The organism is Streptomyces sp. NPDC002888 (assembly GCF_042888465.1).
Taxonomy (GTDB): domain Bacteria; phylum Actinomycetota; class Actinomycetes; order Streptomycetales; family Streptomycetaceae; genus Streptomyces.
Window position 1 is genome coordinate 1 of record NZ_JBIAPU010000019.1, and the last position, 57671, is coordinate 57671.

The following is a 57671-nucleotide window of genomic DNA, read 5'->3' on the forward strand; positions in this document are numbered from 1 at the left end:
GCCCCCCCCCCCCGCCGCCCCCGCCCCCCCCCCCCCCCCCCCCCCCCGCGGCGGGGGGGCCCGGGGGGGGCCCCCCCCCGGGGGGGGGCCCCCCCACAGTCGTCACCGGGAGGTCAGCGGGTCGCGCCGAGCGCGAATCCCGTCAGCGAGGCGAAGAACCGGCCCCCGGCGTCGGCCTCGGCCAGCGTCTGCCACCAGGCGTCGAGCTGCGGCGCCGTCATCGCGAGCTTCCCGTCCGCCTGTGCGGCGGCGAGCCGGCCGCCCACCGACCGCCGGAAGAAGGCCAACGGCATGACCACGGTGTGCGGGGTCACGGACACCTCGCGGGCGCCCAGGTCCAGGAACCGGCGCGCGAGCTGGCGGCCGCTCCACTTGTTGCCGTGCCCGTCCGCGCAGCAGCGGACCACCTCGCGGGTGGCGGACACGTCCGGGTGATCGACGGTCGTGGTCTCGAAGTCGTAGTCGAACACGGCTATACGGCCGCCGGGGCGGACCACGCGGAGCAGCTCGGCGGCCGCCGTCTCGATGTCCGCGCAGTGCATCAGCACCAGCTTGGCCCGGGCGGCGTCGAAGGCCCCGTCGGCGAAGGCGAGGCCTCCCGCGTCGGCCGTGCGGAACTCGACCGGCAGCGCCGCGCCGCCGCCGCGGCGCCGTGCCTCCTCGATCATGGCCCCGCTGAGGTCGGTTCCGACGACCTTTCCGTCGGCGCCGACGAGGGCAGCCAGCTCACGGGCGTCGTCGCCGGTCCCGCACCCGACGTCGAGGACGGACTTCCCGTTGAGGTCGCCCAGTTGGTCGGCGAGGGTCTGCCGGATGCGCCGGTACTCCGGCAGCGCGTTGGCGACATCCATGAAGTCGATGAACCAGGACGCGTCGGGCGCACCGTCCACCGTGGTGAAGTGCGTGACGTTCCCCGTAGTCGTGGTCATGATCAGCCAGCCTCCCCTTCGATCAGCCCGATGCCGCCAGCCTCGCGGCGCGGGCCCGTCGAGGGCATCCCACGTTCACGCGATGTTGGCGGCGAGGCGAGGCCCCGGCGCACCGGGGGGAGGGCTGTTTTCAGCGGGCCGTGCGGGTGTGGACGTACTCCACGAGGCGGGTCAGGGCGTCCGGGTCGGTGGACGGCATGACGCCGTGGCCGAGGTTGAAGATGTGGCCCTCCAGGCCGGCGGCGGAGTCGAGGACCTCGCGGGTCTTGGCCTCGACGGCGTCCGTGCCGGCGAACAGGACGGTCGGGTCGAGGTTGCCCTGGAGCGCCTTGCCCGGGCCGACGCGGCGGGCGGCCTCGTCGAGCGGGACGCGCCAGTCGACGCCGACGACGTCCGCGCCCGCCTCGCCCATGAGGCCCAGCAGCTCGCCGGTGCCGACGCCGAAGTGGATGCGCGGGACGCCGTACGACTCGACCGCGCGGAAGACCTTCGCGGAGGCGGGCAGCACCGAGCGCCGGTAGTCCACCGGGGCCAGCGCGCCGGCCCAGGAGTCGAAGAGCTGGACGGCGGAGGCGCCCGCCTCGATCTGCACCTTCAGGAACGCGGACGTGATCGCGGCGAGACGGTCGAGCAGGTCGGCCCACAGCTCGGGGTCGCCGTACATCATCGCCTTGGCGTTCTCGTACGTGCGGGACGGGCCGCCCTCGACGAGGTAGCTCGCGAGGGTGAAGGGCGCGCCGGCGAAACCGATGAGGGGGGTGGCGCCGAGCTCGCGGGTGAGCAGGCCGATCGCTTCGGTGACGTAGGAGACGTCCTCGGGGGTGAGATCGCGCAGCTGGGCCAGGTCGGCGCGGGTGCGGATCGGGCGCTCGACGACCGGGCCGACGCCGGGCTTGATGTCGAGGTCGACGCCGATGGCCTTGAGCGGGACGACGATGTCGCTGAAGTAGATCGCCGCGTCCACGTCGTGCCGGCGCACCGGCTGGAGGGTGATCTCGGTGACCAGCTCGGGACGCATGCAGGACTCGAGCATCGGGATGCCCTCGCGCACCTTGCGGTACTCCGGCAGCGAGCGCCCGGCCTGTCGCATGAACCACACGGGCGTGTGCGGCACGGGCTCGCGCCGGCACGCCTTCAGGAAGGCTGAATCCTTGACAGCGTCGGACGTGGCGGTCGGCTGCTGGCCCGTGGGGGTCTCGTTGGCACTCACGACGGCAAGTCTCCCACGGCCGGAAAGCCGACGCGGCTGCGGGCAGGTGGGGCCGCAGGGGGTGTCCCTCCCTGCGCTCGGGCCCTGTTCCCCTTACTCTTCCCCGCATGGCTGCGGCTCAGGGACGACTGTCGGACGGCGCTGGCGGAATGGACGACGCGAAGGACACCGGGGAGGGGGAGCATGCGGGCGACGCGGTTCCGCCGCCGTTCGGGGCCGCCGTCGAGGCGCTGAGGGCGGCGCGGCCGCGGCCGCAGATCGAGATCGAGTCGACCCCGGCCCCACAGCGGCTCGCGCCGTTCGCGCACGCTTTGGAGGCCACGGTCGTCGACGACGACGACCAGGACCTGGCCGACGGCCGGCTGGTGCTGCTGCACGACCCGTCCGGGCACGACGCCTGGCAGGGAACGTTCCGTCTGGTGACCCTGGTGCGCGCGGAGCTGGAGCCGGAGATGGCCGCCGACCCGCTGCTGCCCGACGTGTGCTGGTCCTGGCTGACCGGTGCGCTCCAGGCGCGGGGTCTGGCGTACGGCGAGCCCAGCGGCACCGTCACGCGCGCGAGCTCCCACTACTTCGGCGGGCTGTCCGAGCGTCCGGCCAACTCGCAGATCGAGATCCGTGCGTCGTGGACGCCCCGGGAGGGGCTGAACGGGGTTCCGGACACGGCGGCCCATCTCGCCGCGTGGTGCGATCTGCTGGCCCAGGTCGCGGGCCTGCCGCCGGCCGGTCCCGGCGACGCCTCGGTGGTGACCCTGCCGCAGCGGCGGGGACCGCAGCCACGCTGACCACCTGAACCGCCCCCGAAGCGCTCAGCGCCCCGTCGCGCTGGGCGCTTCTTCGTGCGCCGATCACCTGGCGGACCATCCGACCATCACCCCATTGAGGGCCTTCCGAGTGCCCGGTTGACCATCTCTTTGTCGATACGGCCACTTTCCGAACCCCAACCGGACCCGACCGAACCGACTCGATCTTCGGGTGATCGATCGCGTGTCCGAATTGCACGGATTGTTACTCACCAGATCGTGATCATTCTCTAAAGGCGGAGGGGGTTGCTGCCGAAGACGTCTGTGACCTTGAAAGCACGGTTCGTCCCGGCTTCATCCCCAAGAGCCGGCCCCATCCCGCACCCCAGGAGGCCTGGTGTCCGTTCTCCTCGAGCAGCCCGCAAGCCTGGTCGCCTACCGCCCGAACAAGCCCACCGCCATGGTGGTCGTGGCCGACCCGCGCGTCCGCTCCACCGTCACCCGTCATCTGTGGGCGCTCGGTGTGCGCGATGTCATCGAGGCCTCGTCCGTCGCGGAGGCTCGTCCCCGCATCGGCAACCCCCGCGACATCTGCGTCGCCGACGTCCATCTGCCCGACGGCTCCGGCCTCACCCTCCTGTCGGAGACCCGCGCCGCGGGCTGGCCCAACGGGCTCGCCCTCTCCGCCGCCGACGACATCGGTGCCGTGCGCAACGCCCTCGCGGGCGGCGTCAAGGGCTACGTCGTCACCGGCACCCGCACCAACGTCGGGCTCCCCACCCGACCCGGTGCCGCCCCCATCGGCGCGGCCGCCGCCCGCCTGCACCGCCGCCCCCCGGGTGCCCCGAGCCACCCGGGCGGCTACCGCGAGCTTTCGGGCCGCGAGGTGGAGGTGCTGCGACTGGTCGCGGAGGGCCAGTCGAACAAGGCGATCGGCGTCTCCATGGGCCTGTCCGCCCTGACCGTCAAGAGCCACCTCGCCCGCATCGCCCGCAAGCTCGGCACGGGGGACCGGGCCGGGATGGTCGCGGTCGCCCTGCGGACCGGCATCATCCACTGACCCGGCCCGCAGCGACCTCCGCGCACCCGCTCTCCAGCCACTCTCCCGGCCCACTCCCCCCACCTCTCCCCTGCCCGCCACTTCCTGTACACCCCTTCCATCCCTTTCTCCGCCTCCTTACGACCGCTTCTCCGTCCTCCTCGTCCGATTCCGCCAGCCCGGTCCCGACCGGATCACCATCTCCGCGCGCCCGTCGACAGAACGTTCCGTCGACGGGCTCGGGAACGCCATGAGTCGGCGGTGGCGCGGGCGAAGCGGCGTGTCACGGTGCCGCCGAAACGCACGGCCTCCGCGACCGCGGGAATCGGGTCGTCCCGGCTCAGCCACGCCCGCTCCGTGCCCCGCCGCGGCAGGAGCGCCTGCGGCATCCGGCGCTCGCGCCGGGCACTGGCGGCCGCCGAGAGCACATCGAGCTGACCGACCACGAACATCCGGCCGTACCTCTGCGGCGCCCCGGGTATCGGCTGGCCCGTGAGGTCCAGGTACATCGCACGGACCACGTCGACTCCGTGCCAGGTCTCGAACAGCCGGAACTGCGCCCCGATCCGGGGATTGAAGTCGACGAGCTTGTAGCGGCCGTCCCGCCGGTCGAAACGCCAGCCGAGATCCGCCACGCCGCTGTAGCCGATCCGCCGGCACAGCTCGCCGGCCAGCCGGGCGAGCTCGGGGTTCGGGCGGCTCCAGGCTCGGGTGGTCGCTCCGCTGTACGGCGGCCAGGAGCGGACCTTGTACCCGGTGAACACCGCGTGCGCGACCCCGCCGGCGCCGCAGTAGAGGTGGGTGATCCAGTCCTCGGCGACATCGTCGGGGATGTACTCCTGCGCCAGCACGGCGGGTTCCCGGCAGGATCCGAGGAGGTCGAGCAGTTCCCCCTCGTCGTGGACCACGGTGGTGTGACTCACGATCGGGGCACGCAGCCGCGTGAACGCCTCCCGGTTCTTCAGGACGAGCGGGTACCCCCAGTCGCGTCCGAGCCCGACGAGTGCGACCCGGTCGGCGGGCGCGCGGGACCGGGGCGTGGGCACGCCGTGTTCGGCGCAGATCCGGCCGAGACCCTCCTTGCTGGCCAGCCTGCGGGGCAGCGTCGGGGGCACCTCGGGCAGCAGGAACCACTTCGCGAGGCGTTCGGAGTACTCGGCGAGCAGGACGGCTGCCTCGTCGTCCGCGGCCACGGCCACCGTCCTGCGACCGATCGCGCGCCCGAAACCCAGCAGCGTCGGGACGAACAACCGGGGGTCCGCGAGCCCTGTCGTCGGCAGGGTGAAGCGGCCCGCGAGATGACGGGAGACAGCGGTGGGGGTGAACTGGTCCTCGACCATGGCGTGGACGGGCACCCCCGCCCTGCCCAGGGTGCGCAGGGCGCCGAGACCTCCGTGCTGCTGCGGGCAGTGGACAGCCTTCACCAGCAGGGCGGGCACGTCGTGATCCATGATGACTCCCGTTCGTCGGTCAGTACGCCCCGGTTCCGCGGAAGACGGCGGACGGCGTGCGGGCCAGGACGGAGAGGTCGAGGGCGAGTGCGTGCTCACCTGCCACAGACCGCTCAACCCCGGCTTCACCAGAAGTCGGTGGCGCAGGAACTCTGTGGCGCAGCAGGGCGCCCAGCCTGGTATGGACCGAGTCGTATGTTTACGACGTATACGTACACATTCTCGCCGAGACTCCGGCAAGTCAAGCCGAGAGGGGCCGAACGGAACGGGGGCCGAGGTCCTGGCGTGGCACGCCCCTCGTGCTCCCGGGGCCGGCCGGCTCGTGATTCTGGGTGAACGTGGCATCGGAAGTTCCCGCGCGAATGGTTCACAGTGGAACAACCTCTGGCGCCGAGAGCACCTGAGATCCCTACCGGAACAATGCCTCCCCAGGCGATCTGCCGACGCCGATCGGTGGCCTCACGGGCATCCGGGTCCACCTTTTTGCGCAGGTCACCCGCAGCTCGGCCGAAAGCGCAGGTCATCAGGTCGCCCTGGACGGATACCCTTGACAGGTGACCGACGCCCAAGACACCGCAGCAGACAGTTCACTGCGAACCACCGGAGGCGCCCCTCCGGACGACGGCGGATCTACTGCTACCGGGGCGCCGAATCCTGATCCGATCCCTTTGCTGGAACCCCGTGAGGGCATTCCACCCGTGGTCGCCGACGAGGCCTCGCTCGCCGAGGTGATCGCCGCCTTCGCCGCCGGCTCCGGCCCGGTCGCCGTCGACGCCGAGCGCGCTTCCGGCTACCGCTACGGCCAGCGCGCCTACCTCGTCCAGCTGCGCCGCGAGGGCGCCGGGACGGCACTGATCGACCCCGTGGCCTGCCCCGACCTGTCGGGCCTCGGCGAGGCGCTCGACGGCGTGGAGTGGGTGCTGCACGCCGCCACCCAGGACCTGCCGTGCCTGCGCGAGATAGGCATGGTGCCGACCCTGCTGTTCGACACCGAGCTGGCGGGACGCCTCGCCGGGTTCCCCCGCGTCGGCCTCGGCGCGATGGTCGAGGGCGTCCTCGGCTTCGTCCTGGAGAAGGGGCACTCCGCCGTCGACTGGTCGACCCGGCCGCTGCCCGAGCCCTGGCTGCGCTACGCCGCGCTCGACGTCGAGCTCCTCGTCGACCTGCGGGACGCGCTGGAGAAGGAGCTGGACCGGCAGGGCAAGCTGGAGTGGGCCCGTCAGGAGTTCGACGCGATCGCGGCCGCGCCGCCCGCCGAGCCGCGCAAGGATCCCTGGCGGCGGACGTCCGGGATGCACAAGGTGCGTCGGCGTCGGCAGCTCGCCGTGGTGCGGGAGCTGTGGGAGACGCGCGACCGGATCGCCCAGCGGCGGGACGTCTCGCCCGGCAAGGTGCTGTCCGACGGGGCCATCGTGGAGGCCGCGCTCTCCCTGCCTCTCAACGTGCACGCGCTGGCCGCGCTGAACGGGTTCGGGCATCGGATGGGTCGGCGTCAGCTGGAGCAGTGGCAGACGGCCGTCGACCGGGCGAAGGCGTTGTCCGACGGGCAGTTGCCGCAGCCGGGGCAGCCGGTGACGGGGCCTCCGCCGCCGCGGGCGTGGGCCGACAAGGACCCTGAGGCGGCGGCGAGGTTGTCGGCGGCGCGGGCAGGGGTGTCGGCGCTGGCCGAGCGGTTGAGCATGCCGCAGGAGAATGTGATCACGCCGGACACGGTGCGCAGGGTTTGCTGGGAGCCGCCGAAGAGTGGTGACGCCGAGTCGGTGGGAGTCGCTCTCGCGGGGTACGGGGCTCGGCCCTGGCAGGTGGAGCTGGTTACTCCGGTGTTGGTGGAGGCGCTGTCGGCGAAAGAGGCCTAGCCGCCGTAGGGGGTTCTGCGCTACGGCGGCTGCGGGTTCGTTGCGGCTTGTCGCGCCCACGCGGCGGAGCCGCACATCGATGCAGCCCCGCGCCCCTAAAGGCCGATCACCTGGTCGCTCCCTGCATGAAGCCGTTGTACACGTACCTCTGCAGGCACAGGAAGACGATCAAGGTGGGGAGGATGACCAGGACCGCTCCCGCCGAGATCGTCTCCCAGTGGGCGGCGTAGGGGCCCTTGAAGCGGAAGAGGGAGGTCGAGATCACGCCAAGATCTTGGGAGGGCATGTAGAGGAAGGGGATGTAGAAGTCGTTGTAGACGGCTATTCCCTTCACGATCACGACCGTCGCGATCGCCGGTTTCAGGAGCGGGAAGATGATTTTCCGGTAGATGGTGAAGGCGCTCGCACCGTCGAGGCGGGCCGCCTCGTCCAAAGAGGTCGGGATCGAGCGGACGAACTGCAGGAAGATGTAGATCGAGACGATGTCCGTGCCCATGTAGAGGGCGATCGGGGCCCAGCGGGTGTCGAACATGCCGAAGCTGTGGACGATCTGAAAGGTGGCCACCTGGGTGGTCACACCGGGCACGAGGGCGGCGACCAGGAAGAGGGCGAGCACGAGTTTCCGGAAGCGGAAGGTGAAGCGGTCGATGGCGTACGCCGTCATCGAGCCGATGAGGACCGTGCCGCCGATGGCGATCACCAGGATGAAGGCGGTGTTGCCGAACGCCGCGAGCATTTGGCCGTCCTGGAACGCCGTCACATAGTTGTGGAAGTTCAGCAGGTCGTGCGGGAGCGTGAGCGCCCCGCCGCCCCGCGCCGTCTCCTCCGGTGTCTTGAGCGAGGTCAGGAAGACGACGCCGAGCGGGAGCAGGACGACCAGCGCGGCGAGGATCAGCGACAGGTACACGAGGGTGCGGGCAACGGCTCGGCGTGTCATACGAGGTCCACCCTGTCGTCGGGGACGAGGCGTCGCTGCAGCCAGGTCACCGCCAGGATGATCAGCAGCAGGACCACGGCGGCCGCCGAGGCGAGGCCCGTCTTGTTGAACTGGAAGGCCAGCTTCACGGTCTGGATCACGAAGGTCTCGGTGCCGGTCGCCCCGCCGGTCATGATGTACGGGATCTCGAAGGCCGACAGCGAGCCGGAGACGGAGAGGATCACCGTCAGCGTCAGCACCGGTTTGATGCCCGGCGCGATGATGTGGCGGAACTGGTGCCAGCGGTTGGCGCCGTCCAGTTCGGCCGCCTCGTAGACCTCCCCCGGGATGGACTGGATGGCGCCGAGGAACAGGACGAAGTTCATGCCCATGTAGCGCCAGGCCGAGACCCCCGCGAGGGAGACGTTCGCCGAGACCGGGGTGCCGAGCCAGGCGTGGTCCGTGTGGTACCCGAAGAGGCCGAGGACCGTGTCGAAGGTGCCGCCGTCCTGGAAGAAGTAGAGGAAGACGAAGGCGATCGCGACGCTGTTGATCAGGGACGGGAAGAAGAGCACGCCCTTGAAGAAGTTCCGGAAGCGGAGATTGAAGCTCAGGATCGTCGCGAAGTAGAGCGCGGCGGCGATCTGGACGGCGGAGGCGGCCAGGTAGTAGCCGCTGACGAAGAACACCTGGAAGAGGTCTTCCCGGGTGAAGATCTCCTGGTAGTTCTCGGCCCCCGTGTAGTGCAGTTCGGGGCTCACGCCGTCCCAGTCGGTGAAGCTGTACGCGAGCATGTTGGCGATCGGCGCGTAGGTGAAGGTGATCAGCAGGGCGAGCGGGGCGAGCAGGAACAGCCAGGGGGTGACGAGGCGCCACACGCGCGCTCGGCGCGGGGCCGGTGCGGGGGCGGCGACCTTCAGGGCGGGGGTCCCGGCCTTGAGGGTCGCCTTCTCGGTGGTGTCCGTCATCAGTCGCCCACGGTCTTCTGCGTCTCGGTCCACTTCTTGCCGAGGCCGGCGAGGAAGTCGTCCAGGCTGCCCTTCTTCGCGCCGCGCGCGAGGTCCACGAGGTCCTGGCGGTACTCGGGCTTGTTGATGCCGACCTCGGACTCGTCGTCGATCAGCTTGACCTTGGCGCCCGCGGAGTCGTCCAGCTCGATGAGCTTCACGCCCGCCTCCTCGTACGGCTTCAACACCTGAGGCATCGCGCCGTCCTTGAGCGGGGAGATGGCCAGGTTGTCCTTGTCGTAGCCGGACTTGTCGGTGAACCAGTCGATCCAGGCGCGGGCCGCCTCCTTGTGCTTGGAGTGGACGTTGACGGCCTGGTTGTAGTCGGGGCCGATGGTCGAGCAGTACTTTCCGTCCGCCTGGGCCGGGAAGGGCATGAAGCCGATGTCGTCCGGGTTCACGCCGGCCTTCTTCGCCGCGTCCTGGAACTGGACGATCGCCCAGGTGCCGAGCCACTGCGTGGCGATCTCACCCTTGGCCGTCCGGGGCTTGGACTCCTCCCAGTTGCTGGTCGTCGGGTCCTTCTCGGCGAGCCCCTGCTTCACGATGTCGTACAGCAGCGTGTCGCCGACCCGCAGGTCGGAGCCCTTCGCCCACGGGTCGCCCTCGGCGATCTTCGTGGTGGCCTGCGGGTCGCAGTGGACCGAGCCGTTGACGAACGTCCACGAGGTCAGGGGCCACTGGGCGGCGAAGTTGGTGTAGTACGGAATGGCGTCCGTCTTCTCCTTGATGGCCTTCAGACCGGAGAGGAACTCGGCCGGTGAGGTGGGCCATTCGGTGATGCCGGCCTCTTTCCACACCCGCTTGTTGTAGACGAAGCCGGGCATCACGCCGACCGGGCTCTGGCCGTAGACCTTGCCGTCGACGGTGGTGAAGTCGGTGAAGCGGTACTTCTTGCTGCGTTCCGCCTCGGTGCCCAGGGAGGCGAAGAACTTCGGGTAGTCGCTCTTCTTGATGACTCCCGGGATCAGGAGGACATCGCCGTAGTCCTCCGTGTTCATCCGGATCTTGATCTCGGCCTCGTAGTTGGTGAGGGCCTGGAACTCGACCTTCACCTTGGGGTACGTCTTGTTGAACTCGGCGGCGTACTTCTTCATCGTGCCGTCCTGCACGAGGTCGGTCCGCACGGTGAGGACCGTGATGGTGCCGCTCACCTTCGACGGATCGTCGGGCGCCTTGGCGTCCGCCCCCTTCGAGGTGCCTCCGGTACCGGTGCAGCCCGGGAGCAACAGGGCGGCTCCCACGACCATGGCGAGGACTGTACGGCGGTTCATGTGCATCAGCTCCGTTCACGGGACGGACGAGCACTTGCGAGTTGGTCGAGCACGTACGGGTTGGCTGATTCGGCACTCTGACAGCGCTTTCCTCAACCGGTAAAGTCCCATTCCCGCCAACGATGAAGTGGTGGCGCTCAATCATGACGTTGACCGGTTTAGGGAGTGTGCATGCTGGAGGCCACACCGCTCACCGACGGATGGACCCTGCGGCACGGGCGGGACGCGCTCCCGGCCGTGGTGCCGGGCTGTGTGCACACCGACCTGCTGGCGGCGGGAGTGATCCCGGACCCCTTCCTCGGCCGGAACGAGGCCGATGTCGCCTGGGTGGGGCGGCGGGAGTGGACGTACGAGACGCAGCTGCGGGCCGCGCCGTCCGGGCACGAGCAGACCGATCTCGTCTTCGACGGCCTCGACACGTCCGCGGAGATCCTGCTGGACGGCCGGCTCCTGGGCCGGGTGCGGAACATGCACCGCTCCTACCGGTTCGACGTGACGGGCCTGAGCGGGCGGCTGTCGGTGCGGTTCGCCTCCGCCTACGCCGAGGCCGATGCGGTGCGCGAGCGGCTGGGCGAGCGGCCCGCCGCCTACGCCGAGCCGTTCCAGTACGTCCGCAAGATGGCCTGCTCGTTCGGCTGGGACTGGGGGCCGACGCTGGTGACGGCCGGGATCTGGCGGCCGGTCCGCCTCGAACGCTGGTCGACGGCCCGGATCGCCCGCGTACGCCCCCTCGTCACCGTCGAACAGGGCGCCGGAGTCGTCGAGTTGCACATCGACGTCGAGCGCAGCCGCGTCGAGGCCGAGCTCACCGTCGAGGCCCGGGTGGGCGGCGTACGGGCACGGGCGCGGATCGACCGCACGCACGGGGTCGTACGCCTCGAGGTGCCGGACGCTGCTCTCTGGTGGCCGCGCGGTTACGGCGAACAGCCGTTGTACGACGTCGAGTTGACCTTGCTGAACGGAGAGGGCCCGCTCGACTCCTGGCGGCGCCGCGTGGGCTTTCGGACCGTCGAGCTGGACACCTCGGCCGACGCGCACGGCACCGGGTTCACCCTCGTCGTCAACGGCGAGCGGCTCTTCGCGCGGGGCGTCAACTGGATCCCGGACGACGTCTTTCCGTCCCGGATCACCCGCGAGCGCTACCGGGAGCGGCTGCGTCAGGCGGCCGGCGCCGGGGTGGACCTCGTGCGGATCTGGGGCGGCGGGATCTACGAGAGCGAGGACTTCTACGACGCCTGCGACGAACTGGGCCTGATGGTCTGGCAGGACTTCCCGTTCGCGTGCGCGGCCTACCCGGAGGAGCAGCCGCTGCGGGGCGAGGTGGAGGCGGAGGCCCGGGAGAACGTCGTACGGCTGATGCCGCATCCGTCGCTGGTGCTGTGGAACGGCAACAACGAGAACTTGTGGGGGTTCAGGGACTGGGGGTGGGAGGAGCGGCTCGCCGGGGACTCCTGGGGCGAGGGGTACTACCTGGGCGTACTTCCGCGTGTGGTCGCGGAGTTGGACCCGACGCGGCCGTACACGGCGGGCAGCCCCTGGTCGGGATCGTGGGACCGTCACCCGAACGATCCCGACCACGGCACGCACCACTCGTGGGAGGTGTGGAACCGGGAGGACTACGCGGAGTATCGCGCGAACGTGCCGCGGTTCATGGCCGAGTTCGGCTGGCAGGCGCCGCCCGCGTACGCCACCCTGCGGCGCGCCCTGCCGGGTGAGGAGCTCGCGGCGGGCTCCCCCGGCATGCTGCACCATCAGAGGGCCGAGGACGGCAACGGCAAGCTGGAGCGCGGGCTGGCCCGGCACTTCGCCGTGCCGGCAGGGGACTTCGACCGCTGGCACTATCTGATGCAGGTCAACCAGGCCCGGGCGGTGGCCACCGGGATCGAGCACTGGCGGTCGCACTGGCCGGTGTGCGCGGGCACGGTCCTCTGGCAGCTGAACGACTGCTGGCCGGTGACGTCCTGGTCCGCGATCGACGGGGACGGGCGCGAGAAGCCGCTGTACCACGAGCTGCGGCGGCTGTACGCGGACCGCCTGCTCACCCTCCAGTCGCGTGGCGGGGACCTGGTGGTGGCGGCCGTGAACCAGGCGGGCGAGGAATGGGCGGGCCCGCTGGTCCTGCGTCGGATGTCCGTCGACGGTGGCGTGATCGGCAGGGCGAGCACGGCCTTCACGGCGGGAGCACGGACGGTGGCCGAGGTGCGGGTGCCGCGGGAGCTGGTGCCGGCCGGCCCGAAGGAGTTCCTGGTCGCCGACGCGGACAGGCTGCGGGCCCTGCACTTCCCGGCGCCGGACCGCGAGATCCCCTACCCCATCCCGGAGTTCGAAGTTGCGGTGGAGCCGGGCGCGGTCACGGTGACGGCGCGGACCCTGGTACGGGACCTGTTGCTGCAGGCGGACCGGCTGGGCGTGGACACGCGGGCCGACCGGGGTCTCGTCACGTTGCTTCCCGGGGAACGGGTGACCATCGGGGTGAGCGGCTGGAAGACTCCGGACGCGGCCGCCGCCCGCGCCGCCCTGTACTGCGTGGAGCCCGCCGAATGACCGTACCCCGCGTCACCATCAAGGACGTCGCCGCGCGTGCCGGCGTGTCCAAGGGTGCCGTGTCGCTCGCCTTCAACCACAAGCCGGGGCTGTCGCAGACGACCCGGGACCGGATCTTCGCGGCGGCGCGGGAGCTGGGCTGGTCGCCCAACCTCACGGCCCGGTCGCTGTCGAGCTCGCGGGTGGACGTGGTGGGGCTCGCGATCTGCCGGCCGGCCCGGATGCTGGGCCTGGAGCCGTTCTACATGGAGTTCGTCTCGGGCGTGGAGAGCGTGCTGACCGAGCACTCCTGCTCCCTGCTGCTGCGGCTGGTGCGGAACCTGGAGGAGGAGGTCGGGGTCCAGGAGTCGTGGTGGCGGGGGCGGCAGGTCGGTGGCTCGATCCTCGTCGACTTCCGCGCGGACGATCCGCGGGTGGCGGCGGCCGAGCGGCTCGGGATGCCGGTGGTCGCCGTCGGACATCCGTCGCTGACCGGTGGCCTGACCTCGGTGTGGACGGACGACGCCACGGCGGTGACGGAGGCCGTGCGCTACCTCGCGGCGCTCGGGCACCGGCGGATCGCCCGCGTCGGCGGCGCGGCGGGGCTCGGGCACACGGTCATGCGCACGGCCGCGTTCGACGAGGCGGCCCGGGAGGTGGGGCTGGCCGGGGCCTTGCAGGTCGCCACGGACTACTCCGGGGAGGCGGGGGCCCGGGCGACGAGATCGCTGCTCACCACCGCACCACCGGACCGGCCGACGGCGATCGTCTACGACAACGACATCATGGCGGTGGCCGGGCTGTCGGTGGCCGCCGAGATGGGCCTGCGGGTTCCGGACGACGTGTCGCTGCTCGCCTGGGACGACTCCCAGCTGTGCCGGCTCACCCATCCGCCCCTGTCCGCCATGAGCCATGACGTGCACGGATTCGGGGCGGAGGCGGCGCGGACGCTGTTCGGGGTGATCACCGGCAAGGGGCCGGGGTCGCATCCGGTGCCGACGCCGGTGCTGACGCCGCGGGGGTCGACGGCTCCTCCGTCGGTGTGACCTTCGCCGCTGTCGGGGGCAGGACTGTGGAGCTACGTTACTTATAAGTAGCATGGGCCCTGAGCGCGCGCTCAGCGCATCGCAGCAGCAGTGCAGATCCCGCACACTGGAGGAGAGCCATCGTGCCTCGTACCGTCAGGGACGTCGTCTTCGTCGACGGCGTCCGCACCCCGTTCGGCAAGGCGGGCCCGAAGGGCATCTACCACGAGACCCGCGCCGACGACCTCGTCGTGAAGGCGATCCGGGAGCTGCTGCGCCGCAACCCCGGCCTCGACCCCGCGAAGATCGACGAGGTCGCCATCGCCGCGACCACGCAGATCGGTGACCAGGGCCTGACCATCGGCCGCACGGCCGGGATCCTCGCCGGTCTCCCGCAGTCCGTCCCGGGCTACTCCATCGACCGTATGTGCGCGGGCGCCCTGACCGCCGTCACCGCGGTCGCCGGTTCCGTCGCCTTCGGCGCGTACGACGTCGCCGTCGCCGGTGGTGTCGAGCACATGGGCCGCCACCCGATGGGCGAGGGCGTCGACCCGAACCCGCGGTTCGTCAGCGAGAAGCTGGTCGACGAGTCGGCCCTGTTCATGGGCATGACCGCGGAGAACCTGCACGACCGCTACCCGCAGATCACCAAGCAGCGCGCCGACGAGTACGCCGTGCGCTCGCAGGAGAAGGCGGCGAAGGCGTACGCCAACGGCAAGATCCAGGCCGACCTGGTCCCGATCTCCGTGCGCCGTACGAACCCGGAGGCCGGTGAGACGGGCTGGGGCCTGGTCACCGCCGACGAGCCGATGCGCCCGGGCACCACGCTGGAGAACCTGTCCGGCCTGAAGACCCCGTTCCGCGTGCACGGCCGGGTCACCGCCGGTAACGCGGCCGGTCTGAACGACGGCGCCACCGCCTCGCTCATCGCCTCCGAGGACTTCGCGCGGGAGAACAACCTCCCCGTCAAGATGCGCCTGGTCTCCTACTCCTTCGTGGGTGTCGAGCCTGAGGTCATGGGCTACGGCCCGATCCCGGCCACGGAGAAGGCCCTCGCGCAGGCGGGCCTGTCCATCTCCGACATCGGCCTGTTCGAGATCAACGAGGCCTTCGCCGTCCAGGTCCTGGCCTTCCTCGACCACTACGGCATCGCCGACGACGACGAGCGCGTCAACCAGTACGGCGGCGCCATCGCCTTCGGCCACCCGCTCGCCTCCTCCGGCGTCCGCCTGATGACGCAGCTGGCCCGCCAGTTCGAGGAGCAGCCCAGCGTCCGCTACGGCCTGACCACCATGTGCGTCGGCTTCGGCATGGGCGCGACGGTCATCTGGGAGAACCCGCACTTCGACGGAGGCAACAAGTGAGCACCACCGAACTCCTGAAGGGCGCGGCCGAGCTGTTCCCCGACGAGGTCGTGACGTCCGCGCACGTACGCCACCTCGACCTGCCGTTCGGCGCCGGGCGCTTCGCGCTCATCACGCTGGACAACGGCTTCGACCACACCAAGCCGACCACCTTCGGCCCGGCCTCGCTCGCGAACCTCAACACCGCGATCGACCAGGTCGAGAAGGAGGCCGCGGCCGGCGAGATCGTCGGTGTCGGCATCACCGGCAAGCCGTTCATCTTCGCGGTCGGCGCCGACCTCAAGGGCGTCGAATTGCTGAAGGAGTACGAGCACGCGCTCGCCATCGGCAAGGGCGGCCACGAGGTCTTCAAGCGCCTCTCCGGCATCGCCGTCCCGACCTTCGCGTACTACAACGGTGCCGCGATGGGCGGCGGCGTCGAGGTCGGCCTGCACTGCCAGTACCGGACCGTCTCCAAGGCCCTGCCGGCGTTCTCGCTGCCCGAGGTCTTCCTCGGTCTGGTCCCGGGCTGGGGCGGCTGCACCCTGCTGCCGAACCTGATCGGCGCCGACAAGGCCGTCTCGGTGATCATCGAGAACAGCCTCAACCAGAACAAGCAGCTGAAGGGCCAGCAGGTCTTCGACCTCGGGATCGCCGACGCCCTCTTCGAAGGTGCCGACTTCCTGGAGCAGTCGCTGATCTGGACCGCCCAGGTGCTGAAGGGCGACGTCGAGGTCGAGCGCCCGGTCATCGACCGCGGTGAGGCCTGGGACCAGGCCGTCGCCAAGGGCCGCTTCATCGCGGACAGCAAGGTGCACGGGGCCGCTCCGGCCGCCTACCGCGCCCTCGACATCATCGCCGCCGCCAAGAACGGCGACCTCCAGCAGGGCTACGACGCCGAGGACAAGGCCCTCGCCGACCTGATCATGGGTGGCGAACTGCGCGCCGGCATCTACGCGTTCAACCTGGTGCAGAAGCGCGGCAAGCGTCCCGCGGGCGCCCCGGACAAGAACCTGGCGCGTCCGGTCACCAAGGTGGGCGTCGTGGGCGCGGGCCTCATGGCCTCCCAGCTCGCGCTGCTCTTCCTGCGCCGCCTGGAGGTGCCGGTCGTGCTGACCGACATCGACCAGGAGCGCGTCGACAAGGGTGTGGGCTACGTCCACGCCGAGATCGAGAAGCTGCTCGGCAAGGGCCGCATCAACCAGGACAAGGCCAACCGCCTGAAGGCGCTGGTGACGGGTGTCCTGGACAAGGCGGAGGGCTTCGCGGACGCGGACTTCATCATCGAGGCCGTGTTCGAGGAGATCGGCGTCAAGCAGCAGGTGTTCGCGGAGGTCGAGGCGGTCGCCCCGGCGCACGCGATTTTCGCCACCAACACCTCCTCGCTGTCGGTCAGCGAGATGGCGTCGAAGCTGAAGAACCCCGAGCGGGTCGTCGGCTTCCACTTCTTCAACCCGGTCGCGATCCTCCCGCTCCTCGAGATCGTCCGCGGTGAGCAGACCGACGACACCTCCCTGGCCACGGCGTTCGCCGTCGCCAAGAAGCTGAAGAAGACGGCGGTTCTGGTGAAGGACGCCCCGGCGTTCGTCGTGAACCGCATCCTCACCCGCTTCATGGGCGAGATCCAGAACGTCATCGACGAGGGCACCCCCGTCGAGGTCGCCGAGAAGGCCGTCGAGCCGCTCGGTCTGCCGATGTCGCCGCTGGTGCTCCTGGAGCTGGTCGGTCCCGCGATCGGTCTGCACGTCTCGGAGACCCTCAACCGGGCTTTCCCGGACCGCTTCACGGTCTCCCCGAACCTCGCGGCGGTCGTCAAGGCGGGCAAGCGCGGCTTCTACACGTACGACTCCGGCAAGCCGGAGCTGGACCCCGAGGTCGCCGCGCTGCTGAAGCAGGGCGACTCCGTCCTGACCGAGGAGCAGGTCCGCGAGCGTGTCCTGGACGCGGTGGCGCAGGAGATCGGGCTCATGCTCGACGAGAGCGTCGTCGCCGAGGCCCAGGACATCGACCTCTGCCTGATCACCGGTGCCGGCTGGCCCTTCCACCTGGGCGGCATCACGCCGTACCTGGACCGCGCGGGCGTCTCCGAGCGCGTGAACGGCAAGAAGTTCCTGGCTCCGGGCGTGGCGTCCGTGCCGGCGTAACGGCCGTAGGGATGTGAAGAGGGCCTCCGCCGCTCGGCGGGGGCCCTCTTTCCTTCACTTGCTCGCGTCGGGCTTCTCCTCGGTCTGTGCGAGGCGTGCCTTCAGTTCGGCGTTCTCCGCCTCCAGCAGGGCGATGCGCTTGCGGGCGAAGTACAGCTCCGTGACGGCGTCGCGGAACTCGTCGACGAGTTGCTCGGGGGTCAGTTGCACGCTCGTCGTCCCTTACGCCAGCTGGGTGGGCGTACCGTTGGCGCCCTTCCAGAACAGCTTGCCGTCCTGGGCGTAGAGGGAACCACCGCCGGCCGCGGCGGGCGCGTTGCTCGGTACCTCGTCGACGTCGGCGAGTCGCACGGCGCCCTCGGCCAGGATGGCCGACTCGGCGTTGGCCCCCTGGACCACGTGGAGCTGCGACTGGGGGTTGTTCCCACGGCCGATGCCGACACCGGTCAGGCCGTTGCCCTTGACGACGAAGTCGTCCAGGCCCGGGTTGTTCCGCAGGACCATCAGGGCGCCCTTCGTCGGGCCCGTGGTGGCGGTCACGAAGATGCCCTGGGAGGCGGTGCCCGCCGTCTGGAGGTCGATCGACACGGCGGAGGCGCTCGCGTCGGAACCGTCCGCGTAGCCGACGTGGGCGATCTTCACCGTGCCGCGCCCGGTCTCCCGGCCGGTCACGTATATGGCCGAGGTGACCGGGTTGTCCGAGGTCACGTTCAGCGCGGCGACCTCCCCGGAGGTGGCCTTCTGGTTGATGGTGACCGCGTGGTCCGTGGTCGAGGTGCTGTAGAACTGCGCCGGCGATGCGTAGAGCGTGTATCCGCTCTCGGCGGCGGCCGCCGTGTCCGCGCCGGCGGCGGCCACGGTGACCGCTCCCGCGGTGAAGCCGCCGAGGAAGACCCTGCGTCCCACTGCCATGGGTGTACTCGCTTTCCGTCTGGTGGAGTTGCACTGCTGGTGCCGTACCGCGGACATATGATCACGCCTCACAAGATCCGCACAACGGTTTCACCCTCGCCTCACGAACAACTGCCGGATACACTTTCGAGGCTTCCTTGAACCTTGGGGAAGCAGGGGGCGGACATCACACAGAAGCGGGCTCGACGATTCATGAATACGGAACTCCCTGCACTCGCGCCGAACCTCGCGGCCGTTGACCGGCGGAGCGTGGAGACCGGGACGGACACCAGGGGTGCCGTGCCGGTGGAGTACCGGTTCCGGGCTGCCGAAGGTGATGTACGTCATCTGATCGTGGTCTTCTCGGGGTTCGCCGCGCCGAACGGATACCACTTCGCCGGAAAGTCACTGAACGATCTTCGCGCCAATGTCCTGTGGATCCGCGACGATTTCGACGGGCATTACAGCTACTACATGTGCCGCTCGATGAACTTCGACATCGAGGCGTCCGTCGCCGGCCTCATCGAGAACACCATGGGGCAACTGGGGCTGACCCACGAGCAGGTCAGCTTGCTCGGGGTGTCCAAGGGCGGCAGCGCGGCGCTGTACTTCGGGCTGAAGTACGGGTTCCGGAACATCGTCACCGTGGTCCCGCAGTTCCTCGTCGGAAGCTACGTGCGCGACCGCGCGGAAACCGGCCGCTACATGCTCGGCACGGACATGCCGCAGTATCACGTCGACCTGCTCGACGGCGCCATACCGGAACTGCTGAAGCAGTACGGCGGACAGGGCCGCAATATCTACCTGTTCACGTCGGAGGCCGACGAGCAGTATCTGACCGAGATCAATCCGCATCTGCAGTTGTTCTGGGCGTGCGAGAACTTCAATCTGATCCGGACCCGTTCGGACCTGGTGCGCCAGCACGGCGAGGTCTCGGGCTACAACCTGCCCCTCGTCCTGGGCGTCCTGTCCGCGCTGTCCGACGGGGCGCAGCCCCGGTTCGGCTTCGTGGAGAACGGGGACGGCCAGGTCAACCCGGTGGAGCGGCAGCACTATCTGGCGGAGCTGCGCGGCACCGAGTCGCTCATCGCCGTGCTCAACAAGCAGGACATCCGCGGCAACAACCTGATCCTCAGCGGGCACGCTTTCATCCCCGGCGAGTCGCCGCACGGAGAATTCCCCTCGACCAAGACCCTGGTCGCCGAAGGCGGCGGACGCCACTGGGAGTTCCCGCTGGCCACGGCCGAGGCGAAGCACACCTACAGCCTCTACTTCGACCGGTTCGCCCGTGACTACGCGGACGGCGGATTCGAACCGCAGGAGAAGACCGGGATATCGATGGCGGGGATGTCCGGAGGTGTCTACGAGCTTTCCGTGCGGGTGAGCAGCCCCGCCGAGGGAATAGACCGGCGGACGAAACTCGTGGCGCGTCGGCCCTTCGACCTCCGTCGGCCGTTCGGCGGTCTTGAGATCTCGCTCATCGGGGACGACAAGCGGGTCCGGCTGATCCGGCGTCCCGTCATCGGGCACTTCTCCCAGGAGACCGCCTTCTCCCTGGAGAAGAACTGGCTGAAGGACCGCACGCTGCATGTCGAGGGCGTGTTCTTCGTCCACGGGATCGAGGCGGCCTCGCACGGTCACGCGAGTTACTACCTGGTGCTGCGCGGTGCGCAGTCCACGTATTCGTTCCGGCTCGGCATGTCGCGCAAGCCGGCGGTGGTGCGTCCGCATGTCAGGCGCGGTGATTTCGGAACGTACGACTTCGCTTACTTCGCCACGTCCGGATACAAGGGAGTGGCCCTTCCGAACGCGACTCCCGGCGATTACGAGGTGTACATCTCGATGAGCACGGGAGGGTCGCTCTTCTCGGCGTCGGCGGGCGGAATCACGCTTCCCTGATAACGGGCGTCAGGTGGCGGGAAGGACCGCTATCACGTCCGCCACGGGGCGTTCGCGCACGGGTTCGTCGTCGGTGGCACGCGGGCTGTTGCGGAGTTCCCCGTCGAGCACGAACGTGGTGGAGCCGCCGCCGTCGAGGTTGACCGCGTCGATGGCGCCGAGGGACTGCACGAGCCTGGCCGCCTCGGTCGGGGTCGCGCCGACGCTCACGCCCTTGTCACGGCCGTCGACGGTGACGAGGAGCAGCGAGCCGTCCGCCGTGACCCCGGCGACGGTCCGCGGCTCGCGGTCCTCGCCGATCTGTCGCACGTCCGGGTCGACGGCGCCGTCGCGCAGCAGCCGTGCGCTGCCGCCGAGGGCCGTCTCCAGCGGGCTGCTCAGGTCCCGTCCCTTCGGGTCGGTCATCCGCTCGGACACGGCCATGCGCGTGCCCGGCACGGCGTGGGCGTCGAGCCAGGTGGCGCCGGTACCGATGCCGTACAGGGAGCTGCCGCCCTTGGGCAGCGGGCCGCCCGCCGGTGAGCGCGTCCCGCGGACGGTTCCGTCGGCGGCGAGCAGGGCCTCCGTGCTGCCCGGTGGCCCCGGTGGGGTGTCCCCGCCCCACTCCTTGCTGTAGGAGACGACCTCGTCCGGGTCGACGCACAGCCCGGTCGACGGCGTCCCCCGCAGTGCGCCGGTGGTGGCGAGCCGGTCGCCGCCGACTCCCCCGCAGCCGAGGATGCGGCCCGCGACCCGGTTGACGCCGTCGAGTTCGCGCCGCCCGCCGTCGGCGGCCCGCAGCCGCCCGATGGTGGAGGCCTCGGCGACCCGGGCGATGAGCCTGCCGTTGTCGGCGTGCCCGAGGAGGAGGGCGGGCCGCCCGGCGAGCGCCTCGCTCAGCACCCGGCCGTTCTCGGCGTACAGCCCGATCGGGTCGCCCTCGTAGCCGGAGTGGTCGCGGCCGGTGTGGATGTCGTAGTACGTGCCGTTGACGGCGGCGATCGCCCCCGCAGCCTTCGCCAGGGAGCGGACGGTGTGCGCCTCGGTCATCCCGTCGCCGTGCACACCGGCGACCCGCACCCGCGCGTCGGGCGCGATGCGCAGCACGTTGAGCCGCACGGGGTCGCCCGAGCCGACGCTCCGGGTGAGCTCCTGGTACCTCACACCGGCGGGCAGGGCGGGCGTGGGCCTCGGCGTCACGGAGGCCGCACTCTCCGGCGTCCCGGAGGAGTCCGACGGCGAGGTGCAGCCGGCCAGGGCGAGGCACAGCGCGACGGCCAGGACGGCCCCCCTGGGCTTAGGGGTCCTTGCACTATGCCCGCCCGGGTCTCGCGGCCTGGCACCGCACCTCGCCGCGTTGCCGAAGAGCCCTAGTAGCTCCTCCCCCACTCTCGGCTTCGCTCGAGCGGGGGGACCCCCATCGAGGGCTCTCCGGCGCCTTGCGATGTACGGCATCAGACCACGCGACCTGATCGGGCGCTCATAGTGCAAGGACCCCTTACCCATACGTCGCGAGCGCCCCCGGCGATGCCCCGAAGTCGCCGATGTGGACCGTGACTTCGGACCACACCCGGTTTCCGCGCTCGTCCTCGAAGGCGAGCTCGAAGCGGTCGTAGCCGAAGTGGGCGGGGTCCGCCTGGTAGGTGACGCTGCCGTCGGGCGTGCAGGTGAGAACGCCGTGGCGGGCGATGCCCACGCCCATGAAGCGCAGGCCGGGGGCGTGGACGTGGCCCGGGGGCAGAACGGCGTGCCCGCCGGGGGGCAGAGTCAGGCTCTGGCCGGGCAGCCAGTGGCGCCGTACCCGGTAGCCCCCGTCGGAGATGGCCGTCGAGGGGATCAGCTTGTCGCCCTGCGCCGGCATCAGGCCGACGATGATGCGGGGCAAGAGCACCGCGCCGTCCTGCGCGTCGTCGCTGACCCGGATCTGGCAGGTGACGGTGCGGGGCGCGGCGTCGCTCGCGTAGGTGGCGTACCGGCCGTTGGTGAGGTGGCTCATGCCCTGGTGGCGGACCATCGTGGCGATGTCGCCGAGGAAGTCGTCGAGCAGGTAGCCGTAGGTGCGGAAGGCGCCGCCGGTGGGGGTGACGGCCAGGGTGAAGGTGATCTCCTGGCCGGGCGCCACGGGGTGGGTCGGGTCGGTGTCGGCGAACAGGTCCAGCGTGCCGCCGATCTGGGGTGCCTGCGGGTGGGTCACCCAGGCGCGGGCGATCGGGTACCAGTCGCTCATCGCAGGGCCCCGCTCCCCGCGAGGGCGCCTCGTCCGCCCACGCGTTCCTTGGTGAGCTGCTCGAAGACGTGGTCGTCGAGGAACTCGATCGCGGTCTCCGGGATGTGCGCGTCGAGGTTGCGGAAGTACTGCGGAGTGAGCAGTCCCTTGCCCTGCATGTCGCTCGCCACGAACCGGGCGCACTCCAGGGCGCCGTGGCCGCGCAGATGCGTGTTGTCGGCGATGCCGTCGGGATGGTTGGGGTGCTCGCCGGGCTCCAGGTAGAGGAAGAGCTCCTTGGTGCCCTGCGCTCCCGCCTGGCGCCACCAGGCGACGCTCCACTCATTGAGGTCGATCAGCGGCACGGACAGGCCCGCCGCGACCTCTCGCATCGCCGTCGGGTACAGGCCGAGGGGCCGGCGCATGTTGCCGAAGTCGTCGAAGACGCGCCGCTCGTGGCTGGTCACCAGGACCGGGTGGGCGCCGCGCTCACGGGCGCCGTGCACGTACTGGCGCAGGAAGAACTGGTAGTCGCCGAACGGCTCGGTGAAGCGGCCGTCGCCGGGCTTCATGTCGATCAGGCCGAAGGAGACCAGCAGCAGGTCGCCGGGGGCGATGTTCTCCAGGATCCAGGCGAGCCGCCCGCGCTCCAGGAAGCTGCGCGAACTGGAGCCTGCCCGGGCCGCGTTGACCACCTCGGCGCCCTGGACGTAGGCCTGGAGCACCTGGCCCCAGCCGACCATCGGGGCCATGCTCCGCGGCCGGCTGGTCACGCTGGAGTCGCCGGCCAGGAAGATCCTCGTGTGCTGCACGGCGTCAGCCCCTTCCTTGCTGCTCGCCCGGCCGACCCATGACGAGGGGCGCGGGAGGCGGACCCGGGTCGCCGACGACGGACACGTCCATGGTGTCGATCACGTCGAAGGCCCGCTCACAGTTGTGGGTGTCGCGCAGCACGAAGAACTCCTCCGCGCGCTGCCGGAACTGCGGCTCGACCTGGAAGCCCCGCTCGATGGAGGCGATGATCTCGTCGACCGCCCGGTCGACGGTGCCGCAGGTGGGACCGAAGCCGTCCCGGGCGAGGTCGAAGTAGCCGCGCTTGTAGTGCTTGCTGTAGAAGGCCTCGTCGTCGAAGTTGGTGTAGACGATGGGCTTGCCCATGTAGGCCACGTCGAAGAACACCGACGAATAGTCGGTGACGAGCATCGAGCACTCGCGCATCGCCAGCTGCACGTCGCGTCCGGTCGTGGAGACCGTGATGGACGGGTGGTCGATCCGGAAGTGCTTGAGGTAGGGCCGGATCTCGTAGTGCGGCATGAACTCCAGCTCCACGTTGTGGTACTGGAGCGCCTTGAGCAGCCGTTCGTCACGCAGCAGCGCCGAGAAGAACCGGTAGTACTCGGAGGCGGCGAAGGGGATCTCCGGCTTGGCCGCCTTGTTGTAGGAGGGCGCCACGATGTCCCGCCGCCAGGTCGGCATGACGAGGATGCGGCGCAGCCCCGGCACGGGCTCCAGCGCGTCGAAGCGGGGCAGGCCGGTGGCCGCGACCCGGTCGTAGCCGTAGCCGCAGTGCTCGGCGTAGTAGGCCCGCTCGCTGCGGCCCGTGGTGAGCACCAGGTCGACGTTGGTGACCTGGGCGTGGATGGACGGGGCGACGTCGTTGTAGACCACGCCGTGCTGGAGGAAGACCCGCTGGTAGCGCATCAGGTCGCCGTAGCCGGTGAGGAAGGCGCGCTTGGACAGGCCCGGGAAGCCCAGGTAGGCCTCCAGGTCGTAGGCGTTGATGAGCCGGGTGGCGTGCAGCAGGTAGACGCGGTACTTCCACGACAGGCGGTCGATGACGTTGCCGAGGTGGTCGATCTTCTTGCGGTCGGCGGCGTTGCCGTTGATGGCGTAGTACACCCTGCGCTTGCGCTGGTTCTGCCTGATCCAGGTGAACAGGTGGTACGAGTTGTCCTGCGCGGTGTCCTCGCGCTCGCCGATGATCCAGATGTCCTTGCCGCGCAGCCAGAGGTGGAACATCCAGTACAGCAGCCGGGTACGCCAGCCGGGGCGGCCGGGCAGGGCGGCCCGCAGCTCCCGGAAGAAGCGCTTCACCTTGTGCGTGGAGCGGCTGACGATCCCGGCGACGCGGCGCACGGTGACCTTCTCGTTCTTGTCGATGGAGAGGATCACGGTGGCGCGGCCGGCCCGGTGGACGCCCTTGAAGCGGTGCAGCATCTGGCGGGCGTCGACGGGCGTGTCGAGGTGCCGGTCGCCGTCGTGGACGCGCAGGGTGAGCGTGAGGTCACGGTTGTTGAGGGAGGCGAAGTCCTCGGGGCGCGCGACGGCACGCCAGCCGGAGAACCAGTCCTGCTCCTTGCGGGTGCGCCAGCGGTCGCGCCGGTAGACCTGCTCGACCCTCAGCGCCCGCTCGGTGCGGCCGTCGCTCAGGACGAGTTCGACGCGGTTGTCGAAGACCTGGTCGATGTCGGCCCCGGTGAGGACCATCAGGCCCTCGAAGGTGATCCGCTGCGGGTCGACCTGGCAGGTCTCCAGGACGAACTTCTGCCGCTCCACGCGCAGCAGCGCAGTGTCCACCCGGTCGACGGTCAGCCTGCGGTGCAGTCCCTCGTCGTCGATGTGCAGATGGGGCCGGTAGACGTGCTTGTTGTGCGGCTCGCAGAACAGGTCGAGGTTGTCGGTGCGCACGGCGTGGTGCTGGAGCCGGGAGCCGGGGGCGACGGCGTACTGCAGGATCAGGTCGTCGGGTATCTCCGAGTAGACCTCGTGCAGCGTGGGGAAGATCGCCGCCAGCTCGACCCGGCTCATGATGCGGTGCAGGTTGCGCAGGTACGGCTGGAGGGTGCGCACCACGAAGCGCTGGGCGAGGCGGCTGGTGCGCTCGTCCAGCGGGGCGGTGCGCCTGAGGAGGTGACGCGCGAGGCGGATCAGCTCCTGCGTCTTGACCGGGTCGTTCCAGGGCAGGTCGAACAGGGAGTCGCTCTGCTCCTGGTCACGCTCGTAGCAGGTGGCGCGCGGCGCGGTGGTGACGCGGTCCGCGTGCAGCAGCGCGGGAACGACGAGCCAGGCGTCCTCGAAGCCGGGGCCGCCGCCGGCGCGCAGCCGCTGCTCACGCACCAGCTCGGTCCTCAGCAGCTTCGCGCCGAGCCCGGTGGAGAAGATCAGGTACGGGGCCTTGTGCAGCCGCTGCACGGCGGTGGGCTTCTTTCCGAAGTACCGCTTCCATGGCTCGTCGCCGCCCTTGCGCGGCCCGGGGAAGTTGTCGGGGTTGCCCACGACGACGTCGGCACCCGCCTTCTGGGCGGCGGCCAGCAGGCGGCTGACGCTGTCCTCGCCGAGGATGTCGCGGGCGCGGACGAACATGACGTAGGGCGCGTTCACGTAGCGCAGCCCGTGGTCGAAGGCGGCGCGCATGCCCATGGAGACCTGCGGGACGATCCGGGTGTTCGGGTAGTGCGCGGCGAACTTCTCCAGCTGTCCGGCGGTGCTGTCGGTCGAGCCGTCGTCGACGAGGATCACCTGCGTCTGCTCGAACTCGCGCTGTGCGGCGAGCGAGCGGAGGAACTCGTACAGGTTGTACTCGTCGTTGTGGCAGTGCACGACGACGGCGGCGCCGTACGTCTCCTGCGGGGCGAACGAGTCCGGCAGCTGCCGGTCGTTCCACCACAGCCACGGCTCGCCGCGCGCGTCGGTCTTCTCGCGCTGTTCGCTGGTCTCCGGCCGCAGCGCCAGGTTGCCGCTGACGGTCTCGTAGATCTCGTACGTCGTCCCGCCGCCGGTGTAGCGCTCGCGCTCCAGGTCGAGGCCGCGCACGCTCACGGTGGTGGTCGCGCGTTGTCCGGCGTGCCGGATCTGGACGAAGAGGTTCCAGATCGCGGCGCGGCCGGCCTTGCCGAGGGTGTCGTCCAGGTCGACGGTGGTGTGGAAGCGGATGTACTCGTCGTCGACCTCGACGCCGGTGACCTTGAAGGTGTGGTCGGTCTTGGGGCTGCGGCGGCGCAGTACGGCGGTGAGCTCGACCTTGTCCTTGGGGCCGACCCGGCCGAACTGGTTGCGTATGTAGCCGGTGACGTGGAGCTCGTTGTCCTTGATCTCCACGCGGGTCGCCTGGTTGAACAGCCGGGCGTCGGACAGCGAGGTGCCGGTGAGGTCGAGGTCGGTGACGTCGAGGAAGCGCTCGGCGTGCGGGCGGCCGAGCAGCGAGCCGGACCAGTAGACCTTGCCGTCCTTCTCCAGCAGGTCGGAGCTGAGGACGCTGCGCCGCTGGGTGTAGTCGGCGACGGACAGGGCGACGTCGATCCGGCCGTGCATCAGGCCGTAGGCGCGCACCCGCTCCAGCACGCCGCACAGGTCGTAGGTCTCCTGGGGCAGCGAGCGCAGGTACGGGGCGACGACCCGGAGGAAGCCGTCCCGGAACGCCTCGTCGCCGGCGCACAGTTCGGGCGTGTAGAGCCTGAGGTCGTGGGAGAGGAACTTGGCGGCCTTGTGGGCGACGAGGTCGCGGGCGCCGTGCTCGGCGAGGAACTCGTCGGCCCACTGGTGCACCAGCACCCGGTCGCGGATGCTGCGCAGTTCGCCGCGCCGGTTGGTGATGGAGGGTGTGTCCGTCTCCCGCTCCCAGATCCACCGGTAGACGGGCGCGGTGAGCAGGGTGATCGTGTGCGCGCAGAGACCGGCGACCGTGGAGAAGTAGGTGTCCTCGAAGAAGACGCCCTCGGGGAAGCGGATGCCGTTGTGGTGCAGGAAGTCGACGCGGTACAGCTTGGCCGCGGCGATCGGGTCCTCGAACAGCTCGGGCGCGGCGGTGAGGCCGCCGGTGATCGTGCGGTCGGCGGCGTAGAGCTGCGGCTGCCAGACGGTGATCTCGTCCTTGGCGAGGTTGACCCGCAGCGCCCGGCCCGCGGTGATCTCGGCGCCGGTGGCCAGCGCGGAGGCGAGGAGCAGCTCGCAGGCCTTGTGCGGGAGTTCGTCGTCGGCGTCGAGGAACATCAGGTACTGGCCGGTGGCCGACTCGATGCCGTTGTTGCGGGGCGCGCCGACACCGCCGCTGTTCTGCCGCCGGGCGACGATCCGCACCCGCGGGTCCTTCTGCGCGTACCCCTGGGCCACCGCGAGGGTGCCGTCGGTGGAGGCGTCGTCGACGACGAGGACCTCGACGCCCCGGTGCGTCTGGTTCAGGGTGGAGCGCAGGGCCCGGTCGAGGGTGGCGCTCGCGTTGTAGGCCGCGACGACGATCGTGACGGTGTACGCCGAGGGGTCGGGGTACGAGATGGTGTCGCCCTTGGCGGCGGAGGTCGGGGACCCGAGCCGGTCGTCGAAGCCGGACTGTTCGTCGTACCCGGTCTGCTCGTCGTAGCCGGTGGGGTCGTCGAAGCCGGTGGGGTCGTCGTATCCGGACTGTTCGTGGTGGCCGGGCGGGTCGCCGTACCCGGACGCCTCGTCGTACGCGTCGGAGCCGGTCGGCTTGGTCATCGCCAGTGCCCCTCCTGCTCCGCGCGGTTCGGCGCGTCGAAGCGCCGGATCCGGATCGGCATGGTCAGCGGCTCGGGCTCCTGGCCCCGCGGGGTGGGAATGCCCTGGGCACCGTGGACGTCGAAGGCGTCCTGCGCGTCGAGCTCCTGGTACTGCGGCTGCGGATAGGGCTGGAAGAAAGGATCCTCCTCCGGCTCCGGAGCCCGGTAGCGCTCGTCGGCCAGCAGGGCCTCCTGCGCGGCCGGACGGTGGCGGCCCTTGTACAGGTGCGGGGCGATCGTGCCTGCGGTGTCCGAGGTCGCGTTCATCTCCTCCATGACGCGGGTGAAGTCGCGCGTGGAGAGCCAGAACTTGTACATGATCACGAGCTCGAAGAGCATCAGCAGGGCCGCCGAGACCACCGTGGTCCACAGGATCTGGCCGATGATCGGGCCCACGATGAAGATGAACATCTGGAACTCGATGCCGCTGATCAGGTGCGGACGGATCCGGGTGCGCAGCATCGCACGGCGCAGGCGGGTGTACCACGGGAACTGGTCGCGGAACTGCTCGTGCAGGTCGACCACGTTGGACCCGCCGGCCTCCTCGCGGAGCACCTCGGTGGGCGTGCCCGGGTTGTCGCGCAGCAGGTCCTCCATGAAGACGATCTGCGGACCCTCGGACTCCCCCTGGGCCTGCGCCTCGGCCTCCCGCTCGGCACGTTCGGCCTCGGCGCGCTCCTTGGTGACCTTCTCGATCTTCGTCCGCATCGACATGCGCATCTTGTAGATCTGCAGCGCGTCGACGTAGCGGAGCATGTCGAGGAAGACCACGACGAGGGCGGCGAGCAGGTAGCGCTCGTCGTCCGTGCGCAGGAACTGACCGCCCATCAGGGCGAGGGCGCAGAACAGGACGCGGATGCGGTCGAAGACGTAGTCGAGCCAGCCGCCGAAGACGGTGCCGTTGCCCTTGAGGCGGGCCAGCTTGCCGTCGATGCAGTCGAGGATGAAGCTCAGGTGGTACAGCGCGGCGCCGATGAGCAGGGACGTGCGGTCGCCCTCGAGGAAGAAGTAGGCCGAGCCCAGGCCGATGAACAGGGCGGCCCAGGTGACACGGTTCGGGGTGATGAAGCGGAAGCGGGCGAAGACCAGCAGCATGCGGGTCGCGGTGGGGTCGACCAGGAACACGGTCCACCAGGCATCGCGCTTCTTGCAGGTCAGTTTTTGGACAGCCCGCAACGATAGCCTGGCCATAACCCCTCAGTCACACACAAGACAGGACACAATGCCCCGTGGCCGCCTCGGTGCGCCGCAGGGTGCTCGAAGGTGAACGGTTACTTTCACAGACCGATCACATGAGCGAGCTGAACTTTAACAATCCTTCATTCGGGTGTCGACGCGCATTGACTGGCACCCGACCGCGACTTTGATCACACATTTTCCCTACAACCATTTGTCATCGGACGAAGTACACCCCAGGCGGACGGATCACCCGTGGTCAGGGCCCGTGCGCACGGCAAACGGATGGCTCGATTCCGACCAACGGCCGCCCGACGGGGGCTCGTTCGCCTCAGCCCCGGGCGGGGCGCCAGTCGGCGAACACGAGGGCGCCGGGGCGCTCCTCACGGCGGGCGGTCAGCAGCTGCCGGGCGGGCGTGCGGGCCGCCAGCGTGAGCAGCCCGGTCCGGGTCACGGCGGCGGCCGGAGCGTCGTACGACGGCGCCCCGAGGTCCTGCCACCACACTCCCGTGTCCGGCCGCCCCTCGGGGTACGCGCCCACCGCGCAGGTGCCGCCCGCCCCTTGGGCCACCAGGACCGAGTACGCCCAGCCGTCCATCTCGACGCCCCGCACCGCGGCCAGCGGCCCGCTCCCCTTGGCCTCGCCGAGCGGGCAGGGCGCCTGGGCGCCCGGGCGCCAGACGGAGGCCTCGTTGGTGTGCAGGTCGCGGAAGAGGACGGCGCCCGGTTCGGGGGCGGGCGTCAGGGTGCCGGGACGCGCGGCGAACGGCACCGTACGGTCCTCGGTCCAGGCACCGCCCTGCCCCGGGTACCAGCGGACCGTGCGCGCCGTGTCGCGGACCCGGGCGTAGACCTCGACCCCGCCGTGCGGGCCGGTCACCGCGACGAGCTCGTCGGCGACCCGCAGGCCGCTCAGGTGCTGCCACGGCGTCCAGCCGCCGTCGGCCGACTGGCAGCGCCAGCTGATGCTGTGACCGAAGTTGCGCACGAAGACGAAGAGGTTGCCCGCCGCGTCGAAGGCGGCCGCCGGGAACCCGACGGCGCGCCCGCGGCGCCAGTCGACGGCGTTCGGCCCGCCGATCGACTGCCACGGGGTGGGCGGCTCCGAGGTGCGGTACTGCGCCGCGTGCACGACCTCGACGTCCACTCCGCCGTCGTCGCGCGCGGTCCGGCGCAGCGCGAACAGGTGCGGGAAGCCGTGCGGATCGCGCACCACGAGGAGCCCCGGCAGCAGGCCCGGCCCCTCCACGGGCTCGGGGGCGCTCCACCGGCCCTGGGTGTCCTGGTGTCGGCGCACCACCCCGGCGGCCGTCGGCAGGAAGGCGGTCAGCCGGCCGTCGAACCCGGCGGACAGCCAGTTCGCGGGCGCCGGGTAGCGGCGGCAGCCGGCGACGCCCGACTCCGGTTCCGCGTGGGCCCGGTGGCAGTCCACGTACAGCGGCCGCCCCGTCTCCGCCTGCCAGGCCCCGGCCGCGGCCAGGGCACCGACCGCGGTCTCGCCGTGCTCGGCGGGCACGTCGTACGTCGGCATGCCGCTCGCCTGGTCGTACGAGGTGTGCGCGGGGTCGGGGTCGAGCGTGTGCAGCCGCTCCGGGTCGAGGTCGCGCAGGACGTCGAGCAGGGCGGCGACGGTGGCGGGGTCGTCGGTGCCGTCGACGCCCAGCACCCGGGGGCCGCCGAGCACCCGGCAGCCGCGGTCGGCGGCTGCGGTGAGGGCCCTGTCCAACGCCGCCCGGCCGTCCTTGGCGCCCGCGCGCAGACTCACGACGGCGATCTCGGCACCGGCCGCCTCCACCCCGACCAACGGCACGGCGTCCGCGGGCTCCGTCACGACGACGGCGACCACGTGCGTACGACCGCCCCCGGACCCGGCGTCGCCACCGGCCCCGGCTCCGGCTCTTCGGTCCGGCTTACGACTCACGCCCTCACGCCCCTTCGCCCCTCAGGTCCCCCTCGTGCGGGAGCGGTTGCCCGCGTGGTCATATGCGGATCCAGTCGCCGAGTGTCAGTCCGGGGCCGTCGTCCTGGCGGGCCAGGGTCAGCGCGCCGTCGGCGGCCACGGCGAGGACGACGACGCGTCCGAAGGCGTCCAGGGCGAGCACCGGGTCGCCCAGGCAGGCGGTGCCGGTGTCGGTCCACCACACGCCGTACCGCTCGTCCTCCGCGGGGCACAGGCCGACCACGGCACGGCCCTCGGTGTCGCGGTGGGCCAGGACGGTGCACGCGTAGCCGTCGATGGTGGCGGCGAGTGCCGCGTGGCGTCCGTCGCCCGGGCTCCCGCCGACCGGCACGGGCCACTCGCCGGGACGTACGGCGACGACCTGGCCGCTCTGGACGTCGGTCAGGTAGTAGGTCACCCGGCCCGGTGAGGTCTCCAGGCCGGTGACGGACCCGGGCAGCGGCACCACCCCGAGGTCGTGGCCGCGCTCCAGGGCCGCGCCCGGCTGCCGTTGGAACCAGGTCAGGGCGCCGCTCCGGGCGGGGGCGAGGAGTTCGACGTGTCCGGTGGAGGTGGCCACCGCGGCCGGGGTGTCGAGGGCGGCCGCGACCTTGAGGTCGAGCCAGGGCTCCCAGCGGCCCTGGGTGTCCTCGCGGCGCAGGGCGAGGTGGCCGTGGGCGGTGGGGGCGACGACGTACAGGGTGCCGGCCGTGGTCACCGCGGCGGCCGGCATGCCCATCGCCGCCGAACGTCCGGGCCCCGAGAGGGGGTTGCCGACGGAACGCCACTCGCTCATCGGCCGGCCGGCCTGGTACTGGATCGCGTAGACCAGGTCCACGGTGAGCGGACCGTCGCCGCCGCGCACCCGGCGGCCGAGGAGATGCGCGTAGCGGTTGCGGCCCTGGGCGACCGTGAGACGGGTCACGTTCTTGGCGGGCAGAACGTCCGGGCCGAGCCAGTCCGGGCCGCCGGGGCGGCTCTCGGTCCAGCGCAGCACGGCTTGGTCCACGTGTGCGTAGACGACGAGCCGGCCGTCGTGTCCGGGCAGCAGCCACGGTCCGGACAGCACGGCGGGAGACCGGCCGGTGAGGTCCGTGGCCTCGCCGTTCGCCGGCCGTTGCCGTCGTCCGTCGTCACGCGCGGTGCTGGCCCGCATGGTCCGTCGTCGTCCTCTCCACGAACGTGCTGAACGTGCCGCGGCCGGGCCGGGGCCGACCGCCGCGCCCCGATCGGTCAGGCTGATAGGTCAAGACGCAGGCGCATCCTATTTGTTCGGTTCATGTTTACAAATGCATCACGTTACGTGCATGATCGGTCGATCCTCTGCCTATAGTGCGGCTGCCTATAGTGCGGGACTGATCGGGCAGCATACGGACCGGCTTCCCCCCACCCGAGTCCCCACCGCCACAACTACCGCCCTGCGGGGCTCGACCAACAAGGACTCGGACCAGGATGAGCCATGTCTCGACGCCCCAGCGCAGCGACGACTCCGACGCGCCGTCCCCGTCCCGGCGCCGCGGCCGAGGACGCAAGCGGGAGAAGGCCGGTGGCCGCCGTACCGGCCGGAAGATCCTGATCGGCCTGGGCGTCCTCGTCGTGGCCGCGGGCGGCACCGGTTACTGGCTGTACAGCGACCTGAACAACAACATCAAGGGCGTCGACATCGACAAGGCGATCGGTGACGACCGGCCGGAGAAGCTGCCCACCTCCGGGCAGAACATCCTGATCCTGGGCTCCGACTCGCGCGCCGGCGCCAACGCCGAGCTGGACGCGGGCAACGTCTCCGGGGCGCGCTCCGACACCGCGCTCGTGGTGCACATACCCGAGGGCCGCAAGAAGGCCGTCGCCGTCAGCATCCCGCGCGACACCCTCGTCACCCGGCCCGAGTGCACCAAGTCCGACGGCGACAAGGTCGCCTCGGCGAAGCGTGTGATGTTCAACTCCATCTACTCGCTGGCCGGTCCGGCCTGCACGGTCAAGACGGTGGAGCAGATGTCAGGGGTCCGCATGGACCACTACATGGAGATCGACTTCGCCGGCTTCAAGGGGCTGGTGGACGCGATAGGCGGCGTGACCGTCACCCTCGACGAGCCCATCAAGGGCAGCAAGGGCGGCCTGACGCTGGACGCCGGCACCCACAAGCTGGACGGCACGGACTCCCTGAAGTTCGTGCGGACCCGGTACGGCTACGGCGACGGCAGCGACCTCGGCCGCATCGGCCTCCAGCAGAAGTTCATGATCGCCCTGCTCTCCGAGATCAAGAAGCAGGACCTGCTGGGCAGCCCCACCAAGGCGTACAAGATCGCCGACAACCTCACCGAGGCCCTCACCACCGACTCCGACCTCGCCTCCCTCACCAAGCTCACGGAGTTCGGCCGCAGCCTCGACGGCATCGACCCCGCCAACATGGACACGATCATGCTCCCGGTGGCGTACGACAAGGTCGACCCCAACCGTGTGGTGGCCGCCGAGCCCCAGGCGTCGACCCTGTGGAAGGCGATCCGCACGGACGAGACCATCCCCGACTCGGCGAAGAAGTCCCCGGCGACCGGCGGCACTTCCTGACCCGTCACTGAGCACCACCGACCGGGGCCGGGCAGCGACAAGGCTGCCCGGCCCCGGTCGTCCGGTGTGACCTATCGTCGGGTGCATGCTGCCTGAGACGGTGTTCCGGAGCGATGAGCTGCCGTCGGCGGATCGGTTCGACTGCTGGCGCGAACTGGTCAGCCGGACGCATGCTCCGCTGGAGCTGCACAGTGACCACCGGGCGGATTTTCAGGCTTTCCAACGTGTGCTGGCCCTCGGTGCCGTATCGGTGTGGCCGACCACGTTCCAGCCGGTGTGCTTCCGGCGGACGCCGAAGCTGATCCGGCAGTCCGACCCCGAGGGGCTGCACCTCTCCCTGCCCCTGAGCGGGCCGCTGCGCGCCGTCCGGGGCGAGGAGGAGACCGTGTACGGTCCCGGCAGCCTGTACGTCGTCGACACCTCCCGCCCCGTCGACGTTCACGGGGGTGACGGCTCAAGTCCCCACACAGGAGTGGGGATAGAAGTCCCCAAAACCCTGCTGCCGCTGCCCCGGGACCAGGTCGACGAGGTGGCCGGGCTGCGGTTTTCCACGCGGGAGGGATTCGGCGCCCTGCTGGCACAACTGGTCGGCCAACTGGCGCGAGACACCAGTTCCTACCAGCCCGCCGACGGGCCCCGACTGGGAATGGTCGTCGTCGACCTGCTGTCCGCGCTGCTCTCCCACGCCCTCGAAGCCAAGAGCTCGCTGCCGCCGGAAACCCATCGGCAAACCCTGCTCTTACAGATCCAGGCGTTCATCCAACGCCACCTGCACGACCCGGAACTGAGTCCCCGCATGGTCGCCGACGCGCACCACATCTCCGTGAGCTACGTGCACCGCCTCTTCCGGTCCGAAGCAGAGACGGTCGCCGCCTGGATCCGCCGCCGGCGGCTGGAACGCGCCCGTCACGACCTTGCCGACCCGGCCCAGCGCGCCACCCCGGTCTACGCCATCGCCGCCCGCTGGGGCTTCCCCCTGGCCGCCGACTTCAGCCGCGCCTTCCGAAGCGTCTACGGCATGCCGCCCAAGGAATACCGTCTGGTTCAGTCGGATCAGTCGTAGTTCGGATCAGTCGTAGTACTGGACACTCAGCATTTCGGGATCATCCTCGGTACCGATGAAGAACTCCGCACGATTGTTGTCGCCGTCCACATACGCGTCGATATTGCGGAACGTGTAACAACCGCCGTTCCGGACCTCCGCCACCAGCTTGTCGTCATGGCCCTTGTCGCTCTCCTGGAGCTCGTAGAACGACGATTCGGAGCTGGAGGTGAAGATGCACGCCTTGAAGGCACCGCCGCTCGACTTCACCGCCTTGGTCCTGTACTGGCTGTCGTAGTAGACATCGTGGCGGCCCAGGTTGTCCCACTCGCCGGCGCCGGCCTGAGCGGGCTGCGCGACGGACAGGGAGAGCGTGGCCGCCGTCACCGCAATACCTGACACCGTAAATCGATTACGCAGCTTCATTCGGCCTCCCTCGGTTCTGAATTCCTCTCCACTGTTTCAGGGGCTTTTGGCTGCTGTCCTTAGCGACGTGTGGACAAGTGCTTAACGCAGCGTCGACACGCGAACAGCTCGCCCTCTCACACTTCCTGCCAGGCCGTCAGCGCCAGGCCCGGCTCGTTCTTCCGTCGGGTGACGCGGAGTTGGCCGGTCGACGGGGAGAGGGTGGCGGCGACCACGCGGTCGTCGGCGTCGAGGGCCAGGCACAGCTCGGCGTCGCCGGGCAGTTGGGGGCCGGACTCGGTCCACCAGGCGCCGGCGTCCTCCTGTTCGGTGGGGTACGCGGCGAAGGCGACGCGGCCACTCGCCGAGCGCTGGGCGAGCAACGTGCAGTCGTGGCCGTCGAGTTCGCAGCGGATCGCGGACACGGGCCCGGGCCCGGCCGACGCGAGGACGGGGACGGGCTTGGTGCCGGGACGCCAGGCGCACAGATCGCCGGAGTCGTCGGTGAAGAAGAGGGTCGTGCTCTCGGCGGACGTGGCCAGCGCACGGAGCGTGCCGGGTCGGATCGCCGCCTCCATCGCCTCCTGAAGCACCGGCGGGGTCCCCGGCTCCTCCTGACACCAGTGCAGAATCGCCCCGGGCACGGCCGCGTACAGCTCGACCCGCCCCGACTCCCCCGTCACCGCCGCCAGGCCGTCCTGGACGTCACGCCCCTTCAGGTCGCGCCAGGGCCCCCAGCCGCCCTTCTCCTTCTGACCGAGCATGCTGACGCCGCCGCCCCTGTTGGGGACGAAGACGTGCGCCCGCCCCTGCGCGTCCACGGCGACCGCGGGCGTACCGGTGCGGTCGCCCGTCCGGTTGGGGTGCCCGACCGGGCTCCAGTCCAGCGCCGCGAGCCGGGGACGGAAGTGGGTGGAGTGCACCAGGCCCGACTCACGGGGCACGGTCGGCCGCCAGCTGACCAGATGGGCGTAACCGTCCGCGCCCTGACCGATCGCCAGGACGGGGTGGAGCTTCTGGTCGCCGCCCACCTTCCGGGGTGCGTCCCAGGGGCCGCCGGGTGCGTGCTCCGCCCGGCAGACGACGGCGTCGTCCGCCGGCAGATAGACACTGAGCAGCCCGTCACGGCCGCGTATGAGCCAGTCGCCGTTCACCGGATTACTTTAAGGGGTCCTTGCACTATGCCCGCGGCCCGCACCCCGGGCGCCGACCGACCAGACACATCGACATACCGATGCCGGAAATCGCGATTCCTATTGGTCCACCGATGGGGCGTGCCCCTACCGTCGAGGGCAGCGACCACACGCACGACAAGCAGGAAGCTGACGAACATGACCGACAAGCTCACCGTGAGCGTGCTGGGCACGGGCATCATGGGCGCCGCGATGGCCCGCAACCTCGCCCGCGCCGGACACACCGTCCGCGCCTGGAACCGCAGCCGCGCCAAGGCCGAACCGCTGGCCGCCGACGGCGTGCACATCGCCGCCACCCCCGCCGAGGCGGTCCACGGCGCCGACGTCGTCCTGACCATGCTCTACGACGGTGACGCCGCCCTGGACGTCATCCGGCAGGCGGCCCCCGAACTGCGCCCCGGCGTCGCCTGGATGCAGTCCACCACCGCCGGCATCGACGCGATCGGCGACCTCGCCGCCCTCGCCCGCGAACACGGCCTGCTCTTCTACGACGCCCCCGTGCTGGGCACCCGTCAGCCCGCCGAGGCCGGTCAGCTCACCGTCCTCGCGGCGGGTCCCGTGGAGGGCCGGGACACGGTCACGCCGGTCTTCGACGCGGTCGGCGCCCGTACGGTGTGGACCGGCGAGGACGGCGCGGCCGGCACCGCGACCCGGCTGAAGCTGGTCGCCAACAGCTGGGTCATCGCGGCGACCGCGGCGACCGGCGAGGTGCTGGCCCTGTCGCAGCCGCTGGGTGTCGCCCCGGAGTCCTTCTTCGAGCTGATCGCCGGCGGCCCGCTCGACATGGGCTACCTGCGCGCCAAGGCCGGCCTCGTCCTCGACGACCGGCTCACCCCCGCGCAGTTCGCGGTGGCCACCGCCGCGAAGGACGCCCGGCTGATCGTGCAGGCCGGCGAGCGGCACGGGGTGCGCCTCGACGTGGCCGCGGCGAGCGCCGAGCGCCTGAGCCGCGCCGCCGCGCAGGGACATGCCGACGAGGACATGGTCGCCGCGTACTTCGCCAGCTTCGACGAGCCGCGCACGGCCGACTGACACCTCCGGCGTGACACCCTTGCCCCATGGACGACAACACTCCGCTCCTCGTGATCGTCGACGGAGCGAACGTCGTCGGGTCGGTGCCCGACGGCTGGTGGCGCGACCGACGAGGGGCCGCGGAGCGGCTGCGGGACCGGCTGGCGGCGCACGGACTGCCGGGCCACTCCGGTCCCGTGGAACTCGTCCTCGTCGTCGAGGGCGGGGCCCGCGGTGTGGATTCCGTGCCCGGCGTCCGCGTCGAGTCCGCGCCCGGCAGCGGGGACGACCGCATCGTCGAACTGGTCGCGGACGCCCGCCCCGCCGGGGGCCCCTGCCTGGTCGTCACCGCCGACCGCGAACTGCGCCGCCGGGTCACGGAGTTGGGGTCGGAGGTCACGGGGCCACGCGCGGTGCGCGGCTAGCGGGCCTCTTCACTCCCCCGAAGCCAGCCGCCACAGAGACGTCGTCTCCGCCGCGCGGGCGGCATGCAGCGGGTCGCTGGTGTCGCGGGCGCGCGGATGGCGCGGTGCGGCGTCGATACGGTCCGCCACCCGCAGCCGGGCCGCCTCGAAGGCGCCGAGCAACTGTCCGCGCGTCCGCAGCCCGAGGTGCTCGGCCAGGTCCGACAGGACGAGCCAGCCCTCTCCGCCCGGCAGGAGGCGGTCGGACAGCTCTGCGAGGAAGCCGTGGAGCATGGCGCCGTCGGGGTCGTAGACGCCCTGCTCCAGGGCACTGCTCGGACGGGCGGGAAGCCAGGGCGGGTTGCACACCACGAGCCCGGCCCGCCCCTCGGGGAACAGGCAGGGGCCCACCACGTCGACCCGGCCGGACAGCCCGAGCCTTTGGACGTTGTCCTCGGCACAGGCGAGGGCCCGGGGAGCGATGTCGGTCGCCACGACACGCCGTACGCCCCGGCGGGCCAGCACCGCCGCGAGGACGCCGGTCCCGGTGCCGAGGTCGAACGCCGTGCCGGGGCCGTGCCGCAGCGCCGGGGGCAGCGGCGCCCGCGCGACGAGGTCGACGTACTCGCCCCTGACCGGTGAGAACACGCCGTAGTGCGGATGGATCCGGGCGCCCAGCGCCGGTACGTCGACTCCCTTCGTACGCCACTGATGGGCGCCGATCACCCCGAGCAGTTCCCTGAGGGAGACCATCGAGGGTCCCGTCGGCGGGCCGTACGCCTGACGGCAGGCCTCGCGGACGTCGGGGGCCCGGCGCAGGGACAGGGTGTGGTCGTCCTCCAGGAGGACCAGCAGCCGGCCGAGGACACGGGCGCGGTGCCCGCGAGCGCGGCGCTCCAGATGGAAGGCGTCGGCGAGGGTGGCGCCGGGGCGGGACGGTGTGCGGTCGGTGCGGCGGCTTATGGCCGCGAGCAGGCGGCGGGCGTTGTGGTAGTCGCCCCGCCAGAGCAGGGCGGTGCCCTCGCGGGCCAGGCGGTGGGCGGTGGCGGCCTTCGTACGGTCGTCGGCGAGGACGGTCCGGCGGGGCGCGGGGGTGCCGTTCTCGGAGTGCCAGCGGGCGGAACGGGGGGTGTGGTCCTCGGTCCAGTGGAGAGTGGACACCACGTACTCCTCGTGGTCGTGAGTGCAGTGACACGAAGAGCACTTCGACGGGACGAGAAGCAGGCGCGACCGCCACCCGACCGGCTGAGCGGGTCGGGCGTGAGGGAAAGAGGGCTGGTGGCGGCTACCGCGTCCGCGTCGAAGCGCGGGAGCGGCGGTCGCCGAGAACCATGCCGAGTGTCATGACCGGCCCTTTCCGGGATACGGGGTCGCGGGTCGGCAGCCTAGTGCACCCGCGCCCCTGCACATGGTCCGGCCCCGTACGTCCACGCCGGAGCGTGACGCACGGGGCCTGGAAGCAGGGCCGGTCGGTCAGCTAGGAGGCGGTGCCGTCCGGGGGGCCGTTGACCCCGGCGGCCATGGTCTCCTCGTGCCGTCCGAGACGGCTGTGGGAGCGGCCGTAGAGGAAGTAGACGACGAAGCCGACCACCATCCAGATGCCGAAGCGCAGCCAGGTCTCGGCCGGCAGGTTCAGCATCAGCCACAGGGAGGCGCACACCGACAGGATCGGGATGACCGGAACCCAGGGGGTGCGGAAGGCGCGGGGCAGGTCGGGGCGGGTGCGGCGCAGGACGATCACGCCGATCGCGACGACGATGAAGGCGAACAGCGTGCCGATGTTCACCAGCTCGGCGAGTTCGCTGAGGCTGGTGAAGCCGGCCAGGATCGCGATGAGCACGCCGAGCAGGATGGTCGGCCGGTGCGGGGTCTTGAACCGGGGGTGGACGCGGGAGAAGAACCGGGGCAGCAGTCCGTCACGGCTCATCGCGAAGAAGACCCGGGTCTGGCCGAGGAGCAGGATCATGCAGACGGTCGTCAGGCCGACGGCGGCGCCGAAGCTGATGAAGCCGGCGAACCAGGGGTGCCCGGTGGCCTTGAAGGCGTCGGCGAGCGGGGCGCTCACGGACAGCTTGGTGTAGTGCTCCATCCCGGTGACGACGATCGACACGGCGACGTACAGGACCGTGCAGATGACCAGGGAGCCGAGGATGCCTCGGGGCATGTCACGCTGCGGGTTTTTGGTCTCCTCGGCGGCCGTGGCGACGACGTCGAAGCCGATGAACGCGAAGAAGACGACGGAGGCGGCGGTGAAGATGCCCATCACGCCGAAGTTGGAGGGCGCCCAGCCGAACATCAGCTGGATGAGCGGGGAGTCGAGACTGCTGCCCGCCGGCACTTCCTGCGCCTTCGGGATGAACGGGTCGTAGTTCTCGCCGTGGATGAAGAAGGCGCCCGCGATGATCACGGTGAGGACGACGGTCACCTTGATGGCGACCACGACGGAGGTGACCCGCGCGGAGAGCTTCGTGCCGATCACGAGGATGACGGTCAGCACCAGGACGAGGGCGGCCGCGAGGATGTCGAAGCCGAAGCCGTCGGCCCCCTCTCTCCCGCTGAGCGACGCCGGCAGGTGCCAGCCGGCGTTGTCGAGGAGCGAGGCGATGTAGCCGGACCAGCCGACGGCGACCACCGCGGTGCCCAGCGCGAACTCCAGGACCAGGTCCCAGCCGATGATCCAGGCGGGAAACTCACCGATGGAGGCGTAGGAGAAGGTGTACGCCGAGCCGGCCACCGGGACCGTGGAGGCGAACTCGGCGTAGCAGAGCGCGGCGAGCGCGCAGGCGACCCCGGCCGCGACGAAGGCCAGGGCGACGGCGGGGCCGGCGTTGTCCTTGGCGACCGTGCCGGTGAGGACGAAGATGCCGGTGCCGATGATGACGCCGACGCCGAAGACGGTCAGGTCCAGCGCGGACAAGGACTTCTTGAGCGCGTGTTCTGGCTCCTCGGTATCGAGGATGGACTGCTCGACCTTCTTCGTCCGGAAGAGGGTGCTGCTCACGGGTCTACCTCCCACGCTTGTCGTCCTCGACATGATCGAGAGGGGGCGTACTGCGTATGCCCCGGCGCGGGCGGATTCACGCAAACGGGCCGGTCTCGCCACTGCAAAGAGTGGCGGGACCGGCCCATCCGGACGTGCCGTGTCGCGTCAGTCGCGCGCGGGCTGCACGGAGTCGACCTCGGCGGCCGTGCTTTCGAACCTGCCGTCCAGCTTGGAGACCAGGCCGGTGACCTGGCGGGCGATGTCGGGGGCGGTCAGACCGATCTCCGCCATGACCTCGGCGCGGGAGGCGTGGTCGAGGAAGCGGGGCGGGATGCCGAAGTCACGCAGCGGGACGTCGACGCCCGCGTCGCGCAGGGCCTGGGCGATCGCCGAGCCGACGCCGCCGACGCGGGAGTTGTCCTCGACGGTGACGACCACCCGGTGCCGCTCGGCGAGCGGGGCCATGGCCTCGTCGACGGGCTTGACCCAGCGCGGGTCGACGACGGTGGTGGAGATGCCCTGCTGGTCGAGCAGGCCGGCGATCTCCAGGCACATGGGCGCCAGGGCACCCACCGACACGAGAAGCACGTCGGGCCGGTCCGTCCCCGGTTCGCGCAGCACGTCCATGCCGCCGACACGTCCCACGGCCGGTACGGCGGGGCCGACGGCGCCCTTCGAGAAGCGCACGACGGTCGGCGCGTCCTCGACGGCGACGGCCTCGCGCAGCTGCGCGCGCACCTGGTCGGCGTCACGCGGGGCGGCCAGCCGCAGCCCGGGCACCACCTGGAGGATCGACATGTCCCACATGCCGTTGTGCGAGGCACCGTCGGTGCCGGTGACACCGGCGCGGTCCAGAACGAAGGTGACCCCGCACCGGTGCAGCGCCACGTCCATCAGCACCTGGTCGAAGGCACGGTTGAGGAAGGTGGCGTAGACGGCGAAGACGGGGTGCAGCCCACCCGTCGCCAGGCCCGCCGCGGACACCGCGCCGTGCTGCTCCGCGATGCCGACGTCGTAGATCCTCTCCGGGAAGGCGTCCGCGAACTTCTTCAGGCCGACCGGCTGCAGCATCGCCGCCGTGATCGCCACGATGTCCTCGCGCTCCTTGCCGAGCCGGACCATCTCGTCGCCGAAGACGGAGGTCCAGTCGGCGCCCGAGGCCTTGACCGGCAGGCCGGTGTCGGGATGGATGGGGCCGATGCCGTGGAAGCGGTCGGCCTCGTCCTGGAGGGCGGGCTGGTAGCCGCGGCCCTTCTCGGTGAGGCAGTGCACGATGACGGGGCCGCCGAACCGCTTGGCCCGCGCGAGCGCCGACTCCAGCGCCTCGATGTCGTGCCCGTCGATCGGCCCGACGTACTTCAGCCCGAGGTCCTCGAACATGCCCTGGGGCGCGATGAAGTCCTTGAGCCCCTTCTTGGCTCCGTGCAGCGTCTCGTACAGCGGCTTTCCGACGACCGGGGTGCGGTCGAGGATGTCCTTCGTACGGGCGAGGAAGCGCTCGTAGCCGTCGGTCGTGCGCAGCGTCGCCAGGTGGTTGGCGAGGCCGCCGATGGTCGGGGCGTACGACCGCTCGTTGTCGTTGACGACGATGACGAGCGGGCGGTCCTTGGCCTCGGCGATGTTGTTGAGCGCCTCCCAGGCCATGCCGCCGGTGAGGGCGCCGTCACCGATGACGGCGACGACGTGGCTGTCGCGTTCGAGCAGCTGGTTGGCCTTCGCGATGCCGTCGGCCCAGCCGAGGACCGTCGAGGCGTGGCTGTTCTCGATGACGTCGTGCTCGGACTCGGCCTGCGAGGGGTAGCCCGACAGGCCGCCCTTCTTCTTCAGCTTGGAGAAGTCCTGACGCCCGGTGAGCAGCTTGTGCACGTAGGACTGGTGACCGGTGTCCCACAGCACCCTGTCCTTCGGCGACTCGAAGACCCGGTGCAGCGCGATGGTGAGCTCGACCACGCCGAGGTTGGGGCCGAGGTGGCCACCGGTCTTGGAGACGGCCTCGACCAGAAAGCCCCGGATCTCCTCTGCCAGCTGGTCCAGCTCCTCCAGGCTGAGCCGGTCCAGATCGCGCGGTCCCCTGATGCGGGTCAGCATCGGCACCCCGTGCCTCCTTGCAGTAGAGCTGTTCGAGCATTCGCCGGGCTCGTCGAGTCTAATGTTTCCGACGGCACGACAATGCCCGGCACCCATGGGGTACCGGGCACAGTTCTTTCAAGCGGGCGTGACTGCAGCACCCTCAGGGGCGCGGGGAACTGCGCGACCAGCCACAACGGACCGGCACCCGCAATACCACCGCACCCCCGCGGCGCTACGCGCTACGCGCGCCCCGCAGCCTTCTGGCTCCTACGGGACACGGAGTCGATAACCACCGCACCCAGCAGAACCGCACCAGTGATCATGTACTGGATCGACGTGTTCATGTTCAGCAGGTCCAGACCGGTCTGGATCGACTGAATCACCAGCATGCCCAGCAGCGCCGACCACACAGACCCACGCCCACCGAACAGCGACGTACCACCGATAACGGCCGCCGCAATCGCAAGCATCAGCGTGTTGCCGCCGCCGGCATTGAGCGTCGCACTCGCGGTCTGCCCCGCGAAGAACATGCCGCCCACCGCGGCGAACCCACCCGAGATCGCGAACACCGTGATCCGCACCAGCGGCACGTTGATACCCGCACGCCGAGCCGCCTCGATGCCGCCACCGACCGCGAACACCTTCCGCCCGTACGTCGTACGACGCAGCACGAAGTCCACGATCACCAGCGCCGCCAGGAAGATGACCAGCGCGTTGGACACACCCGCGGCGTTGTTCAGCACGGCCGCAGCGGCGAACGAGGCGACAGCGAGCGCGCCCACGCGGATCAGGATCTCGCTGGTGGGCCGGAACGGCACACCCGCCGCACGCCGTCGGCGCTGCTCGCTGAACGAGCCGAAGAGCATGGACAGCACACCGAGACCGGCCAGGATGTACGCACCGATGATGGCCTGGTCCATGAAGAAGGAGTTCTGGCCGAGCAGGTGCACCGGACCCTTCTCGGCCGGGATGTTGATCGTGCCGCTGGAGCCGAGCAGCCACAGCATCAGACCGTTCCAGCCGAGGAAGCCGGCCAGGGTCACGACGAACGCGGGTACGCCGATCTTCGCGAAGAACCAGCCGTGCAGCGCGCCGATGGCGATACCGGTGAGGATGGTCAGCACCAGGGACAGCCACGCGTTCATGGTGTGGTCGACCACGAACACCGCGAACAGCGTGGAGGCCAGGCCGCTGACCGAGCCGACCGAGAGGTCGATCTCACCGAGCAGCAGCACGAACACCAGGCCGATGGCGAGCATGCCGGTGGCCGCCATGAAGTAGCTGATGTTCGACAGGTTGTCGGCGCTGAGGAAGCGGTCGTTCTGCAGCTGGAAGATCGTCCAGATGACGATCAGGCCGATGAAGACCGGCAGCGAGCCCAGCTCGCCACCCTTGATCTTGCGCTTGAACTCCGTGAGGTAGCCCTTGAGGCCCTCCTCGCGGACCAGCAGCCGGGGGTCGACGACGGAGACCGGCGCGGCCGTGGGGTCGTCGGCGGGCGCCACGGTGGACTGCTTCTCCACCTCGACGTCCGACTTCACCGTCTTGGACGTGTCACTCACTTTGCCGCCTCCGCGCTGCGACGCCCCGCACGACGGGTCACGGCGTTCTCCGTGGCGCCCGTGATCGCGGCGATGATCTCTTCGTGGCTGGTGTCCTTCACAGAGAAGGAGCCGTTGTTCTTGCCCAGGCGCAGGACGGCGACGGTGTCCGCGACCGCCTTGACGTCGGCCATGTTGTGGCTGATGAGGATGACGCCGAGGTCGCGCTCGCGCAGCCGCTCGACCAGGTCGAGGACCTGGGCGGTCTGCTCGACGCCGAGAGCGGCGGTGGGCTCGTCGAGGATCACGACCTTGGGGTCGCCGATCAGGGCGCGGGCGATCGCCACGACCTGGCGCTGGCCGCCGGAGAGGCTGGCGATCGGGATGCGCACGCTCGGGATGCGGATGGAGAGCGTGCTCAGCAGCTCGCGGGCGTTCTTCTCCATCGACACCTCGTCGATGACGCCGCGGTGCAGCAGCTCACGCCCGAGGTAGAGGTTGCCGACCACGTCGAGGTTGTCGCACAGCGCGAGGTCCTGGTAGACCGTCGCGACGCCGAGTCCCTGGGCGTCGTGCGGCTTGTTGATGCTGACCGGCCTGCCCTCCCACTCGATGACGCCCTCATCGATGGGGTGGACACCCGCGATCGTCTTGACCAGGGTGGACTTTCCTGCGCCGTTGTCGCCGACCAGGGCGACGACTTCTCCGGCGTGGACCTCCAGTTCGACCTCGGTGAGTGCCTGCACCGCACCGAATCGCTTGGAGACTCCGCGCAACGCCAGCACGGGCGTAGCGGACACGTGAACCATCTCCTTCGCCGCCTGACCGGCGGGGATGCCGCGCTTGGGACATGCGCGGAGGGATGTGCGCAACGCCCCGCGTTTGCGCACAAGGTTTACAAGATGAACATGGGCGAACCCGCTGCCGATGGCAACGGTTTCCGCCGACGCCCGCCCCGCAGCGGGGTGGAAGGTGGGACGGGCGTCGGAGGGGTTCGCGGGACCGCCGGGCGGTCGTGGGGCCCGAGCCCTGTGGCGGGCTCGGGCCGGTGCTCGCGGAGCGAGCCTTACTGCAGGCCGGCCTTCTTGCAGGCGGCGGCGTAGTCAGCGGTGCAGATGTCCTGGACGGTGTACAGCTTGTCCTTGATCACCGTGTCCTTGATGTTGGCCTTGGTGACCGACACCGGGGTCAGCAGCTGGGAGGGCACCTTGTCGCCGGAGCCGCTGGTCAGCGTCTCGGCGGCGAGGGACTTGATGTCCTTGCCCTCGAGCAGGTTGACCGCGAGCTGGGCGGCGGCGTCCGCCTCGGGCTTGAAGGCCTTGTAGACGGTGGAGGACTGGGTGCCGGCGACGATGCGCTGGATGCCCGCGAGCTCCGCGTCCTGACCGGTCAGCGGGATGCCGCTGATGCCGGCGCCCTTGAGGGTGTTGGCGATACCACCGGCCATGCCGTCGTTGGCGGCGTAGACGCCCGCGATGTTCTTGGCACCGAGCTGGGTGATGGCCGCGGACACCTTCTGCGCGGCGACCGTGTCCTTCCAGAGGCCGGACTGCTCGTAGGCGATGTCGACCTTGCCGTCGAGGGCCTTGTGGGCGCCTTGCTTGAACTGACCGGCGTTCGGGTCGGCGTCGTCACCGTTGATCATGACGACCTTCGACTTCGGGGTCGCCTTGGAGCCCAGCGCGTCGAGCAGCGCCTGGCCCTGGAGCTCGCCGACCTTGACGTTGTCGAAGGAGACGTACGCGGAGACCGGGCCCTGCGCGAGGCGGTCGTAGGCGACGACCTTGATGCCCTTGTTGACCGCGGACTGGATCGAGGACTTGATCGCGGCAGAGTCCTGGGCGGAGATCACAATGACCTTCACGCCCTTGGTGATCATGCTGCTGACCTGCTGGGCCTGCTTGCCCGCGTCACCGGCGGCGTTCGCGTACTCGACCTTGCAGTCGGAGCAGAGCTCCTTGGTCTTGGCCTCGAAGTACGGCTTGTCGAACTTCTCGTAGCGCGCGGTGACGCTGTCCGGCAGCAGCAGACCGATGGTCTTGTCGCCTCCGCCGCCGCTCGACGTGCTGCCGCTGTCGGAGTCCTTGTCGCCGGCCTTGCCGCAGGCGGCCACGGACAGGGCCAGCGAAACCGCGGCCGTACCGATCACGACTCTACGCATCGTTGCGTTCATTTCGGGGTGTGCCTCCCTGACGAGGCCGCAGCGCTGCGGCCGAGGTGGCTGGAAGTCAACTCGGCTGCACGTGCGACGTCAAGAAGTAAATACTTAACGAGATGGCAACGGCGTTATTCGTTCTCTAGGTGAAGGCGGGCGCCGCGGCGGTCAGCGTACCGTCCAGAAGGGTCGAATCGCCCATTTCGCTCAGTGCGAGGGCGAGCGCTCCGAGTACCTCCGCGCGACCACCAAGTGCCCCCGGGAGAACGGACAGTTGGCGCGCGGCGCTGGGGATCGCGTAGCGGCCGACGGACTCCCTGATCGGACCAAGGACGAGCTCGCCGGCCTCGGCGAGATCACCGCCCAGGACGACTCGGCTCGGGTTCAGCAAGTTACAAAGGTTCGCTACTCCACTGCCGATATGTCGGCCGACGTCGGCGATCACCCGACGGCAGCCCGGGTCTCCGTCCCTGGCCAGCCGCACCACGCCCTCCATGGTCAGATCGGTGCCGTGGCTGGACTGGAGGAGCGGCAGCACGTAGCGCGCGGCCGTGAAGGTCTCCAGGCAGCCGCGGTTTCCGCAGCGGCAGACCGGACCGGACTCATCAAGAGTAATATGTCCGATTTCCCCTGCGGTGCCACCCGGGCCGCGGTAGATCTTCCCGTCGATCACCAGACCTGCGCCGACACCGCTGGAGACCTTGATGTAAGCAAGATCACGCACGCCTCTGCCGCTGCCCCAGACCAGCTCACCGAGGGCGCCGAGGTTGGCGTCGTTGTCCACGTGGACGGGCACGCCGAGCCGCCCGCGCAGCTCCTCGGCCGGCTTGCTGCCGGTCCAGCCGGGCAGGATGGCGGTCGAGCCCAGGGTGCCCGACTCGACGTCGATGGGGCCGGGGACGCCCAGGCCCACTCCGGCGATCTTGGAATCGTCGATGCCGGTGGCGGCGATCAGGCGATTGACCAGCTCCTCCGCCCGGTCGAAGCCCTGTGTCGCGGAGGCGTCCACGTCGAGCGGCTCGGACTCCTCGGCGAGCACCTGGTGGGCGAGGTTCCCGACCGCGACGCGCAAATGGGTGTGCCCGAAGTCGACCCCTATGACGATGCCCGCGTCCCCGCTCAGGGAGACGGCGCGGGCCCGGCGGCCACCCGCCGAGGTGGGCGTGACCTCGACCGTCCCGCCGTCCTTCAACTCCCGGACGATATTGGAGACCGTCGCCGCGGACAGTCCCGTCGTCCTGGCGATCTCGGCCTGCGTGAGGGACCCGGCCAGCCGCACTGCTCGTACGACCCGCTCCAGGTTGGCTCGGTGCAGCGATGACTGCGACCCCGGAGTCTCCACGACGACCTCCTGCGTGCGGGACCGCAGCGATGAGGCCCCGTCCATGTCCAACTAGTGAACTCTAAGCTGAGCCGTTCGGGTCGCCTCCCGTCAAGAGGTTGAACACTTTCCAGGTGGTTGCACACAGCGCCGAGCGCCGTCCCCGGGTCGGGAACGGCGCGCGTTCGGACGGCTGCGGAGCGCTACGCGAAGGGCGCTACTTGAGCGTGGCCGACGTCAGACCCGCCTGCACCTGGCGCTGGAAGGACAGGTACACGACCAGCATCGGGATCATCGCGATGGTCACGCCCGCGAAGAGGACCGGCAGGTCGGAGGCGTACCCCATCTGCTGCTGGAGCTGGATGAGGCCCTGGGTGAGGACATAGCGCTCCGGATCGTCGCCGCTCTGCGGCTGCATGAGAACCGTCGGCAGGATGAACTGGTTCCACTGGCCCAGGGTGTTGAAGATGCCGACGCTGACCAGACCCGGCTTCGCGATCGGAAGCATCACCTGAAAGAACGTACGCGTATGCGAAGCACCGTCCAGGATCGCCGCCTCGAAGACCGCCGTGGGCAGGGTCCGGAAGAACGAGTGCATGAAGAAGACCGTGAACGGCATCGAGTAGGCGACGTAGACCAGGATCAGGCCCTGGAAGGTGTTCAGCATGTCGAGGCGCTTGACCATGAAGAACAACGGCACCAGCGCCAGGAACACCGGGAACATCGCGCCCGCGACGAAGAAGTAGTACAGGAACCGGTTGCCCCAGAACTGGTAACGGGCCAGCACGTACGCGGCCATGGACCCGAACAGCATCGTCAGCGGCACCGAGAAGACCAGCACGATGACGGTGTTGAGGAAGTAGTCCCCGATGCCCTTGTCCCAGGCCCGGGAGAAGACGTCGAGGGACCAGTGCTGCGGCCAGCCGAAGGCCGAACCGCCGATCTGCACGTCGGTCTTGAAGGAGCTGAGCACCAGCCACAGCAGTGGCAGCACGATCAGCAGGGCCCACAGGGCGAGGAAGCCGTGCGAGAACACGTTCAGTGCGACGCCCTCGCCGCGCCGCTCGCCGGGGTGGGGCGGGGTCTTGTCCACGGGCCGTGGGGCGGGGACGGCCGCGGTCTCCTTGATGGGTGCGCTCATCGTCGTCTCTCTCGCTCAGAACTCGACGCGCTCGCGGCGGGTGGCGCGCAGCGTGACCACGGACAGGACGAGGGTGAGCAGCAGCATGACCACGCCCATGGCGCAGGCGTAGCCGCTCTTCCCGAAGTAGAGGAAGTTGCGCATCATCACGGACGACATGACGTCACTGGCGTGGTCGGGACCGCCGCCGTAGGCGCCCATGTTCTGGGTCATGGAGGCGACCAGCACGAACATGTCCATCGCCACGATGCCCAGGTACACCCAGGCGGTCTGCACGCTGTCCCACAGCAGCGGCAGCGTGATGCGGAAGAAGGACTGGGTGCGGCTCGCTCCGTCGATGAGGGCGGCCTCGTAGATGTCCCTCGGGATGGACTGCATGGCGGCGGAGAACAGCACCAGGTAGAAGCCGACGCCGTGCCAGACGACGACCACGATCAGCGCCCAGCGCACGAACCCCGGCTCGTTCAGCCATTCGACGGGGTTGTTCGCGTCGACCAGCCCGAGCTTGATGAGGAGGCCGTTGAGCATGCCGCCGCCGTCGCTGCGGTACACCGCGTTGAACAGCACCGCGACGATCGCCAGCGACAGTACCTGCGGGAAGAAGTAGATGATCTTGTAGAACTTGGATCCGGCGACCCCGCTGACCCCGCCGGCGCGGCCGCGTCCGCCCGCGTTCACCATGAAGGCGAAGAACAGCGCGAGCAGAATGGTGATCACCGGGACGAACACGAGGAACTGGATGTTGTGCCAGATGGCCTGCTGGAAGACGTCGTCCTGCAACAACGCCCGGTAGTTGTCCAGGCCGACGAAATTGAAGGTCTGCGACTGCCCCTTCCAGTCGGTCAGCGAATAGCCGAACGTCTGGATGTACGGCCAGATCACGAAGATCAGATAAAGCGCCACGGGAACGAACAGAAACCCCGCGACGAAGCGGTACTGCCCTTTGCGCATTGGCTATTCCTGCCCCTGGGTGTCCTCTCCCGGGCCGGAAGGGGTTCCGGCCCGGGATACGGCATACGGTCAGTCCCGGTGGTTCTTCTTGGAGGCCGGATCCTTCGCCTGCTTGTCCACCGCCGCCTGCGCCCGCTTCAGCCACTCCTTCGGCTGGATGCGCTTGGCCATCAGCTCGTTGGACGCGGCCTCGAGGGCGGCACCCATCTCGCTGTACCAGTCGACGTACATGTAGCGGAACGTGTTGTCCCCCGCCGCCTTGGACGCCTCGACCGTCGACTGCGTCCCCGGGCGCAGTTGCACACTCGGATCCACGCCGTCCTTCAGGATCGTCAGCGAGTTCGCCTCCTTGGCGAACAGCGTCGACCACTCCTTGGAGAGCATGCGCCGCATGAACTCCTTGGCCGCGGGCAGGTTCTTCGCCTTCGCCGGGATGATGAAGGGCTCGCCGGCGCCGGCCCGGATCGCCTCGAAGGGCAGCTTGCTGCCGGGCAGCAGCGGCATCGGCATGAACTTCATGTCGAAGTCGGTCGGCGTCGTCTTGAGCTGCTCGTTCTCCAGCCAGGAGCCACTGGTGATGAACGCGGCCTTGTACTGGTTCCAGCGGGTCTGCGACTCGGTGTGGGTCAGGCCGTTCGTACCGGGCATCAGCAGGCCCTTCTCGACGACCTCGTAGATCGCCTCGACGCCCGTCTGCGCCGCCTCGGAGCCGACGAACGCCTTGGGGTCGAGGTTGTCGATCGCCTTCATGGCGTCCAGGCCGCCCGTCTTGGCGATCAGGTCCATGATGGCGACGTTGATGTAGTACGGGTACTTGCCCTGGTGGGCGAGGCCGCCGATGCCCTGCTTCTTGGCGTCCTGGCAGACGGCGAGGAAGTCCGCCCAGGTCTTGGGCTCCTCCCAGCCCTTCTCCTTGAAGAGCTTGCCGGAGTACCACAGGCCCCACACCGTGTAGATGTAGTTGAGGGCGACGACCTTGCCCTCGAACGTGCCCGGGTCGAGCGTGCCGGGGATCAGGGTGTCGCGGACCTTCTTCGAGGGGTCGTCGACCGACGGCGCGTCCAGGACCTCGGCGAGGTCGAGGAGCTGGCCGTTCTTGTTCAGGACATCGACCTTGATCTGCTGCGCGCCGGAGTCGTCGACGATGTCCGGCGGGTTGCCGGCGTTGAAGCGGGGCTGCAGCTTGCCGGTGATCTCCTGGGTGCCGGTATGGGTGGAGGTGACGCCGAGCTTCGTCTTGAAGTCGGCCTCCCACGCCTTGGCGTAGTCGTCGCCGTAGCCGCCCTTGAAGACGACGACGTCGAGTTTGCTGCCCTTCTCGGCGCCGAACGGGTTGTCCTTGGACGTCTTGCCCTTTGCGGTGTTGTCGTTCGACTCGTCGCCCCCGCCGCCGCTGGCACACGCGGACAGGAAGCTCATCGTGGGGACGGTGACCAGGCCGAGCGCGGCGGACCGCTTGATCAGATCGCGCCGGCCGACGCCTCCGGAACCGTGGTTGTCTGCGGAAGTGGATCCCATGCTCAAGTCCTCGCCTTCTCCAGGACTCAGGCGGTGAACCGGATCCTCCCGGGCACCGCGGTCAGGTCAAGCAGGGTCGTGCAGGAAGTGCGCATCATGTGAAGTGCCGACAGGTATAGTCCACTTCCCGCCGACCGAGCAAGATCGAATGCAAGGTTGACCACTGGTCTTTTCCGAGTTGAGACCTCCCGAAAACACGGGAAAGGGCTTTCCACAGTCCTTATTCGGCCATTCCCGCTCGCCGCCGGAGACCCGTCCGTGTCCCCTGTCCCACAATGGTCCGGTCATCACCGAGGGGGTTTTCGTGTCGCTGCCCGTGCCGCCGCCCGTCCTGCCCGATGGTGTCGACCCCGCATGGCTGCCGCCGGAGGCCTTTTGGCCGCTGGGCCGCCGTAGCACCCTGGTCCGCGGGGACGGGCTGCTGGTGGACACCGTGCACGGCGAGGTGGCCGCGGCCTGTGCCCGCTTCGGGGGCGAGGTGGTACGCGCCGCGGAGACCGGCCCGTACGACCTGGTGCTGGAAGTGGCCGACGCCCCGGACCTCGGTGACGAGGGGTTCGCGTGCGCGCGCGTCGGCGGGACGACGACCGTCACCGCGGCCGGTGGGCGCGGGCTGCTGTACGGGCTGTTCCACGTCGTACGGCTCGGCGAGACCGCGTTCGGCGCCGAGCGGCCGCGCGAGACGCACCGGCCGGCGGTGGCACTGCGGGCGCTGGACCACTGGGACAACGTGGCCGTGCACCCGGTGATGGGCCAGGTGGAACGCGGCTACGCGGGCGGTTCGCTCTTCTGGCGGGACGGGGAGGCACGCGGGGAGACCGAACGGGTGCGGGCGTACGGCAGACTGCTCGCGGCCTGCGGGATCAACGCCGTGACCGTCAACAACGTCAACGTGCACGCCACCGAGGCACGTCTGCTCACCGACCGGATCGGCGAGGTCGCCGCCCTTGCCGACGCGCTCCGGCCTTACGGCATCCGGACGCATCTGTCGGTCACCTTCGCCGCGCCGGTCGTGCTCGGCGGGCTCACCACGGCCGACCCGCTCGACGAAGGGGTGCGCCGGTGGTGGGCGGCGGCGGTCGCACGGGTGTACGAGGCGATCGGGGACTTCGGCGGGTTCGTGGTGAAGGCCGACTCCGAGGGCCAGCCCGGTCCGTTCACCTACGGCCGCAGTCACGCCGACGGCGCGAACATGCTGGCCGCCGCGCTCGCCCCGCACGGCGGCACCGTGCGCTGGCGTGCCTTCGTCTACGACCACCGGCAGGACTGGCGGGACCGGTCGACGGACCGGGCGCGGGCCGCGTACGACCACTTCGCCCCCTTGGACGGGGAGTTCGCCGAGAACGCCGTGCTCCAGGTCAAGCACGGGCCCCTGGACTTCCAGGTGCGCGAACCGGTCTCGCCGGTGCTCGGGGCCATGCCGCGCACCCGGCTCGCGCTGGAGGTGCAGGCCACGCAGGAGTACACCGGGCAGCAGCGGCACGTGTGCTGGCTCGGCCCGATGTGGAGCGAGGTGCTGCGGTTCCGGCCCGACGGGGAGGACGGCGGGCCCGGCGTCGGTGACCTGGCCGGCGGTCTGGTCGCCGTGTCCAACGTCGGCGACGACCCCTTCTGGACCGGGCATCCGCTCGCCCAGGCCAACCTGTACACCGTCGGACGGCTCGGCTGGCGGCCGGACGCCGACCCGCACGACCTGCTCGACGAGTGGATCCGCCTGACGTTCCCGCCCGAGGAGAGCACCGACCCCGGACGGCTGCGTGAGGGGCTGCGCGCGGTGCTCCACGGGTCGTGGCGGACGTACGAGAAGTACACCGTGCCGCTCGGCGTCGGCTTCATGGTGCAGCCGGGGCACCACTACGGGCCGAGCGTCGACGGCTACGAGTACAGCCCGTGGGGCACCTACCACTTCGCCGACCGCGACGGCATCGGCGTCGACCGCACCGCGGCCACCGGCACCGGGTACGCGGCGCAGTACGCCAAACCGTGGGCCGAGCTGTACGAGTCCGTGCGGACCTGCCCCGACGAGCTGCTGCTGTTCTTCCACCACGTGCCGTACGGGCACGTCCTGCACAGCGGCACGAGCGTCGTCCAGCACATCTACGACACGCACTTCGAGGGCGTGGCCGAGGTGGAGCAGGCCCGGCGGGTGTGGGCCTCGCTCGCGGACCTCGTGACGCCGGCGCGCCACGCGCGGGTGGCGGAGCGGTACGAGGAGCAGCTCCGCGGTGCCCGCGAGTGGCGCGACCAGATCAACAGCTACTTCTTCCGGAAGTCGGGGGTGCCCGACGCGCGGGGGCGGCACATCCACTGAGTCCGCGGAAACCGTGCTGACAGATGCTGATCGTGGTGCTTATGATGCCGCCGATGATGAACTTCTCCTCGCTCGGATTGGGGGAATCGTCCGCGCAAGGTGAGTGCTGATGGCACATCACTTCGCGAACGGGATTCCGACCCACCTGTTGATGTGGCAGCGCGTGCGCGAGTACGCCGTGCCACTGTCCATGATCGAGACCGCGACCGCGCGGCGTGCGACCGGTGACTGGGCGGGAGCCTGCGCCGCCGCCCGGATCGACGTCGATCTCGATCTGCGCGCCGTGCGCGACCGCCACGGCACCGACCTCGCCACCCGGCTCCGTGCGGATCTGCGCCGGCTGGCGCCGGATCTGCTCCGCTGGCACATGCCCCGGATCGCCCCCGACGGGCGGCTCCGGCCCGGTCTCACCCTCTCCCTGGCCCGTTACCGGCGTTCCGGTGCCGGCCCGCTGCATCTGGTGGTACGGACACCGCCGGCCTGGGCGGACGCCGGACAGCGGATGTCCCTGTCGCTGTGGCAGGAGTCCGGGAAGCGCGCCCCCGGGTACCCCGAGCACCATCCCCACCCGCATCCCGACCGGCGTTTCCGGCTCGATCTGCACCGGCACCTCTGGGACTCCGGGCGGAGCGGCGAGTTGGCGCGGCGATCCGACGGGGGCTCCGACTCCTCGTGGGCCGTGGCACGTTGGGCCGCCGAGGCGGAGGCGCTTCTGCGGGCCGAGGGCCGTCCTCGCGGGGCCTTCACCGTGCGGCTCGGTGGGCGCAGCCGTGCCGTGCTCGAACTCGTCGCCCCCGACGACAGCCATGCCCCGACGTTCCGGCCGCTGCGGGAGGTGCTGCCGCCGCAGGAGGTCGCCGCGCTTCCGGTGCTGCCGGAGGCGGCGGCCCGGGTCCTTCCGGATCTGGAGCTGCTGCGGGCCGGGCTGGTCGCGCCCGATCGACTGCATCCGCTCGTCGCCGCCGCGTTGACCGCGTGCGGCTCGGTGGCGGCGTACGGCTCGGTGGCGGCGTACGGCTCGGTGGCGGCGTACGGTTCGACACTCGCGGCCGGGCCCGTCGCCGGGCCGGGTGATCCGCACCGGGTGGAGTGCCGGGGCGAGGTCCATCGGATCGCGCTGCGGGACGGGGTGCTCACCGCGATCGACCACGACCCGGCCCAGCTGCGCCGGGAGGAGTTGCTGGTGGCGCTCGGCGGGCCGGGTCTGCCCTGCCTGCGGGCGATCGACGCGGCGCACCGCAACCCGGAGGCGCTTCCGGCGGTCAGGGAGCGGCTCGGCCACGGTGACGTCGCCGGGGCGCTGGCCGTGGTCGAAGGGCTGCTCGGTCCGGCCGCGGTCCTGCGTGACGGGCCGCTCCGGGAGGAACTGGAGTCGGCCGCGGCCCGCCGTATCGACCACGGACTCTTCCGTTCGGGGCTGGTCACCACGCACCCCGCTGCCGGCGCGGCAGCGGGCGGTGACGCCGCGGGCGCGGGGCGGACGGAGCCGGACCACCGTCCCCGGATCGACCGCCGTACGCCTCCCGAGATGCGCCTCAAGCGGAGCAGCCGGGGCCGGCCCCGTACAGGTCTGGCCCGCTGACCGCGCCTCAGAGGCCCCGCGCATTCCTCGCCACACGCACCCACCCCATCCGGGCCGGGCTGTCCCGTCCCCCTTATGCCACCCAGGTGATACGCCATGACTTCCAGCACCCAACTCGCCCTTTCCGATTCCCTCCTGACACTCCTTCGGACCACCACCACCGAACCGCGCCCCGACGACCAGCTCGAAGCGCTCACCCTGGCCGTGGCGGCGGACCTGCCCGTGCTCCTCTGGGGCGAGCCGGGCATCGGCAAGACCGCGGCGCTGACGCAGCTCGCCGCATCCCTCGACCTGCCGCTGACGACCGTGATCGCGAGCGTCCACGAGCCGACCGACTTCTCGGGACTGCCCATCGTGGGCGACGACCCGGCGGTGCGGGGCGTGCCGATGGCACCCCCGCAGTGGGCCGTGGAGCTCGTCCGGGCGGGGCGGGGGCTGCTCTTCCTGGACGAACTCTCCACCGCCACCCCGGCCGTCCAGGCCGCGCTGCTCCGGGTGGTGCTGGAGCGGAGGGTCGGTGCGCTGCAACTGCCGCCGGGGGTACGGATCGTGGCCGCCGCCAATCCGCGTGCGTCGGCGGCGGACGGGTGGGAACTGAGCCCGCCGCTGGCCAACCGGTTCGTGCACCTGTACTGGGTGCACGACCAGGACGTGGTGGTACGGGGGCTGGGCGGGGTCTGGCCGCGGGCCGAGCTGCCCCGCCTCCGGCCGGAGCTGCTGCCGGAGGCGGTGGCCTTCGCCCGGCGCGTGGTCTGCGGCTTCCTGAAGGCGCGGCCGACGCTGATCCACCGGCTGCCGAGCACCGAGACACGGCGCGGCGGAGCCTGGCCCTCGCCCCGGAGCTGGGAGAGCGCGTTGACCCTGCTGGCGTTCGGCACCGCGGCCGCCGTCTCCCGGGAGGTGCTGGCGCTGCTGGTGCGGGGCGCGGTGGGAGACGGGCCGGGGCTCGAACTCCTCGCCCATCTCGACCGGATGGACCTGCCGGACCCGGAGTCGCTCCTGTCCGATCCGGCATCCGCCGAGCTGCCGGTGCGGGGCGATCTGCGGCAGGCCGCGCTGGAGGCGGTGGTGGCCGCCGTCGGGGCGCGGCCGGAACGGGACCGGTGGGAGGCGGGCTGGGCGGTGCTGGTCCGTGCGCTGGAGACCGGTGCCCCGGACCTGCTGGTCGCCCCGGCCAAGGCGCTGGCCTCGCTGCGGCGCGACGACTGGGAGGTGCCGGAGGCGGTGGACCGGCTGGCCGCGGTCGTCGGGATCGCCGGCCGCGCGGACCGGTCGGTGGAGCGGGCCGCGGCCGGACAGGTCCAGGGTGCGCGCCGATGACGGGGTCCGTGAAGCGGCCGTTGCCGCGGCCGATGTCCCCGCCTCCGCCGCCGCGCCCGGTGCGGGCCACGCTGCCGACGCCACCGGCCGGCGCGGGCGGGCCGGACGGCGTCCCCGGACTCCCCCTGGACATGCAGAAGTTGCTGGCCGCCCGGCTGCACGCGGTCAAGGTCCGCCCTTACCTCTCCGACGCGCTCTTCGCGCTGCACGTGGTCGAGGACCGGTCGGTGCCGACGATGGCGGTCGACGCGTACTGGCGCTGCTACGTCTCCCCCGGTTTCGTGGCGCGGACTCCGGTGGAGGAGCTGGCGGGCGTCTGGGTGCACGAGGTCTCCCATCTGCTCCGGGACCACCACGGGCGGGGCGAGCGCTACGCGCGCGAGAACGAGGAGCACGGGCCGGGCTCGCGAAGCGAGATGGGGGTCCCCCCGGCCGAAGGCTGGGGGAGAAGCGAGACGGGGGTCCCCCGGGCCGACGGCTGGGGGAGGCTGCGGCGGAACATCGCCGCCGACTTCGAGATCAACGACGACATCTACGGCGATGGCCTGCCCCGGCCCGCCGGGGCGCTGCTTCCGTCGCTGCTGGGGCTGCCCGACGGTCTGCTGATGGAGGAGTACCTGCGCAGGGCGTCGCTGTCCGGGCTCGCCGCCGACCTGGCCTGGCTGGACTGCGGCAGCGGGGCCGACGGGCAGGAGCGGCCGTGGGAGCTGGGACCCGACGGGGCCCACGGGCTGACCAGGCAGCAGCGGGACGCGGTGCGCTTCCGGGTCGCCGAGGGGATCAAGGGGCGGCCGGGTGACGCCCCGGACGGGTGGCGGCGATGGGCGGACGAGGCCTTTCATCCGCCGCAGCCGTGGCGGCAGCTGCTGGGGGCGGCGGTACGGTCCGCGGCGAGTGCGCCGGGGGTGGGCGAGGACCACAGCCACCGGCGTCCGTCCCGGCGCTCGGCCGCCCTCCCCGGGGTGCTGCTGCCGAGTCTGCGCCGTACCCCGCCCCGGGTCTGCGTCGTGATCGACACCTCCGGGTCGGTGAGCGACGCGGAGCTGGGCAGCGCGCTGCTGGAGGTGGCGGCGATCGCGCGGGCGGTGGGGGGGC

At 70.4% G+C, this 57671-nt stretch carries 43 protein-coding genes (1 of these 43 running past the window's edge); 16 read left to right on the plus strand and 27 right to left on the minus strand.

Annotated features, from left to right (window positions below; genetic code table 11):
* Nucleotides 1-113 precede the first annotated feature (113 nt).
* Nucleotides 114-929 (minus strand): methyltransferase domain-containing protein, encoded by an 816-nt coding sequence (locus ACFYWX_RS28555; RefSeq protein ID WP_389426980.1) that lies wholly within the window; start codon nucleotides 927-929, stop codon nucleotides 114-116.
* Nucleotides 930-1059: 130 nt separating this feature from the next.
* The gene (hemE, locus tag ACFYWX_RS28560; protein WP_389426981.1) at nucleotides 1060-2139 is read right to left on the minus strand and encodes a uroporphyrinogen decarboxylase; all 1080 of its coding nucleotides are present in this window, start codon (nucleotides 2137-2139) and stop codon (nucleotides 1060-1062) included.
* A 107-nt stretch (nucleotides 2140-2246) separates the two neighbouring features.
* Here hemE and ACFYWX_RS28565 point away from each other — a divergent pair, with 107 nt between their 5' ends.
* Both ACFYWX_RS28565 and ACFYWX_RS28570 read left to right on the plus strand, forming a co-directional pair.
* A complete protein-coding gene (locus ACFYWX_RS28565; protein ID WP_389426982.1) occupies nucleotides 2247-2924 on the plus strand; it encodes a DUF3000 domain-containing protein in 678 nt (225 codons plus the stop codon).
* A 355-nt stretch (nucleotides 2925-3279) separates the two neighbouring features.
* The gene (locus tag ACFYWX_RS28570; protein WP_003972894.1) at nucleotides 3280-3942 is read left to right on the plus strand and encodes a response regulator transcription factor; all 663 of its coding nucleotides are present in this window, start codon (nucleotides 3280-3282) and stop codon (nucleotides 3940-3942) included.
* Nucleotides 3943-4115: 173 nt separating this feature from the next.
* Here the strand turns inward: ACFYWX_RS28570 and ACFYWX_RS28575 are convergent, their stop codons facing one another.
* A complete protein-coding gene (locus ACFYWX_RS28575; RefSeq protein WP_389426983.1) occupies nucleotides 4116-5372 on the minus strand; it encodes an ATP-grasp domain-containing protein in 1257 nt (418 codons plus the stop codon).
* A 554-nt stretch (nucleotides 5373-5926) separates the two neighbouring features.
* Between ACFYWX_RS28575 and ACFYWX_RS28580 the strand changes: the two genes are divergently transcribed.
* Complete coding sequence (locus ACFYWX_RS28580) at nucleotides 5927-7228, plus strand: HRDC domain-containing protein (protein ID WP_389426984.1); 1302 nt, start codon at nucleotides 5927-5929, stop codon at nucleotides 7226-7228.
* A 106-nt stretch (nucleotides 7229-7334) separates the two neighbouring features.
* Here the strand turns inward: ACFYWX_RS28580 and ACFYWX_RS28585 are convergent, their stop codons facing one another.
* Genes ACFYWX_RS28585 through ACFYWX_RS28595 form a run of 3 tightly spaced genes read right to left on the minus strand, consistent with a single transcriptional unit; the run spans nucleotide 7335 to nucleotide 10425 of the window.
* Entirely contained in the window at nucleotides 7335-8165 is an 831-nt protein-coding gene (locus ACFYWX_RS28585) for a carbohydrate ABC transporter permease (RefSeq protein ID WP_389426985.1), read from the minus strand.
* Nucleotides 8162-9112: a carbohydrate ABC transporter permease gene (locus ACFYWX_RS28590; RefSeq protein WP_389426986.1), complete on the minus strand. Its 951-nt coding sequence runs from the start codon at nucleotides 9110-9112 to the stop codon at nucleotides 8162-8164. Before ACFYWX_RS28590 ends, ACFYWX_RS28585 begins: the two co-directional genes overlap by 4 nt.
* Nucleotides 9112-10425: an extracellular solute-binding protein gene (locus tag ACFYWX_RS28595; protein ID WP_389426987.1), complete on the minus strand. Its 1314-nt coding sequence runs from the start codon at nucleotides 10423-10425 to the stop codon at nucleotides 9112-9114. Before ACFYWX_RS28595 ends, ACFYWX_RS28590 begins: the two co-directional genes overlap by 1 nt.
* A gap of 171 nt (nucleotides 10426-10596) precedes the next feature.
* Between ACFYWX_RS28595 and ACFYWX_RS28600 the strand changes: the two genes are divergently transcribed.
* The 4 genes from ACFYWX_RS28600 to ACFYWX_RS28615 all read left to right on the plus strand — a co-directional run bounded on the left by ACFYWX_RS28600 (nucleotide 10597) and on the right by ACFYWX_RS28615 (nucleotide 17460).
* On the plus strand, nucleotides 10597-12969 hold the full coding sequence (locus ACFYWX_RS28600) for a glycoside hydrolase family 2 protein (RefSeq protein ID WP_389426988.1): 2373 nt from the start codon (nucleotides 10597-10599) through the stop codon (nucleotides 12967-12969).
* Nucleotides 12966-13994: a LacI family DNA-binding transcriptional regulator gene (locus ACFYWX_RS28605; RefSeq protein WP_389426989.1), complete on the plus strand. Its 1029-nt coding sequence runs from the start codon at nucleotides 12966-12968 to the stop codon at nucleotides 13992-13994. The genes ACFYWX_RS28600 and ACFYWX_RS28605 overlap by 4 nt, the downstream gene beginning before the upstream one ends.
* 122 nt (nucleotides 13995-14116) lie before the next feature.
* Nucleotides 14117-15337 (plus strand): thiolase family protein, encoded by a 1221-nt coding sequence (locus tag ACFYWX_RS28610; RefSeq protein ID WP_389426990.1) that lies wholly within the window; start codon nucleotides 14117-14119, stop codon nucleotides 15335-15337.
* Nucleotides 15334-17460, plus strand: a complete 2127-nt coding sequence (locus tag ACFYWX_RS28615) for a 3-hydroxyacyl-CoA dehydrogenase NAD-binding domain-containing protein (protein ID WP_389426991.1) — start codon at nucleotides 15334-15336, stop codon at nucleotides 17458-17460. Before ACFYWX_RS28610 ends, ACFYWX_RS28615 begins: the two co-directional genes overlap by 4 nt.
* A 54-nt stretch (nucleotides 17461-17514) precedes the next feature.
* Here the strand turns inward: ACFYWX_RS28615 and ACFYWX_RS28620 are convergent, their stop codons facing one another.
* Nucleotides 17515-17670 carry a hypothetical protein gene (locus tag ACFYWX_RS28620; protein WP_389426992.1) on the minus strand — a complete coding sequence of 52 codons (156 nt, stop codon included), beginning with the start codon at nucleotides 17668-17670 and terminating at the stop codon, nucleotides 17515-17517.
* A 12-nt stretch (nucleotides 17671-17682) separates the two neighbouring features.
* The gene (locus ACFYWX_RS28625) at nucleotides 17683-18372 is read right to left on the minus strand and encodes a hyaluronoglucosaminidase (RefSeq protein ID WP_389426993.1); all 690 of its coding nucleotides are present in this window, start codon (nucleotides 18370-18372) and stop codon (nucleotides 17683-17685) included.
* Between the two features lie 249 nt (nucleotides 18373-18621).
* On the opposite strand from ACFYWX_RS28625, the gene ACFYWX_RS28630 reads away from it, so the two are divergent.
* Nucleotides 18622-20250 carry a hypothetical protein gene (locus tag ACFYWX_RS28630; RefSeq protein WP_389426994.1) on the plus strand — a complete coding sequence of 543 codons (1629 nt, stop codon included), beginning with the start codon at nucleotides 18622-18624 and terminating at the stop codon, nucleotides 20248-20250.
* A gap of 9 nt (nucleotides 20251-20259) precedes the next feature.
* On the opposite strand, the gene ACFYWX_RS28635 is transcribed toward ACFYWX_RS28630, so the two are convergent.
* The 7 genes from ACFYWX_RS28635 to ACFYWX_RS28665 all read right to left on the minus strand — a co-directional run bounded on the left by ACFYWX_RS28635 (nucleotide 20260) and on the right by ACFYWX_RS28665 (nucleotide 32219).
* Nucleotides 20260-21429 carry a phosphodiester glycosidase family protein gene (locus ACFYWX_RS28635; RefSeq protein ID WP_389426995.1) on the minus strand — a complete coding sequence of 390 codons (1170 nt, stop codon included), beginning with the start codon at nucleotides 21427-21429 and terminating at the stop codon, nucleotides 20260-20262.
* Between the two features lie 298 nt (nucleotides 21430-21727).
* Entirely contained in the window at nucleotides 21728-22456 is a 729-nt protein-coding gene (locus ACFYWX_RS28640) for a hypothetical protein (protein ID WP_389426996.1), read from the minus strand.
* Nucleotides 22453-23247, minus strand: a complete 795-nt coding sequence (locus ACFYWX_RS28645; RefSeq protein WP_389426997.1) for a rhamnogalacturonan acetylesterase — start codon at nucleotides 23245-23247, stop codon at nucleotides 22453-22455. Before ACFYWX_RS28645 ends, ACFYWX_RS28640 begins: the two co-directional genes overlap by 4 nt.
* A 4-nt stretch (nucleotides 23248-23251) precedes the next feature.
* Nucleotides 23252-27907, minus strand: a complete 4656-nt coding sequence (locus ACFYWX_RS28650; protein WP_389426998.1) for a glycosyltransferase — start codon at nucleotides 27905-27907, stop codon at nucleotides 23252-23254.
* Nucleotides 27904-29139, minus strand: coding sequence for a CDP-alcohol phosphatidyltransferase family protein (locus ACFYWX_RS28655; RefSeq protein WP_389426999.1), 1236 nt, complete (start codon nucleotides 29137-29139; stop codon nucleotides 27904-27906). Before ACFYWX_RS28655 ends, ACFYWX_RS28650 begins: the two co-directional genes overlap by 4 nt.
* 316 nt (nucleotides 29140-29455) lie before the next feature.
* Nucleotides 29456-31045: a hypothetical protein gene (locus ACFYWX_RS28660; protein ID WP_389427000.1), complete on the minus strand. Its 1590-nt coding sequence runs from the start codon at nucleotides 31043-31045 to the stop codon at nucleotides 29456-29458.
* A 58-nt stretch (nucleotides 31046-31103) separates the two neighbouring features.
* Nucleotides 31104-32219, minus strand: a complete 1116-nt coding sequence (locus ACFYWX_RS28665; RefSeq protein ID WP_389427001.1) for a hypothetical protein — start codon at nucleotides 32217-32219, stop codon at nucleotides 31104-31106.
* A gap of 296 nt (nucleotides 32220-32515) precedes the next feature.
* Between ACFYWX_RS28665 and ACFYWX_RS28670 the strand changes: the two genes are divergently transcribed.
* Both ACFYWX_RS28670 and ACFYWX_RS28675 read left to right on the plus strand, forming a co-directional pair.
* Nucleotides 32516-33628, plus strand: a complete 1113-nt coding sequence (locus ACFYWX_RS28670; RefSeq protein ID WP_389427002.1) for an LCP family protein — start codon at nucleotides 32516-32518, stop codon at nucleotides 33626-33628.
* Nucleotides 33629-33713: 85 nt separating this feature from the next.
* Nucleotides 33714-34691, plus strand: coding sequence for a helix-turn-helix domain-containing protein (locus ACFYWX_RS28675; protein WP_389427003.1), 978 nt, complete (start codon nucleotides 33714-33716; stop codon nucleotides 34689-34691).
* A gap of 6 nt (nucleotides 34692-34697) precedes the next feature.
* Here the strand turns inward: ACFYWX_RS28675 and ACFYWX_RS28680 are convergent, their stop codons facing one another.
* Nucleotides 34698-35096 (minus strand): hypothetical protein, encoded by a 399-nt coding sequence (locus ACFYWX_RS28680; RefSeq protein WP_389427004.1) that lies wholly within the window; start codon nucleotides 35094-35096, stop codon nucleotides 34698-34700.
* 116 nt (nucleotides 35097-35212) lie between these two features.
* The gene (locus ACFYWX_RS28685) at nucleotides 35213-36229 is read right to left on the minus strand and encodes a hypothetical protein (RefSeq protein WP_389427005.1); all 1017 of its coding nucleotides are present in this window, start codon (nucleotides 36227-36229) and stop codon (nucleotides 35213-35215) included.
* A gap of 177 nt (nucleotides 36230-36406) precedes the next feature.
* Between ACFYWX_RS28685 and ACFYWX_RS28690 the strand changes: the two genes are divergently transcribed.
* Complete coding sequence (locus ACFYWX_RS28690; protein ID WP_389427006.1) at nucleotides 36407-37300, plus strand: NAD(P)-dependent oxidoreductase; 894 nt, start codon at nucleotides 36407-36409, stop codon at nucleotides 37298-37300.
* A gap of 26 nt (nucleotides 37301-37326) precedes the next feature.
* Nucleotides 37327-37704 (plus strand): NTP pyrophosphohydrolase, encoded by a 378-nt coding sequence (locus tag ACFYWX_RS28695; RefSeq protein WP_389427007.1) that lies wholly within the window; start codon nucleotides 37327-37329, stop codon nucleotides 37702-37704.
* A gap of 9 nt (nucleotides 37705-37713) precedes the next feature.
* Here the strand turns inward: ACFYWX_RS28695 and ACFYWX_RS28700 are convergent, their stop codons facing one another.
* The 10 genes from ACFYWX_RS28700 to ngcE all read right to left on the minus strand — a co-directional run bounded on the left by ACFYWX_RS28700 (nucleotide 37714) and on the right by ngcE (nucleotide 51363).
* Nucleotides 37714-38844, minus strand: a complete 1131-nt coding sequence (locus ACFYWX_RS28700; RefSeq protein ID WP_389427008.1) for a methyltransferase — start codon at nucleotides 38842-38844, stop codon at nucleotides 37714-37716.
* Between the two features lie 316 nt (nucleotides 38845-39160).
* Nucleotides 39161-40684 (minus strand): amino acid permease, encoded by a 1524-nt coding sequence (locus tag ACFYWX_RS28705; protein ID WP_389427009.1) that lies wholly within the window; start codon nucleotides 40682-40684, stop codon nucleotides 39161-39163.
* A 147-nt stretch (nucleotides 40685-40831) separates the two neighbouring features.
* On the minus strand, nucleotides 40832-42760 hold the full coding sequence (dxs, locus tag ACFYWX_RS28710; RefSeq protein WP_389427010.1) for a 1-deoxy-D-xylulose-5-phosphate synthase: 1929 nt from the start codon (nucleotides 42758-42760) through the stop codon (nucleotides 40832-40834).
* A 215-nt stretch (nucleotides 42761-42975) separates the two neighbouring features.
* Nucleotides 42976-44298 carry a sugar ABC transporter permease gene (locus tag ACFYWX_RS28715; RefSeq protein ID WP_389427011.1) on the minus strand — a complete coding sequence of 441 codons (1323 nt, stop codon included), beginning with the start codon at nucleotides 44296-44298 and terminating at the stop codon, nucleotides 42976-42978.
* A complete protein-coding gene (locus ACFYWX_RS28720) occupies nucleotides 44295-45086 on the minus strand; it encodes an ATP-binding cassette domain-containing protein (protein ID WP_389427012.1) in 792 nt (263 codons plus the stop codon). Before ACFYWX_RS28720 ends, ACFYWX_RS28715 begins: the two co-directional genes overlap by 4 nt.
* Before the next feature lie 257 nt (nucleotides 45087-45343).
* Nucleotides 45344-46438, minus strand: coding sequence for a sugar ABC transporter substrate-binding protein (locus ACFYWX_RS28725; RefSeq protein ID WP_389427013.1), 1095 nt, complete (start codon nucleotides 46436-46438; stop codon nucleotides 45344-45346).
* A gap of 136 nt (nucleotides 46439-46574) precedes the next feature.
* Entirely contained in the window at nucleotides 46575-47774 is a 1200-nt protein-coding gene (locus ACFYWX_RS28730) for an ROK family protein (RefSeq protein ID WP_389427164.1), read from the minus strand.
* A gap of 196 nt (nucleotides 47775-47970) precedes the next feature.
* On the minus strand, nucleotides 47971-48894 hold the full coding sequence (locus ACFYWX_RS28735) for a carbohydrate ABC transporter permease (RefSeq protein WP_389427014.1): 924 nt from the start codon (nucleotides 48892-48894) through the stop codon (nucleotides 47971-47973).
* A 15-nt stretch (nucleotides 48895-48909) separates the two neighbouring features.
* Nucleotides 48910-49845: a carbohydrate ABC transporter permease gene (locus tag ACFYWX_RS28740; protein ID WP_389427015.1), complete on the minus strand. Its 936-nt coding sequence runs from the start codon at nucleotides 49843-49845 to the stop codon at nucleotides 48910-48912.
* A 69-nt stretch (nucleotides 49846-49914) separates the two neighbouring features.
* Entirely contained in the window at nucleotides 49915-51363 is a 1449-nt protein-coding gene (gene ngcE, locus ACFYWX_RS28745; RefSeq protein ID WP_389427016.1) for an N-acetylglucosamine/diacetylchitobiose ABC transporter substrate-binding protein, read from the minus strand.
* Between the two features lie 310 nt (nucleotides 51364-51673).
* Here ngcE and ACFYWX_RS28750 point away from each other — a divergent pair, with 310 nt between their 5' ends.
* The 4 genes from ACFYWX_RS28750 to ACFYWX_RS28765 form a co-directional block, all read left to right on the plus strand.
* Nucleotides 51674-53674, plus strand: a complete 2001-nt coding sequence (locus ACFYWX_RS28750) for an alpha-glucuronidase (RefSeq protein WP_389427165.1) — start codon at nucleotides 51674-51676, stop codon at nucleotides 53672-53674.
* A gap of 109 nt (nucleotides 53675-53783) precedes the next feature.
* The gene (locus ACFYWX_RS28755) at nucleotides 53784-55256 is read left to right on the plus strand and encodes a hypothetical protein (protein ID WP_389427017.1); all 1473 of its coding nucleotides are present in this window, start codon (nucleotides 53784-53786) and stop codon (nucleotides 55254-55256) included.
* A gap of 96 nt (nucleotides 55257-55352) precedes the next feature.
* On the plus strand, nucleotides 55353-56576 hold the full coding sequence (locus tag ACFYWX_RS28760; RefSeq protein WP_389427018.1) for an AAA family ATPase: 1224 nt from the start codon (nucleotides 55353-55355) through the stop codon (nucleotides 56574-56576).
* Between the two features lie 131 nt (nucleotides 56577-56707).
* A protein-coding gene (locus ACFYWX_RS28765; protein ID WP_389427166.1) for a VWA-like domain-containing protein crosses the window boundary here: on the plus strand, nucleotides 56708-57671 show its 5' portion. Its footprint extends 317 nt past the window's final position; only the first 964 of its 1281 coding nucleotides appear in the window; it begins with the start codon at nucleotides 56708-56710; the stop codon falls past the right edge of the window.

Excerpts from the sequence above, each read along its gene's own strand:
- ACFYWX_RS28555 (WP_389426980.1), bottom strand. The coding sequence starts at position 929 with ATGACCACGACTACGGGGAACGTCACGCACTTCACCACGGTGGACGGT.
- ACFYWX_RS28565 (WP_389426982.1), top strand. The coding sequence starts at position 2,247 with ATGGCTGCGGCTCAGGGACGACTGTCGGACGGCGCTGGCGGAATGGAC.
- ACFYWX_RS28575 (WP_389426983.1), bottom strand. The coding sequence starts at position 5,372 with ATGGATCACGACGTGCCCGCCCTGCTGGTGAAGGCTGTCCACTGCCCG.
- ACFYWX_RS28585 (WP_389426985.1), bottom strand. The coding sequence starts at position 8,165 with ATGACACGCCGAGCCGTTGCCCGCACCCTCGTGTACCTGTCGCTGATC.
- ACFYWX_RS28590 (WP_389426986.1), bottom strand. The coding sequence starts at position 9,112 with ATGACGGACACCACCGAGAAGGCGACCCTCAAGGCCGGGACCCCCGCC.
- ACFYWX_RS28595 (WP_389426987.1), bottom strand. The coding sequence starts at position 10,425 with ATGAACCGCCGTACAGTCCTCGCCATGGTCGTGGGAGCCGCCCTGTTG.
- ACFYWX_RS28600 (WP_389426988.1), top strand. The coding sequence starts at position 10,597 with ATGCTGGAGGCCACACCGCTCACCGACGGATGGACCCTGCGGCACGGG.
- ACFYWX_RS28605 (WP_389426989.1), top strand. The coding sequence starts at position 12,966 with ATGACCGTACCCCGCGTCACCATCAAGGACGTCGCCGCGCGTGCCGGC.
- ACFYWX_RS28625 (WP_389426993.1), bottom strand. The coding sequence starts at position 18,372 with ATGGCAGTGGGACGCAGGGTCTTCCTCGGCGGCTTCACCGCGGGAGCG.
- ACFYWX_RS28640 (WP_389426996.1), bottom strand. The coding sequence starts at position 22,456 with ATGAGCGACTGGTACCCGATCGCCCGCGCCTGGGTGACCCACCCGCAG.
- ACFYWX_RS28650 (WP_389426998.1), bottom strand. The coding sequence starts at position 27,907 with ATGACCAAGCCGACCGGCTCCGACGCGTACGACGAGGCGTCCGGGTAC.
- ACFYWX_RS28655 (WP_389426999.1), bottom strand. The coding sequence starts at position 29,139 with ATGGCCAGGCTATCGTTGCGGGCTGTCCAAAAACTGACCTGCAAGAAG.
- ACFYWX_RS28665 (WP_389427001.1), bottom strand. The coding sequence starts at position 32,219 with ATGCGGGCCAGCACCGCGCGTGACGACGGACGACGGCAACGGCCGGCG.
- ACFYWX_RS28670 (WP_389427002.1), top strand. The coding sequence starts at position 32,516 with ATGAGCCATGTCTCGACGCCCCAGCGCAGCGACGACTCCGACGCGCCG.
- ACFYWX_RS28675 (WP_389427003.1), top strand. The coding sequence starts at position 33,714 with ATGCTGCCTGAGACGGTGTTCCGGAGCGATGAGCTGCCGTCGGCGGAT.
- ACFYWX_RS28680 (WP_389427004.1), bottom strand. The coding sequence starts at position 35,096 with ATGAAGCTGCGTAATCGATTTACGGTGTCAGGTATTGCGGTGACGGCG.
- ACFYWX_RS28690 (WP_389427006.1), top strand. The coding sequence starts at position 36,407 with ATGACCGACAAGCTCACCGTGAGCGTGCTGGGCACGGGCATCATGGGC.
- ACFYWX_RS28695 (WP_389427007.1), top strand. The coding sequence starts at position 37,327 with ATGGACGACAACACTCCGCTCCTCGTGATCGTCGACGGAGCGAACGTC.
- ACFYWX_RS28720 (WP_389427012.1), bottom strand. The coding sequence starts at position 45,086 with ATGGTTCACGTGTCCGCTACGCCCGTGCTGGCGTTGCGCGGAGTCTCC.
- ACFYWX_RS28725 (WP_389427013.1), bottom strand. The coding sequence starts at position 46,438 with ATGCGTAGAGTCGTGATCGGTACGGCCGCGGTTTCGCTGGCCCTGTCC.
- ACFYWX_RS28735 (WP_389427014.1), bottom strand. The coding sequence starts at position 48,894 with ATGAGCGCACCCATCAAGGAGACCGCGGCCGTCCCCGCCCCACGGCCC.
- ACFYWX_RS28740 (WP_389427015.1), bottom strand. The coding sequence starts at position 49,845 with ATGCGCAAAGGGCAGTACCGCTTCGTCGCGGGGTTTCTGTTCGTTCCC.
- ngcE (WP_389427016.1), bottom strand. The coding sequence starts at position 51,363 with ATGGGATCCACTTCCGCAGACAACCACGGTTCCGGAGGCGTCGGCCGG.
- ACFYWX_RS28755 (WP_389427017.1), top strand. The coding sequence starts at position 53,784 with ATGGCACATCACTTCGCGAACGGGATTCCGACCCACCTGTTGATGTGG.
- ACFYWX_RS28760 (WP_389427018.1), top strand. The coding sequence starts at position 55,353 with ATGACTTCCAGCACCCAACTCGCCCTTTCCGATTCCCTCCTGACACTC.